55 protein-coding genes (2 of these 55 running past the window's edge) are annotated in these 57239 nt (G+C 57.6%); 26 read left to right on the top strand and 29 right to left on the bottom strand.

The window, feature by feature from the left end:
* The 3 genes in view from AC2T9U_RS00975 to AC2T9U_RS00965 are tightly spaced (each overlapping or abutting the next) and all read left to right on the top strand, a layout consistent with a single transcriptional unit that may run on beyond the window.
* Positions 1 to 91, top strand: the final stretch of a protein-coding gene (locus AC2T9U_RS00975; RefSeq protein ID WP_493696326.1) for an ABC transporter substrate-binding protein. It extends 1442 nt beyond the left edge of the window; 91 of the gene's 1533 nt are visible here — the last part of the coding sequence; its start codon lies off the left edge, out of view; the stop codon is at positions 89 to 91.
* On the top strand, positions 81 to 926 hold the full coding sequence (locus AC2T9U_RS00970) for an ATP-binding cassette domain-containing protein (protein ID WP_493696325.1): 846 nt from the start codon (positions 81 to 83) through the stop codon (positions 924 to 926). The genes AC2T9U_RS00975 and AC2T9U_RS00970 overlap by 11 nt, the downstream gene beginning before the upstream one ends.
* A complete protein-coding gene (locus tag AC2T9U_RS00965; protein WP_493696324.1) occupies positions 919 to 1665 on the top strand; it encodes an ABC transporter ATP-binding protein in 747 nt (248 codons plus the stop codon). Before AC2T9U_RS00970 ends, AC2T9U_RS00965 begins: the two co-directional genes overlap by 8 nt.
* Positions 1666 to 1765: 100 nt before the next feature.
* Here the strand turns inward: AC2T9U_RS00965 and AC2T9U_RS00960 are convergent, their stop codons facing one another.
* Positions 1766 to 2611: a MetQ/NlpA family ABC transporter substrate-binding protein gene (locus AC2T9U_RS00960; RefSeq protein WP_493696323.1), complete on the bottom strand. Its 846-nt coding sequence runs from the start codon at positions 2609 to 2611 to the stop codon at positions 1766 to 1768.
* Positions 2612 to 2719: 108 nt separating this feature from the next.
* Here AC2T9U_RS00960 and AC2T9U_RS00955 point away from each other — a divergent pair, with 108 nt between their 5' ends.
* Both AC2T9U_RS00955 and AC2T9U_RS00950 read left to right on the top strand, forming a co-directional pair.
* Positions 2720 to 3481 carry an HAD family hydrolase gene (locus AC2T9U_RS00955; RefSeq protein ID WP_493696322.1) on the top strand — a complete coding sequence of 254 codons (762 nt, stop codon included), beginning with the start codon at positions 2720 to 2722 and terminating at the stop codon, positions 3479 to 3481.
* Positions 3478 to 5964 (top strand): glycoside hydrolase family 65 protein, encoded by a 2487-nt coding sequence (locus tag AC2T9U_RS00950; RefSeq protein WP_493696321.1) that lies wholly within the window; start codon positions 3478 to 3480, stop codon positions 5962 to 5964. The genes AC2T9U_RS00955 and AC2T9U_RS00950 overlap by 4 nt, the downstream gene beginning before the upstream one ends.
* Before the next feature lie 213 nt (positions 5965 to 6177).
* Here the strand turns inward: AC2T9U_RS00950 and AC2T9U_RS00945 are convergent, their stop codons facing one another.
* The 7 genes from AC2T9U_RS00945 to AC2T9U_RS00915 all read right to left on the bottom strand — a co-directional run bounded on the left by AC2T9U_RS00945 (position 6178) and on the right by AC2T9U_RS00915 (position 11248).
* Complete coding sequence (locus tag AC2T9U_RS00945; RefSeq protein ID WP_147279255.1) at positions 6178 to 6588, bottom strand: hypothetical protein; 411 nt, start codon at positions 6586 to 6588, stop codon at positions 6178 to 6180.
* Between the two features lie 89 nt (positions 6589 to 6677).
* The gene (locus AC2T9U_RS00940) at positions 6678 to 7010 is read right to left on the bottom strand and encodes a hypothetical protein (RefSeq protein ID WP_208304026.1); all 333 of its coding nucleotides are present in this window, start codon (positions 7008 to 7010) and stop codon (positions 6678 to 6680) included.
* Positions 7011 to 7265: 255 nt separating this feature from the next.
* Positions 7266 to 8081 (bottom strand): hydroxymethylpyrimidine/phosphomethylpyrimidine kinase, encoded by an 816-nt coding sequence (locus tag AC2T9U_RS00935; RefSeq protein ID WP_493696320.1) that lies wholly within the window; start codon positions 8079 to 8081, stop codon positions 7266 to 7268.
* 12 nt (positions 8082 to 8093) lie between these two features.
* Positions 8094 to 8510: a Fur family transcriptional regulator gene (locus tag AC2T9U_RS00930; protein ID WP_493696319.1), complete on the bottom strand. Its 417-nt coding sequence runs from the start codon at positions 8508 to 8510 to the stop codon at positions 8094 to 8096.
* Positions 8511 to 8523: 13 nt separating this feature from the next.
* Entirely contained in the window at positions 8524 to 9390 is an 867-nt protein-coding gene (locus AC2T9U_RS00925) for a metal ABC transporter permease (protein ID WP_208304029.1), read from the bottom strand.
* A complete protein-coding gene (locus AC2T9U_RS00920) occupies positions 9387 to 10199 on the bottom strand; it encodes a metal ABC transporter ATP-binding protein (RefSeq protein ID WP_341746869.1) in 813 nt (270 codons plus the stop codon). The genes AC2T9U_RS00925 and AC2T9U_RS00920 overlap by 4 nt, the downstream gene beginning before the upstream one ends.
* Positions 10200 to 10201: 2 nt before the next feature.
* A complete protein-coding gene (locus AC2T9U_RS00915; RefSeq protein WP_493696318.1) occupies positions 10202 to 11248 on the bottom strand; it encodes a metal ABC transporter substrate-binding protein in 1047 nt (348 codons plus the stop codon).
* A gap of 190 nt (positions 11249 to 11438) precedes the next feature.
* Here AC2T9U_RS00915 and AC2T9U_RS00910 point away from each other — a divergent pair, with 190 nt between their 5' ends.
* On the top strand, positions 11439 to 12485 hold the full coding sequence (locus tag AC2T9U_RS00910) for an LLM class flavin-dependent oxidoreductase (protein ID WP_115031664.1): 1047 nt from the start codon (positions 11439 to 11441) through the stop codon (positions 12483 to 12485).
* A 15-nt stretch (positions 12486 to 12500) separates the two neighbouring features.
* On the opposite strand, the gene AC2T9U_RS00905 is transcribed toward AC2T9U_RS00910, so the two are convergent.
* Entirely contained in the window at positions 12501 to 13721 is a 1221-nt protein-coding gene (locus AC2T9U_RS00905) for a TIGR01777 family oxidoreductase (RefSeq protein ID WP_493696317.1), read from the bottom strand.
* Positions 13722 to 13927: 206 nt separating this feature from the next.
* Here AC2T9U_RS00905 and AC2T9U_RS00900 point away from each other — a divergent pair, with 206 nt between their 5' ends.
* Positions 13928 to 14599: an LON peptidase substrate-binding domain-containing protein gene (locus AC2T9U_RS00900; RefSeq protein ID WP_115031667.1), complete on the top strand. Its 672-nt coding sequence runs from the start codon at positions 13928 to 13930 to the stop codon at positions 14597 to 14599.
* A 47-nt stretch (positions 14600 to 14646) separates the two neighbouring features.
* Here AC2T9U_RS00900 and AC2T9U_RS00895 read toward each other — a convergent pair whose 3' ends face one another.
* The 6 genes from AC2T9U_RS00895 to AC2T9U_RS00870 form a co-directional block, all read right to left on the bottom strand.
* Positions 14647 to 15801, bottom strand: coding sequence for a hypothetical protein (locus AC2T9U_RS00895; RefSeq protein WP_115031669.1), 1155 nt, complete (start codon positions 15799 to 15801; stop codon positions 14647 to 14649).
* Positions 15802 to 15932: 131 nt separating this feature from the next.
* Positions 15933 to 16748: a hypothetical protein gene (locus tag AC2T9U_RS00890; RefSeq protein WP_493696316.1), complete on the bottom strand. Its 816-nt coding sequence runs from the start codon at positions 16746 to 16748 to the stop codon at positions 15933 to 15935.
* Between the two features lie 104 nt (positions 16749 to 16852).
* On the bottom strand, positions 16853 to 17743 hold the full coding sequence (locus tag AC2T9U_RS00885; protein WP_493696315.1) for a D-hexose-6-phosphate mutarotase: 891 nt from the start codon (positions 17741 to 17743) through the stop codon (positions 16853 to 16855).
* 92 nt (positions 17744 to 17835) lie between these two features.
* On the bottom strand, positions 17836 to 18633 hold the full coding sequence (locus AC2T9U_RS00880) for an inositol monophosphatase family protein (protein ID WP_493696314.1): 798 nt from the start codon (positions 18631 to 18633) through the stop codon (positions 17836 to 17838).
* 56 nt (positions 18634 to 18689) lie between these two features.
* Complete coding sequence (locus AC2T9U_RS00875) at positions 18690 to 19310, bottom strand: hypothetical protein (RefSeq protein WP_493696313.1); 621 nt, start codon at positions 19308 to 19310, stop codon at positions 18690 to 18692.
* Positions 19311 to 19715: 405 nt separating this feature from the next.
* A complete protein-coding gene (locus AC2T9U_RS00870) occupies positions 19716 to 20246 on the bottom strand; it encodes a hypothetical protein (RefSeq protein WP_493696312.1) in 531 nt (176 codons plus the stop codon).
* Positions 20247 to 20654: 408 nt separating this feature from the next.
* On the opposite strand from AC2T9U_RS00870, the gene AC2T9U_RS00865 reads away from it, so the two are divergent.
* Positions 20655 to 21791, top strand: a complete 1137-nt coding sequence (locus AC2T9U_RS00865) for an App1 family protein phosphatidate phosphatase (protein WP_115032847.1) — start codon at positions 20655 to 20657, stop codon at positions 21789 to 21791.
* A gap of 63 nt (positions 21792 to 21854) precedes the next feature.
* Positions 21855 to 22187, top strand: coding sequence for a rhodanese-like domain-containing protein (locus tag AC2T9U_RS00860; RefSeq protein WP_493696311.1), 333 nt, complete (start codon positions 21855 to 21857; stop codon positions 22185 to 22187).
* Here AC2T9U_RS00860 and AC2T9U_RS00855 read toward each other — a convergent pair.
* A complete protein-coding gene (locus AC2T9U_RS00855) occupies positions 22176 to 22622 on the bottom strand; it encodes a DoxX family protein (protein ID WP_115031679.1) in 447 nt (148 codons plus the stop codon). The two genes, AC2T9U_RS00860 and AC2T9U_RS00855, sit on opposite strands and share 12 nt — an antisense overlap.
* Positions 22623 to 22827: 205 nt before the next feature.
* Between AC2T9U_RS00855 and AC2T9U_RS00850 the strand changes: the two genes are divergently transcribed.
* From AC2T9U_RS00850 to AC2T9U_RS00815, 8 genes are all read left to right on the top strand, one after another.
* Positions 22828 to 23385, top strand: a complete 558-nt coding sequence (locus tag AC2T9U_RS00850) for a DUF4242 domain-containing protein (protein WP_493696310.1) — start codon at positions 22828 to 22830, stop codon at positions 23383 to 23385.
* Positions 23382 to 24494, top strand: coding sequence for an acyl-CoA dehydrogenase family protein (locus AC2T9U_RS00845; RefSeq protein WP_115031683.1), 1113 nt, complete (start codon positions 23382 to 23384; stop codon positions 24492 to 24494). The genes AC2T9U_RS00850 and AC2T9U_RS00845 overlap by 4 nt, the downstream gene beginning before the upstream one ends.
* Positions 24455 to 25198, top strand: coding sequence for an ABC transporter ATP-binding protein (locus AC2T9U_RS00840; protein WP_493696309.1), 744 nt, complete (start codon positions 24455 to 24457; stop codon positions 25196 to 25198). Before AC2T9U_RS00845 ends, AC2T9U_RS00840 begins: the two co-directional genes overlap by 40 nt.
* Positions 25191 to 26348 carry an ABC transporter substrate-binding protein gene (locus tag AC2T9U_RS00835; RefSeq protein ID WP_493696308.1) on the top strand — a complete coding sequence of 386 codons (1158 nt, stop codon included), beginning with the start codon at positions 25191 to 25193 and terminating at the stop codon, positions 26346 to 26348. The genes AC2T9U_RS00840 and AC2T9U_RS00835 overlap by 8 nt, the downstream gene beginning before the upstream one ends.
* A gap of 86 nt (positions 26349 to 26434) precedes the next feature.
* Positions 26435 to 27175, top strand: coding sequence for an ABC transporter permease (locus tag AC2T9U_RS00830; RefSeq protein ID WP_493696307.1), 741 nt, complete (start codon positions 26435 to 26437; stop codon positions 27173 to 27175).
* Positions 27172 to 27762: an NAD(P)H-dependent oxidoreductase gene (locus tag AC2T9U_RS00825; protein WP_493696306.1), complete on the top strand. Its 591-nt coding sequence runs from the start codon at positions 27172 to 27174 to the stop codon at positions 27760 to 27762. The genes AC2T9U_RS00830 and AC2T9U_RS00825 overlap by 4 nt, the downstream gene beginning before the upstream one ends.
* Before the next feature lie 299 nt (positions 27763 to 28061).
* On the top strand, positions 28062 to 28790 hold the full coding sequence (locus tag AC2T9U_RS00820; RefSeq protein WP_208304048.1) for a S1 family peptidase: 729 nt from the start codon (positions 28062 to 28064) through the stop codon (positions 28788 to 28790).
* 207 nt (positions 28791 to 28997) lie between these two features.
* Positions 28998 to 30098 (top strand): M14 family metallopeptidase, encoded by a 1101-nt coding sequence (locus tag AC2T9U_RS00815; RefSeq protein WP_493696305.1) that lies wholly within the window; start codon positions 28998 to 29000, stop codon positions 30096 to 30098.
* Positions 30099 to 30175: 77 nt separating this feature from the next.
* On the opposite strand, the gene AC2T9U_RS00810 is transcribed toward AC2T9U_RS00815, so the two are convergent.
* The 6 genes from AC2T9U_RS00810 to AC2T9U_RS00785 form a co-directional block, all read right to left on the bottom strand.
* A complete protein-coding gene (locus tag AC2T9U_RS00810) occupies positions 30176 to 30733 on the bottom strand; it encodes a hypothetical protein (protein ID WP_493696304.1) in 558 nt (185 codons plus the stop codon).
* A gap of 251 nt (positions 30734 to 30984) precedes the next feature.
* A complete protein-coding gene (locus tag AC2T9U_RS00805) occupies positions 30985 to 31473 on the bottom strand; it encodes a GNAT family N-acetyltransferase (protein ID WP_493696965.1) in 489 nt (162 codons plus the stop codon).
* 302 nt (positions 31474 to 31775) lie between these two features.
* Complete coding sequence (locus tag AC2T9U_RS00800) at positions 31776 to 32042, bottom strand: hypothetical protein (RefSeq protein WP_493696303.1); 267 nt, start codon at positions 32040 to 32042, stop codon at positions 31776 to 31778.
* A gap of 447 nt (positions 32043 to 32489) precedes the next feature.
* Positions 32490 to 33068, bottom strand: a complete 579-nt coding sequence (locus AC2T9U_RS00795; RefSeq protein ID WP_115031701.1) for an MptD family putative ECF transporter S component — start codon at positions 33066 to 33068, stop codon at positions 32490 to 32492.
* 797 nt (positions 33069 to 33865) lie between these two features.
* The gene (locus tag AC2T9U_RS00790; RefSeq protein ID WP_493696302.1) at positions 33866 to 35851 is read right to left on the bottom strand and encodes a transglycosylase domain-containing protein; all 1986 of its coding nucleotides are present in this window, start codon (positions 35849 to 35851) and stop codon (positions 33866 to 33868) included.
* A 617-nt stretch (positions 35852 to 36468) separates the two neighbouring features.
* Complete coding sequence (locus AC2T9U_RS00785; protein WP_028327345.1) at positions 36469 to 37020, bottom strand: Dps family protein; 552 nt, start codon at positions 37018 to 37020, stop codon at positions 36469 to 36471.
* Between the two features lie 270 nt (positions 37021 to 37290).
* Here AC2T9U_RS00785 and AC2T9U_RS00780 point away from each other — a divergent pair, with 270 nt between their 5' ends.
* From AC2T9U_RS00780 to AC2T9U_RS00755, 6 genes are all read left to right on the top strand, one after another.
* Positions 37291 to 39042, top strand: a complete 1752-nt coding sequence (locus tag AC2T9U_RS00780; RefSeq protein WP_493696301.1) for a S8 family peptidase — start codon at positions 37291 to 37293, stop codon at positions 39040 to 39042.
* A 159-nt stretch (positions 39043 to 39201) separates the two neighbouring features.
* Positions 39202 to 40038, top strand: a complete 837-nt coding sequence (locus AC2T9U_RS00775) for an undecaprenyl-diphosphate phosphatase (RefSeq protein WP_208304057.1) — start codon at positions 39202 to 39204, stop codon at positions 40036 to 40038.
* A 193-nt stretch (positions 40039 to 40231) separates the two neighbouring features.
* A complete protein-coding gene (locus AC2T9U_RS00770) occupies positions 40232 to 40831 on the top strand; it encodes a superoxide dismutase family protein (protein ID WP_493696300.1) in 600 nt (199 codons plus the stop codon).
* Positions 40832 to 40960: 129 nt separating this feature from the next.
* Positions 40961 to 42487, top strand: a complete 1527-nt coding sequence (locus AC2T9U_RS00765; RefSeq protein WP_493696299.1) for a DUF3375 family protein — start codon at positions 40961 to 40963, stop codon at positions 42485 to 42487.
* Positions 42484 to 43131 (top strand): DUF4194 domain-containing protein, encoded by a 648-nt coding sequence (locus tag AC2T9U_RS00760; protein ID WP_493696298.1) that lies wholly within the window; start codon positions 42484 to 42486, stop codon positions 43129 to 43131. Before AC2T9U_RS00765 ends, AC2T9U_RS00760 begins: the two co-directional genes overlap by 4 nt.
* Positions 43124 to 46552, top strand: a complete 3429-nt coding sequence (locus AC2T9U_RS00755; protein ID WP_493696297.1) for an ATP-binding protein — start codon at positions 43124 to 43126, stop codon at positions 46550 to 46552. Before AC2T9U_RS00760 ends, AC2T9U_RS00755 begins: the two co-directional genes overlap by 8 nt.
* 68 nt (positions 46553 to 46620) lie before the next feature.
* Here AC2T9U_RS00755 and AC2T9U_RS00750 read toward each other — a convergent pair whose 3' ends face one another.
* A complete protein-coding gene (locus AC2T9U_RS00750; protein WP_493696296.1) occupies positions 46621 to 47361 on the bottom strand; it encodes a phospholipase A2 in 741 nt (246 codons plus the stop codon).
* 305 nt (positions 47362 to 47666) lie between these two features.
* Positions 47667 to 49424, bottom strand: coding sequence for an oleate hydratase (locus AC2T9U_RS00745; RefSeq protein ID WP_028327338.1), 1758 nt, complete (start codon positions 49422 to 49424; stop codon positions 47667 to 47669).
* A gap of 189 nt (positions 49425 to 49613) precedes the next feature.
* Between AC2T9U_RS00745 and AC2T9U_RS00740 the strand changes: the two genes are divergently transcribed.
* The gene (locus AC2T9U_RS00740; protein WP_493696295.1) at positions 49614 to 50222 is read left to right on the top strand and encodes a TetR/AcrR family transcriptional regulator; all 609 of its coding nucleotides are present in this window, start codon (positions 49614 to 49616) and stop codon (positions 50220 to 50222) included.
* Between the two features lie 55 nt (positions 50223 to 50277).
* Here AC2T9U_RS00740 and AC2T9U_RS00735 read toward each other — a convergent pair whose 3' ends face one another.
* Positions 50278 to 51048: a rhomboid-like protein gene (locus AC2T9U_RS00735; protein ID WP_208304066.1), complete on the bottom strand. Its 771-nt coding sequence runs from the start codon at positions 51046 to 51048 to the stop codon at positions 50278 to 50280.
* Positions 51049 to 51152: 104 nt separating this feature from the next.
* Positions 51153 to 51842: a DedA family protein gene (locus tag AC2T9U_RS00730; protein WP_243888590.1), complete on the bottom strand. Its 690-nt coding sequence runs from the start codon at positions 51840 to 51842 to the stop codon at positions 51153 to 51155.
* A gap of 156 nt (positions 51843 to 51998) precedes the next feature.
* Between AC2T9U_RS00730 and AC2T9U_RS00725 the strand changes: the two genes are divergently transcribed.
* The gene (locus AC2T9U_RS00725; RefSeq protein WP_493696294.1) at positions 51999 to 52721 is read left to right on the top strand and encodes a phosphatase PAP2 family protein; all 723 of its coding nucleotides are present in this window, start codon (positions 51999 to 52001) and stop codon (positions 52719 to 52721) included.
* A 13-nt stretch (positions 52722 to 52734) separates the two neighbouring features.
* Positions 52735 to 54123 (top strand): sensor histidine kinase, encoded by a 1389-nt coding sequence (locus tag AC2T9U_RS00720; RefSeq protein WP_493696293.1) that lies wholly within the window; start codon positions 52735 to 52737, stop codon positions 54121 to 54123.
* 6 nt (positions 54124 to 54129) lie between these two features.
* Here the strand turns inward: AC2T9U_RS00720 and AC2T9U_RS00715 are convergent, their stop codons facing one another.
* The 3 genes in view from AC2T9U_RS00715 to AC2T9U_RS00705 are tightly spaced (at most 48 nt apart) and all read right to left on the bottom strand, a layout consistent with a single transcriptional unit that may run on beyond the window.
* Complete coding sequence (locus AC2T9U_RS00715) at positions 54130 to 54810, bottom strand: response regulator transcription factor (RefSeq protein ID WP_493696292.1); 681 nt, start codon at positions 54808 to 54810, stop codon at positions 54130 to 54132.
* Positions 54811 to 54858: 48 nt separating this feature from the next.
* A complete protein-coding gene (locus AC2T9U_RS00710) occupies positions 54859 to 57162 on the bottom strand; it encodes a putative bifunctional diguanylate cyclase/phosphodiesterase (RefSeq protein ID WP_493696291.1) in 2304 nt (767 codons plus the stop codon).
* A protein-coding gene (locus AC2T9U_RS00705) for an EAL domain-containing protein (protein WP_493696290.1) crosses the window boundary here: on the bottom strand, positions 57159 to 57239 show its 3' end. The gene runs 723 nt beyond the window's last position; only the last 81 of its 804 coding nucleotides appear in the window; its start codon lies off the right edge, out of view; the stop codon is at positions 57159 to 57161. Before AC2T9U_RS00705 ends, AC2T9U_RS00710 begins: the two co-directional genes overlap by 4 nt.

The raw sequence follows: 57239 nt of genomic DNA, 5'->3' as shown, positions 1-57239 counted from the left end.
ATGGTGGGCAGTCTCCAAATCTGCAGTGAAAAACCTTCATCTTCGTCCCACTGAATATCACCTCATCGGTTACGACACCCATGTCGAATAATCCACTAGCTAGCATCACCCCGCGGGCTCAGCACACTCGATTGCCTGTTCTCGAATGCACTGAACTCACTGCCGGGTACACACCCGAAACTGACATTATCTCCGGCATCAACCTGCAATTGGCGCGTGGAAAACTCACCGGAATCATCGGAGAGTCAGGAAGCGGAAAGTCGACTCTGCTCAACGCCCTACTCGGCTTCACCCACGATGGTTTACGCATCAGATCCGGAACAGTCAGCTACGACGGCGCCGACATCACCCATGTGCGCTGGAGCCAGCGCCGCCGCCTCCTCGGACCGGAGCTGTCAATCGTGTTTCAACGCCCTAGCGCCAGTTTCGATCCGCTTATGCGTATCGGCACCCAGTTCTGTGAATCTATTCGTCTCCACACCCCGAAAGCTTCACGCAAGGCTTGCTGGGCGGCTGGGCGAAGAATGCTGCAACGACTCCGGTTCGAAGACCCGGAGCGGGTTATGCACGCCTACCCGCACCAGCTCTCTGGGGGGATGACTCAACGTGCCGCCATTGCTATGTCATTGCTGAGCGAACCGCGTGTACTGCTTGCCGATGAACCCACTAGCGCTGTGGACGTGCGTTCCCAACAGGAAGTAATTGAGTTACTCGGCGATATTGCCACCGAATTTGGAACTGCAATCGTGTTTGTCAGTCACCAGATCAAACTGGTGCGGCGCCTCGTTACTGAACTTCATGTTCTCGCCCATGGAAGGGTGGTCGAGTCCGGGCCAACCGAACAGCTTTTTCAGGCGCCCACGCATGAGGTAACGCGCCGTCTTCTCGAAGCGACACCGGTATTGAACAGAGGTCTACGTGCTTGAAATCGTGAACGTCTCGAAAACATTCGGGACTACGGCGGCTGAAGTACGCGCCTTGGAGAATGTCTCTCTGACAGTCGGTGAAGCTCAGTGCTGCGGGATCATTGGTGAGTCTGGTAGCGGCAAGTCGACACTTGCGTATATCGCCGCAGGGATCACTGTTCCTGATGCTGGGCATGTCACTCTGGCAGGTAAGCGGCTTAATCCGCGACGCGTTGCTTCCCGACGGCGTCATCAGCAGCAACTGCACATGATTTTCCAAGATCCGCGGTCTTCGTTTAACCCTCGGATGAGTATTGGTGAATCTTTGAGTGAGCCACTACAGCACAAACGCAGACTGGGGCGGGCAGAACAAAAAGAGCTGATCGCTACCGTGTTGGAGGAAGTCGGTCTTACTGCTGATCTCATTCATCGGGGAATTGGTAGCGTCAGTGTTGGCCAGGGGCAACGAGTAGCTATTGCGCGGGCCATTCTCGCTGAACCTGATCTTATTATTTGTGATGAAATCACCTCTGCCTTAGATGTAACGGTTCAAGCAGAAATTCTTGATTTACTCGTTCAGCTGCGCAAAAAACGTCATTTTTCGATGTTGTTTATCAGTCATGACATCGCTGTAGTCGCGCATCTTGCTGACCGTATTGCTGTAATGAAGCATGGCCATCTGATAGAGGAGGGACCAAGCCAACAAATTATTAATGAACCTGCCCAGGCTTACACGCGGCTACTTATCGACCTAGCTTGATTGTTTGCACAGCTGGGCTTCTCCTCGTGCATTTTCACAAAAATGGGTGTTTTGCCCAACTATGCTAGTTGGGCAAAACAGCCTTGTGAGGGACTAAAGATCACTGCGCAGGAAGGACAGAGCCTTTATATGTGGTCTTGATGTAGTCCTTAATTTGCTGGCTCGTGAGCGCCTCGGTGAGCTTTTTTATACGCGGATCGTTCTGTAGTTCAGGTCGGGTCACTAGATAGTTCACGTAAGGATTATTTTCTGCTTTCTCGAGATGCTTTGCATCTTTTTCAGGAGATAACCCTGCTTCAAGCGCATAGTTTCCGTTAATGATGCTCATGGAAACTTTCGGGTCGTCGAGGGTGGCAGCCAGCTGCGGGCGATCAATTTCGAGGAACTGGATGTTCTTCGGGTTACCACTGACGTTCTTCGTGCTGATTTGGCTGTAGTCAAGCTTTGGATCATCAGACTTGACATTCATCGTGATCAGGCCAGCATCCTGCAGCAAAAAGAGCGCGCGAGCCATGTTGGTTGGATCTTGTGGAATAGCGATACTGGCACCGGAGGGAAGTTCTTCAACTTTCCCGACTTTTTTGGAATATAGGCCCAGTGGTTCTAGGTGAATCCCGCCAGCGGTGATGAGATTTCCGCTGTTCTTAGCGTTCCAGTCACTGAGGAATGGTTTGTGCTGGAAGAAGTTAGCGTCGATGTCGCCGCTCTTAACGAGCTGGTTCGGGTCGACCGCTCCAGAGATCTCAGTGATTTTTAGTTTAACGTCACCCAACAGGCCGAGTTCTTCAGCTTTTTTGAGCAACTGTGAGTGTGGCGTGACGTCCGCCATGACAGTAAGTGGCTGGTTCGGGTCGGCGGCGCCACCGGACTTAAGTCCGCAGGCCGCGAGTCCAAGGACCAGCGTGGCGGCAACTACGCCGGTGACGAGAACACGCTTGGCTTTCATTCCCCAGATATTACGCGGACAGCTCAGGGATAACTATGAAGATTTCGCGGATAGCTGTTGGCTGCAAGGCGCCAGCGAAGACGGTCCTTCGGCTTCTAGCATGTTGTTGTGGACTTGAAACGATACAAAGCTGTGTTGTTCGATCTCGACGGAGTGTTAACTCCCACTGCCGATGTGCATATGCGCGCATGGTCAGACATGTTCAACGCGTTCCTGAAGTCTGTGCATGCTAGACGCGAAAAAGGCCTGACCGTCACGGGTGTGTCTGCCGAGGCTGATTTGAGTCCTTACCTCGATGATGACTATTTCCATTTTGTGGATGGGCGTCCTCGCTATGACGGAGTGCGCGCATTTTTAAGTTCACGAAAGATTGTTCTCCCTGAAGGAGATCCCCAAGACTCCCCCGATCGAGAGACAGTTTGCGGTCTAGGAAATCGGAAAAATGACGCATTCAACGATGTTTTGAAACGCGACGGGGTAGCGCCATATCCGGGATCGCTCGCCTTGCTAGACGCTCTTGAAGGAACAGGGATTCATTTGGCTGTGGTTTCCAGTTCAGCCAACGCGAAAGCAGTACTTACCGCGGCCGGAATTATTGACCGTTTTGAGCACGTCGTTGATGGATTAGTAGCCCGCGCTGAAGGTTTATCTGGCAAACCCTCCCCTGCCACGTATCTGCGGGGAGCGCAACTATGCGGGGCAACAGCGGCAGAAGCCGTCGTCGTTGAAGACGCCACATCGGGTGTGGCTGCTGGGCGCGCTGGAGGTTTCGCGCTGGTTTTAGGCGTGGACCGAGGCGCAGGTGCAGAAGCGTTACGTGCCGCTGGTGCGGATGAGGTCGTTGCTGATTTGGCGGAGGTAATCCCATGACATCGCGTGGAACAGACTATTGCGCCAGCCACTCCGGAGGGCACCGAATGGCAGGGCACGACCCCTTAGACCGGGCCAGGTTTCCTGTGGATCCGTGGCGGCTTGTGGAACGCCGCCCCGACATGAGTGACCTAGGCACAACCGAAACACTTTTCGCTATCGGTAACGGCTATATCGGCATGCGAGCAAACCCGCCAGAAGGACGCGAAGCTTTTGCACATGGCACGTTCGTGAACGGGTTTCACGAGACGTGGCCGATACGTCACGCCGAAGATGCCTACGGTTTTGCAACTACCGGGCAAACCATCGTCAATGCTCCCGACTCCAAACTGATGAAGCTGTACATCGATGACGAACCATTGCTGTTGTCAATGGACGACGTCGATGAATACGAGCGCTCTATCGACTTCCGCGAAGGAGTTTTACGGCGCGACTTGGTGTGGCGAACCCCATCAGGCAAACGGGTAAAAGTCTCTACAACAGCGATGACCTCATTCGCGCAACGACATTTAGCGATTTTCACACTTCAGGTCACTCTGCTCGACGGCGATGCCCCCGTAGCAGTCTCTAGTCAAATCATGAACCGACAAGACGGGGTGGATGAATACCACGTGAAGTCCGCCTCAATGGGAGGTGGCTTCGACCCCCGACGGTCACGCCAATTCGCACACCGCGTCCTAGAACCGAAGATGCATTGGCATAGCGACCGGCGCATGCTCCTGGGCTGGAGCGCAGCGAACTCAGGCATGACGCTAGCGGTGGGCGCCGATCACGCAATCCACACGGATAACGAGTACGAGATGTTGATCTCGACCGAAGAAGACCTTGGAAAGATGGTGTACCGCGTAGATGCGCAGATGGGTAAGCCCATCTACGTCACAAAAGCGGTTGCCTACCACACCTCGCGAGGCGTACCTGTACGGGAGTTGTTCGACCGGTGCCGTCGAACCCTAGACCGAGTGCGCCAAACCGGGATCTTCCACTGTGTTGAAGAACAAGCAACATGGCTGCGTGACTACTGGGCCAATAGCGATGTCGAGATAACCGGTGACCGGTCAGCTCAACAGGCGATCCGCTGGAACCTGTTCCAGTTAGCGCAAGCAAGTGCACGCGCAGATCAATTGGGTATTCCCGCGAAGGGGTTGACCGGTTCCGGATACGAAGGCCATTACTTCTGGGACACAGACATCTACGTGGTGCCATTCTTGTCATACACCTCACCAACAGCGGCACGGAACGCTCTTCGTTTCCGAGTGCTACTGCTCGATAAAGCACGTGAGCGAGCTCGCATGCTGGCTTCCCAGGGGGCACTGTTCCCATGGCGAACAATTAACGGCGAGGAGGCATCTGCGTATTACGCGGCGGGTACTGCACAGTTCCACATCGACGCAGACGTCACGTACGCCATCCGCCGCTACCTAGACACAACTGGAGACGAGGGCTTCCTCACCTCTGGCGGTATTGACGTACTCGTGGAAACCGCACGCATGTGGGCTGATTTAGGTTTCTGGCGGACAGACAAAAACGGGAGCCAGTCATTCAATATTCATGGCGTTACCGGCCCTGATGAATACACCACCGTCGTCAACAACAACCTGTACACAAACGTGATGGCGCGGTTCAATCTCGAAGTCGCAGCCGATGCGGTCGAACATTTAGCCGCAACCGACACAGAACAGTTCGCGCTACTAACACAGCGACTCAACCTGGAGCACAGCGAGCTCACCGACTGGCGCGAAGCGGCCTGCGCAATGACGATTCCATTCGATGAATCTTTGGGTATTCACCCGCAGGACGACAACTTCCTGTGCGCCGAACAGTGGGATCTATCCACTGTTCCCGCTGATAAGCGACCTTTGCTGCTGCATTTCCACCCGCTGGTGATTTACCGGTTCCAGGTATTGAAGCAAGCCGATGTTGTGCTTGCGTTGTTCTTGCAGGGCAACAGATTCAGTGAAGAGGAAAAGCGGCGCGATTTTGAGTATTACGACCCGATCACCACGGGTGACTCAACATTGTCGGCGGTGGTCCAGTCGATCGTGGCTGCTCAAGTTGGGCACAAAAAACTAGCGATGGAGTACTTCCGTGAAGGTCTCTTCGTAGATCTTGCTGACCTGCACAGCAATACCTCTGATGGGGTACACATCGCTTCAGCAGGCGGTGTGTGGAACGCGCTGGCTTACGGGTTTGCTGGGCTGCGCGACTCTGAAGGGAATTTCGAGTTTGATCCGCGCTTGCCGGAGTCGTGGGAGGACATGACGTTGCGGTTGCGGATCCGTGGTAGTCGTCTTCGTGTCCTGGTGGAGCGTGAGGCGATCACGTTGAATCTGGAGGAGGGCGATCCTTTGACGTTGAAGGTTCGGGGTGTCTCTTACACCGTTACTTCGCAAGAGCCTGTCCGGGTCGGCCTGGAGGGTCAGGGGCCACAGCTGCCTCCTATTTGTGCTCATGGCGTTGCTGGAAGTAAGGGGCCTCTTAGCTAAGGGGGCCGTTGCACCTAACGTTGCTGGGGGGAGCCTCCATATGGAGGCTCCCCCCAGCAACGTTAGGTGCAACGGGCTAAGCGGCACCGCATCCTTTTCTCGACTGAGACACAACATGGTTGAAAGCTGCCTGAGCACGCGCATGAGGCCGGGGGTCGCACCATCCCCACTGGTGCTATCCCCGGCCTCATATGTCATGCCAAGGGCAAGATTTCAGCCGTCAAAAGAGGACAGGTCTTCATTCATCGTGTCGAATTCGGGCTGTTCACCGAACACCTCTTCCAGGTGAGCCAGCGCCCGCAGTACGTACTGCCGATCTTGCTCATCGATTTCCCCCACTAGTCGCAAGATCGTGAATCCTGCCGCTACCACGAGGGTTTCCAGGTCGGTGCTTTCTTCGTCTTCACCGATACGGTCCCCTAGGTCGTCGCCGAAAGCCTCAACGAGATCTTCGATGAGTGCTCCGTCTTCCAGTTCGCTACGACGTTGCCCCCAGGTGCGCAGCAGGTCTTCACCTTCGGGGCTGCCAAATGGCGCGTAGGCATCGTCTACGTTGTCGTAAATGTCATCTGTGAAGTGAGCAGCGAATACGGAATGTTTTGACGGAAGAGGCGTCTGAGACATGTCCCCAGACTGCATTTCCCTGCTTCCCGATTCAAGCGGCCCGGGAAATCACCACGTGCATCCGGGTGTGGTTCGCCTCACATCTGTGATCAGTGGGTGTCCTCGAGACCGGCGATGGCTTGCTCTAGTGCGTGTAGTCCGGAAAGTTCGGTGACGATCTGGTGCATTTCTAGCTCTTGATCCCAGTCCAGGGTTTCGGTGACGCAGTCGATGCAGGAACGTGTGCAGGTGCTGTGCTTATTGCCTTCTGCGCAGTCCATGCACATGAATCCGTCACAGGTGGCGCAGCGTTCACCGAGGATGTCATCTGCCTCGAGCAGAGCGAGGGTGGCGTTATGCATGCTGGTGGCTCCGGCGAATCCCTGCTCCATGACGGTGCGGTGTGTGGTTTCGTCGATGTCGTCGTGGTGTTTGTTGTTCATTGTTTCCCCCAGGTGTGTTTCGGCGGGCCCAACCGCCGAGCGATGGTTCCCCTTTTGTCTGTGTGTCTGGCTGCCTGCCGGACACACACCTCATCGGCCCTGGACGAGTGATCAATAGGAATTCGGAGGAACTTTTGTGACGTGCGTCCAAGACGATGTCCTTGAACATCTATCCGAGTGCCGTAGAAGGCTTTCGGCCCCGCTGGCGCTGTGGAAGGCAAGCGCAGTGGGGCCGATCTTGTCGACAAGTTTGGCTTAGCGGTTTGTTTGGCGGAGCACGTCGAAGGGGGTTCCGACAATCATTCGCTGCTGAATGCCCTGCGTAACAAATTTTTTAGCGACTCTTGCTGCTTCTAGGTGTGTAGTTCCTTGAGCGAGCTGGGCTGTGACGGCTGCGGCGAGGGAACATCCTGCGCCGGAAACAGCATGCTCGCCTACTTTGGGTTCTCGGAGTACCTCGAGCGTGGAGCCGTCGTAAAAAACGTCGATGGCTTCAGGACCCTCGAGTCGTACTCCGCCTTTGGCCATGACGGTGGCGCCGAAGGCGTCGTGTATGCGCTGAGCCGCTTCAATGAGTTCTTTTTCGTTGGCGATTTTTTCCATTCCTGACAGTGCAGCGGTTTCGAAATGGTTAGGGGTGATAAATGCTGCTTTGGGGAGAATGTGTTGTTTGAGGGCATTGTCTGTTTCCAGGGCTGCGCCTGGCTCTTGCCCTTTGCAGATAAGAACAGGGTCGACAACTAGGTTGCTGACTTGTTGTTCCTGGAGCACGTTTGCTGTGGCCTCAATGAGGGCGGAAGTGCCCAGCATGCCTGTTTTGACTGCTCCGAATGTGTGGGTGGCGAACTGGGCTTCGAGCTGGTCGTGGAGAACGTCTGGGTCGATGGCGAACAGACGGTGGTTCCAGTTGTTTTTAGGGTCAAAAGAGACAATGCATGTCAAAGCGGCGACACCAAAAGTACCTAGGGCTTGGAAGGTGCGCAGGTCCGCTTGAGCTCCGGCGCCGCCGGTGGCTTCGGAGCCTGCGATGGTTAGAGCTGCAGGAAGGTTGTGATGGGTGTCATGGGTCATGCGGTCATGGTGTCACGCATTGGGTGGGCTGGGTTGTGCTGAGCATGAGGCGCACAAGCCGAATAGTTCAAGGCTGTGCGAGACGTCAGTGAATCCGTTTTCGTTAGCCATGGCGTCGGCCCAGCTCTCGATGGAGGTGCCACGAATCTCGACGGTGTAGCCGCATTGGCGGCAAACGAGGTGATGGTGATGTCCTTCGGTGTCGCACCAGCGGTAGATGAGTTCACCGTCGGCATTGCGGAGGACATCGACTTTTCCGGCGGCGCTCATAACTCCCAGAGTGCGGTAAACGGTGGCTAGGCCAGCACGGCTTCCGCCTTCGGTGAGTCTGGCGTGCACTTGTTGGGCTGAGACGAAGTCGCCGCCTGTTTTAAGGAGTGCTTCGATGGCGGCTCGTTGGCGGGTGTTACGTCGGCGGGGCTCAGCCATGGGTACCTCGAAATTACTGGGGGGTGGGGCTGTGCCGCACTTTACGGCGTCGACGGTTCTCCCTGACGTGAGTGATGCGATGGGTGAGATGGGTGACAAGGGAGATGACAGCGAACAGCGAAATTGCGATGACAACAATAGTCGCCCCTGAGGGGGTGCTGAGATAATAGGAGGCACTAACCCCACCCACACTGCACAGCACCCCGATGAGCACAGCCCATGCTGCCGCGCGCGCGTAGCTGCGGGCAAAAAGCTGGCTGGTGGCGTTGGGCACAATCATGAGGGCGCTGATCAGAAGTAGGCCAACAACTCGCATAGAGACAACCACGGTCACGGCTGTCAAGACAGTCAGGAGAATGTTGAGTGGGAGCACAGGCAGCCCGACTGCGCGGCTGTATTCGGGATCGGCGGCGATGGCGAAGAGGCGCCGGCGCAAAAGTACTGCAACGCTGACGACGATCGCGGACAGGATGGCGAAGATGATCAGGTCGGCGGGTTTAGTGGTGGTGATGGCGCCGAAAAGGTAGGAGTCGAGATTTGCGCCGCCAGTAGTGACACGGGCCATAAGAACAACACCGAACGCGATTCCTCCGTAGAACATGAGGGCCAGCGCAGTGTCTCCAGAGGTGTGGCCGGAGGCGCGTACAAGTTCGATGAGGATAGCGGCGATCACGGTGACGATCAGGGCCATACCGATGGGGTGAGTAGCTGTGAGCAGTCCGATAGCTACGCCAGCCAGGGCGACGTGTCCGATGCCATCACCGATGAGAGACAGCTGTCGTTGGACGAGGAAGATTCCCACGGTGGGCGCGGTGATACCGACGAGGAAGGCAGCGAGTAGGGCTCGCTGCATGAAGGCAAAGTCGAGCATCTGAATCATCGGTGTTTCTCCAGGCCAGTGATGGGAGGATTGGGTGGTGTCTCAGGTGAGTGGCCATGGTGATGCTCGGCCCATTCAGAGATGTGCCATTCATGCGCACGGTATTCTTCGGGGGTGCCATCGAAGTCAACGAGTCCCGCTTTGATGGCGACAACTCGGCTCAGTAATGGCGCGAGAGCGGTGACTTCGTGCGTGACGATGAGTTGGGTGACTCCCTCATCAGCGAGTGCGACAAGGACTTCAACAAGTGCGTCTTGGTTGGCGGCGTCTACTCCGGCAGTGGGCTCGTCCATGATGAGCACTTCGGGTTGAGCGGCCAAGGCTCGGGCTATGAGCACTCGGCGGTGTTGCCCTCCGGAGAGGTTGGCGACGCGGTGTTCAGCGAAGTCGGCCATGTCGACGCGAGCAAGGCTTTCGGCGACGATGGCACGGTCGTGTTTGTTGGGTCTGGCGATGATGCCTTGGTGAGGCAACCGGCCGGTGGCAACAACTTCGGCGACGGTGGCCACGACGGAGTCGGAAAGGGTGTGACGCTGAGGGACGTAGCCGAGTCGGTAACGGCGGGTGAGGTTGGCCAGAGGTTCGCCGAAGAGTTCGACGCGTCCAGATAGGTGCGAGTTAAGGCCAAGCAGGCCACGCACAAGGGTGGATTTTCCACTGCCGTTTGGGCCAAGTAGGGCCACGCGCTCACCTGAGGTAATGCGTAGATCGACGCCGTGGACGATCTCTTCCTCGCCGTAGCCGAAGCAGGCCCTCTCGAGGTCAATGATGGTTGAGGGGGTCTGCTTCGGCGAAGGTTGCGTGGGCACGGTCATGCACACCCTTGACCGGTGCGTAGAACGCCTAGGTTGTTTTTCATACGGTCGATGTATCCACCGGCCATGGAAACCGCGACGTTGTCGAGTTCAGCACGCTTAGTTTTGGTTTCGTTGGCGACAGCATCAACGGATGCGGATTTTTCGCCTTTTTCGGCGTACACAGTAGTGACTTTATTCGCCTTAATGCGGTTGCTGATTTCGGCGAGGCGGGCGGGGTCAGGTTCACCGTCGTTGAGTACTCCAGCCAAGCCAACCTGGTTGAGCCCGTAGCGTTTGGCCAAGTAAGCGAAAGAGGTGTGGCCAGTGACGATGTCTTTAACGGTGCATTTGCTCAGACCTTGTTTGTACTCGTTATCCAGGTCGCTGAGTTCTTTTTTGTAGGCGGTGGCATTGTCGCTGTAGGCCTGTTTGTTGGTGGGGTCGATCTCGCCGAGTTTCGCGGCGATCTGATCAACGGCTTGGCTGTAGAGGACGGGGTCGAGCCAGAAGTGAGGATCGTTGGGGCCGTGGTTATGGCCTTCGTGGTCGTGCCCATCGTGGTCGTCGTGTGCGTCAGTTTTTGTGGCGCTGGGTGATTCTTTACCGTGGTCGTGACCATCATGGTCGTGACCATCATGGTCGTGACCGTCATGGTCGTCTTCTTCAGCTCCGCTTGAGGGCAGCGCGGCGAGTTTAGACAGGTCGAGTATCTGTTTAGCTCCGGCGGACTCGATGGCACTGTCGGCAGAGGGTTGCATTCCTTTTTCGTAGACGACTAGGCCAGCGTTACTCACACTGCCGACTTGCTGGGGGGTGAGTTCCACGTGGTGGGGGTCTTGGCCATTTCCTGTGAGGTTGGTGACCTTGACATGTTTGCCGCCGACTTTTTCTACGGCATGGGCGAGGGGGTAGAAGGATGCGACCACTTCGGTTGCGCCATTGTCCGCGTTGCTTGTTTGAGCGTTTTGGCTACCGCCACATGCGGCAGTAAGAGCAAGAGCGCTGGCGGCAGCCGCCGAGAGAACTGTGCGAGCGGATAAATAAGGGTCTTTAGTGGTCATGATCCAATAATCATTTTTATTGGGAATCATTGTCAAAGTTCTAAGGCGCTTTGGAGCGTCGCGTTGCACACCACAGCTCAGCCCCACGCAAACAGTTCCAGGTGTGAGACCGTGAGGTACACAACACTCCTATATACAGGGGCGCTCATGACGAACGGGAAGCGCCCGTAAAGCAGATAGGCACCCAGGGATGACGGACACGCCGAAATTATCGGTACTCGATCTGGTACCGGTTCGCAGTGGACAAACAAGTGGCCAGGCAATCGAGGCTTCCCTGGCATTGGCAAAGGTGGCTGATGAAGCTGGTTTTACGCGCTATTGGGTTGCCGAACACCACAACATCGAAGCTGTCGCTTCGACGTCACCGGCGATCATGATTGCGCTGCTGGCATCGGCAACGAAACGTATTCGGGTGGGGTCAGGGGGCGTGATGTTGCCTAACCATGCGCCATTGGTCATTGCAGAACAGTTCGCTTTTTTGGAAGCAGCTTTCCCGGGGCGGATTGATTTGGGGATCGGCCGGGCACCAGGAACCGATCCAGTGACGCAATGGGCTTTGCGTTCTGGAGGTGCTGTTGGTCCTGAAGGTGACCCGGTGGCACGGTTTCCGGAATTTGTGCAGCAGGTGGTGGCATTCATGTGCCCCGATGGCGCGGGTATCCAGATCGGGGGACGGCCTTTCCATGTATCAGCTACACCGAACGCCGTTTCCGAATCTCCTGTGTGGCTTTTGGGCTCTTCGGATTATTCAGCGCGATTGGCGGCGAGGTTTGGACTGCCATATGTGTTCGCGCATCACTTTTCTGGAGTGGGGACGGCTGAAGCACTGGCTCTATACCGGGAGAACTATGCCGGCGAGGAGGAGCCACGTTCGCTGTTGACGGTGAATGCGGTGGTGGGCGATACCAAGGAGGAGGCGTTGCTGTATGCCCGGGCCCAGCAGCACAACATTGCTGCGATTCGTACTGGCGCTCCTCGATTGCCCATCTTCACGTTGGAAGAGAGCATGCTCGCCACGCCACGGGTGCCCGATGATCAGTTTGATGAGCTGATGGGTTCGTGGCATGTGGGTACAGCTGAAGAAGTTGCTGAATCGATTACGGCGTTGGCGCAGCAGTTCGAGGTCGATGAGGTGATGATTCAACCGGTGGGGTCGGCTAAGGAGTCGGACCCTTATGAGCGCGTACCGAATCGTGAGCGCACCGTTCGTGACTTGGGGCGGCTCTTGCTGGGGTGATTCTTCTCGGCGGTCTCAGGTCAGAAGTTTTTCGCGTCCCAGTTCGTGCTTAAGCGCTGCGGTGAGCTGGGGGTAACGGAATTCGTGGCCGATTCTGGCGAGCACTCCGGGCAAGACGTGTTGGCTGGCAAGGGCAAGTTCGCGGGTTCCTTGGCTGCCGAGTAGGAGCATAGGCGCTTGGCTTGGGGTGGGGAGGAAGGCTGGGCGATGAAGTACTTTGCCGATGCTGGATGCCCAGTCTTTTTGTTTGACGGGGTTGGGTGCGACGGCGTTGACGGGGCCGTGGAGGCGGTCGTCGACGAGGGCGCGGTAGTAGATGTCGATCAGGTCGTCGAGAGCGATCCAGGGGAGCCATTGCTGACCTCCTCCAAGAGGTCCGCCAAGTCCGGCCTGATAGAGAGGCCGTTGTAGGCCTAGCACACCGCCATGGCTGGATTGGACGATTCCGGTGCGTATGTTGACGACTCGCCCTGCTGCGGTGTGGGCGTCAGCTTCCCAAGCTTGGACTACGTCGGCAAGGAACCCTTGGCCTCGACAGGAAGTTTCATCGACGGGTTCAGGGCGATCATTTCCGTAGATGCCTACTGCAGAGGCGCAGATGAAGGGTCTTGTGCCGGCGAGGTGGGCTAGGGCTGCTGTGGGGCCGATGCGGGAGGACCAGATGATTTTTTTGTGTTCGCCGGTGAAGCGGCCAGCAATGGATGCACCAGCGAGGTGGACTACTGCATCCACGCCCTCGAGGAGATCTGGGGTGGGGTTGTTTGTGTCCCAGAAACGTTCACTGCGGATGAGGTTGCCGTCGTTGTCAGTAACGCAGGCGGATTGGTCTGCTTTTCTTCTAACGAGGTGGACTACTCGGTGTCCGCCTGTGGTCAGCAGGGCAGAGAGTTGTCGTCCGACTAGGCCTGATGCGCCGGTGATTGCCACTGTCATGGGTTCGGGGTGGAGTTGGCGCATCGTGCGGTGAGCGGTGAGATCTTTTTCTAGGACAGCGTGTCGGAACGCAAACATGGATCGCAGCATCGCGCCGGGGACATTAGAAAGCACTGAATCGGTGATGCGGGTTCCTTCGCCGACTTCAGTGAAGTCGTGTTGGTGTCTCCAGTAGAAGAAGCGTTCTCCTAGGCTGCCCAGAGCTGGGATGGTTCCGACATCGACGAAGCGGTGTGGTGGCCGGTAGTCCTGGGGTTGATGTTGGGCAACCCAGATTGGCCCCCAGGGGCTACCGAAACGCAATAGTGCTGTTCCGTCTGCAAGTGAATGTGCTTCTTGGTGAGGCTGTATCGGGGCGAATGGCGGCGATAGCCGCAGGAACGCCCCAGGCCGCATGTGCCATGAAAAAACTTGTGACAGAGGGAAATCCACGACTTGAGAGGTAACGAGTCCCATGCACCGAACCTACCCGGACACTGCCTGCTACGCATTCGCGCAATAATTCTTGTATGGCCCGGCTCCCACTCTTCCCCCTCAACACCGTCCTCGCGCCGGGAGCCGCTCTGCCCCTACAAATCCACGAGTATCGGCATCTGCAACTGATTCGTGATGTTGTCCGCAGTCCAGAAGGACCTGAATTCGGAGTGGTGGCCTTGCGTCATGGCCGTGATCCGGATGAGCGTGCCCGTATTCGCACTACTGTCACTGGTTGTAGTGCTGTTTTACAGAATGTCGACAACATTGGGTCTGGCCGCCTTCACCTCGACGTTCGTGGGAAGGATCGTTTCCGTGTCGACAAAATTTTGGATGAACCTCTTCCATACGTCGTTGCCGAGGTGACGTGGCTGTCCGAGCCAGATGGAGATGCGGCAGCACTGCCCTCATTGGCTCGTCAGGTGCGCTCCCGCCTGTACAACTATTCGACGATGCTTGGCCAAGATGCTCCGACGAACTTTGAACCGCGTAGTCGCCGTGACGTCGATAGCGCACGCCGGTTGTCTTACGGTGTTATTGATCACACCGTTCTCAGTCTTGACGAGAAGATTTCCCTACTCGAGGCGGAGTCAACTGAGCAACGTCTTATTCGTGCGCGTCGACTTTTGAGCCGTGAGATTGATTTGATTCGGTTGTTTCACGCGATACCTCAGGAGATTGATCCTTCAGCCATCAATCCGAACTGATTTTCTGGTTGATTTCATGTTCTCCGACTTACGGGGTTTTCCTGCTGTTAGTTGCGTTGCAGTAGTTTTTCGATGAGTGATCGGCGTCGGGTTTGTTCGTCACAGTTTTCGTCTTCGCGATCGAACCAGGCATCGACGTCCACGATGACTGTGGCGTGGGAGGCTGCGCTTGAGCCGTCGGCTCTATCAGACCAGGGAGAAACTGCTTCTTCGCCGGTGACGGGGAAGGCTGCGTGTTGGTGTTCACGCGGTACTTCTGGGGTAGCTGCGTAGGTCACTTGTTCGGTCACTGAGGCCGTGTTTTGGGCGCTGCTTTGGTCAGCTTGGCTGGTTACCGGGGGTTCTGCGTGCGCGGGGGTTTCGCCCTGCGGGCTGTTTTTTCCAGTTTCCTCGGTGATGCGGGCTCGGGCTCGGGCGCGCGCGGCGGCAATGGCATCAAGATCTAGTGACGCTGTTGGTGTTGTCTGGTCAACGGCGGGTGGGACAACAGCTGGCTTTGGTTGGGGTGGGGGTGCATCAGCAATCGTCATATCGGCGTGACGAAACACTTGCTCTAGGTGTTCGTGCGGGTCAAATTCGTTTGTGGATGCGATGAAGGTTTCTCGTACGCCAGAAAACTCACCCTCATCGTCATCAGGGTCGCCAGGGGCTGATTCGCTGGTTCCTGCGTGTTCGCGGATGATGAGGCGTCCTCCCCCAGCGTGGACCCAATCGCGGCTGAAGGCCGAGTAGCCAACTTCTAGTTCCCAGTCGGGCATGGACAGGAGGTGTTCGTCGGTGAGTCGGCTGCCAGGGTAGATGTGGGCAGCTAGTCGCAGTTCTCGGCCGCGTTCTTTGGAGATGCGCAAGATGTTTTCGAAGTCAGCTTTTTCGGCGCCTTCAAGGCGGGCGAGGTTGACGCGGCGTTTTTGGAGTTTGCGGATGCTTTTGGCGAGGTGGACGACTTCAGGGGTGCGGGTGGCGTAGAGGTGCAGCATGGCTGCGAGTTCACCAGCGAGGTCCTCGGCTGCGGAGGCTTGCCATAAGACACCAGGTGGAGCATCTGGTGCTGAGTCGAATACTTCACTGGGGGTGAGCTGCAGGTGCAACAGTTGCCAGGCGTAGCTCTGGCCTTCGTGTAGAAGGGCGATCCAGCGGGGGTTGATGCCGTTGTTCACCCGGGGGGTGGATCCGATAAGGATCGAAGCGGTCACTGCGCTCATCGCGTTCACCTCCGAGGGCGGTTGGCGCCGGTGCGTCGACGGACCCCGGTCGTTCTTTCAGGCTAGGAAGGTGTATGCGAAGCGACAATCGCGGTTGCCGACAACAAGGCTCAGCTGATGGCATGGTGTTATCAGGCGGCGGGCTCTTCGGGAATGCCTGGGGTTTCTTTACGGATGAGCAGGTAGGCACCCAACAGGGCGGTAACCAAACCGATGGGGACGAGCCAGTAGGTACCGGCGCGGGGTAGTTCGTTGAGCATGATGAGGCCATATGCCGCGGGCACAAGGGTGCTCATGAGGTAGTTGGTGGACAAGACGGTGACTCCGTCAGCCTGGGCAAGGCCGCGGGTGAGGTGCATTTGGCCAAGAACGAGGCCACCCATGAGCAAGGTTCCAGCGGCCCATGTGGTCCAGGGCCAGGTCCAGGGTTGGATGAGGTTGAGGGAGTGGTCGGCAACGATAAGCCGGGCTGCGATGGCGCTGATGGCAAATCCGGTACCGCCAAAGACACCAGATACGGAGGGCGGCAGGGGAAGAAAGAACGCGATGAGGCAGATGGCGACCACGGCGGCAACGACGGCTAGGTCATCGATGCCGGTGGGAGGAACGGTGCCAGGCACAGTGGTGGCGGCAAGGATGGTGATGCCCAGAACGACGGCGCCGATAGATGCCCATCCCAGTGGTGCGATACGACGGCGGCCGCTGGCATGTTCGATGATTGCGGTAACGGCTAGGCCCCCGACGATGCATGCCTGCACGATGAGCAGGGGCAGGGTTTGGCGGGCGGCGAGGGTGAAGACGAAGCCGAGGCCTTGGCAGCAGGTTCCGATCCACCAGGTTTTAGAGGCGAGAGGGCTGCCCTCATCTTTGGATCCGGTGGATAGTTGAGCGCCGCCGATGCCGTAGGCAAGTACACCCAAGGCGAGTGCGGCTGTGCTGAGGATCATGAAGAGGAGCGAGGGCTGTTGATAGGGCACGGTGTGAACCTACCCGGACACGCGGTGGCCACATAGGTGGGGCGTGTCCGGGTGGTTGGTGGGCTGTGTTGGAGTCAGAGTGCGCGTAGGCCGTAGGTGGCGCGCATGGTGTGGGAGCCTCCTGCGGGAAGTTGCACGGCTTTGGCGAGTGCGTTGGCGGTTTCGAAGCAGACCATGTGTGTCCATTCGTCGTCGCCGAAGTCGGGCAGTGCTGCGGCTTTGGTCTGCCAGGGGTTCCAGATGACGGTGCTGGCTGAGCCGCTTTTGGTGAGGGTGATGGCGCGGTTGTTGCCGGGGTCGATGATTTCGGCGGTGCTGTCGTGGGCGTAGACACGGTCGGTTTCGCGAGTGAGTCTCAAGGGGCCGGACTGGGCGTTGACAGCACGTCCGCCGGGGGCTTTGTCGGCGTAGCGGGTGCCGTCAAGGCCTTCGACGCTGATGGTGGTGACGTCGGATACAGCGATGTAGGCGTGGAGGGCTTCTTCGAGTTCGTAGTCTTCGTCGCTGGTGATGGTGAGTGCGAGGTCGAGGTTTTTTCCGAAGGTGACGGTGTATTCGCCGCGGATGCCGGTCGGGGTGCCTTCGGGGAGGGTGGCGTTGGCTGCGTCGATGGTGAAGGTGAGGGTGGCCGTACCGTTGCTGTCGGTGGTGGCAGCACTGAGTTCCCAGGTATTGGTGCGGAACCATCCGTGGGCGGGTTTTTTGTCGTTGCGTTTGCCTGGGCCGAACCAAGGTGCACAGATGGGGATCCCGCCGCGGATAGCGGTGCCAGGTTCAAAGGTGGAGTGTTGGCTCATCCACAGGACGGGGTCGGCGCCGGAGGGTGTCCATGCGGTGATGTGTGCGCCGTAGAGGTAGATCTCGCCGGTTGCTGTGGGGGTGTCGATGCGCAGAACGGGTAGTTCGTTTTGTCCTTGGGTGAGGGTCACACCGGTTGGCAGTTGTGAAGGGTCGATGTTCGGCATGTTTTGAAAGTACCCGCGGCATACCTGTTTTGGCGGCTTGGGCTGCATCTCACGGTCGACATCGCTGGTGGTGTCGACCGTGAGGTGGGGTGTTAGTGGAAGAGTGCAGCACCTTCGGTGGTGACGATTTCCCAGATGTGGGCGGTGGCGGCGGGGATGAGTCGGCTGGTGTGTTGGCGTCCTGCGTGGTATTCGGTGCCGTCTGCGTATCGGATGACGCCACCGAGTTCGCGGATGAAGAGGCTCCCCGGGGCGTGGTCCCAGGGTTTGTCGGACCAGTAGACGATGGCGTCGGCGGTTCCGTTAGCAAGCCAGGGGTAGTCGACGCCGCAGCACCAGGCGGAGGAGTAGAGAGTGAGGTCGCCGGAGGGGCCTTCTTTGACGGGGTTGGAGGTCAGGATGCGCAGCTCAGCGGGGTTGTTGCTGCGTGGGATGGGGTTTAGTCGGGTGTTGTCGAGGTAGAGGCCGGCGCCTTTTTCGGCGACGTAGGCGTGGCCGAGTTCGGGTTGCCAGATCCAGCCGCGGACGGTTTCTCCGTGGGCGAGTTCGGCGAGCATGACTGCGTGTTCTTTGCGGCCGTTGACGAAGTTTTTGGTGCCATCAACTGGGTCGATGATCCAGGCGCGGGGAGCGTGGGCTAGTTTTTTCAGGAGGGTGGGGTCGGCTGCGGTGGCTTCTTCGCCGACGACGAGTGCTTCAGGATCGTGGCTGTGTAGCCAGTCTGTGACGGCTTTTTCGGCTTCACGGTCAGCGATGGTGACGAGGTCTCCTGGGTTTTTTTCCATGACCTCGTCGTCCCCGAGTTTTCGGAATCGGGGGGTGATGTATTCGGTTGCGACGTGTTTGAGCAGCTCTAGTACGGCGTCGGTTTCGAGGCGGTGAGCATCCACTGTCTAAGCGTGGCACAGGTTGGTGGCCGGTGGCGTTGGGTTTGGTGTGGTGGGGTTTAGGCGCGGTAGTCGTGGGTGGAGCGGGTGAATCCTTCTTGGGCGTAGGCGGCGCGGATTTGGCGGGCGCGGTTTTCGCGGTGAGGGCTGGATGGGCGTAGGGGGCGGGTGCGTTGGTTGGTGGCGCGTCGGCGGGAGGTGTATGTGGTGATGTCTGCGGCGACGTAGGTGTTTCCTGTGGTTAGGGCGGCGTTGGTGGGGCCTGCGTCGAGGATGTTTTGGCGGTCGATGCTTTGGGTGGGGGTGTCGCGGATGATTGAGTGGACGCTTGCTAGTCCGTCGTCAACGATTTCGGCTTCAACGATGCCGGTGTGACGTGGGTAGAGGGTCTGGGTGTGAGGACGGCTGGTGGTGCCGGTGGCGTGGCTTCGGTTGCCGTTGATGTGTCGTATCACTGTGGTGGTCAGGGCCCAGATGGGGGCGGTGATGGTGATGATGTTCAAGGTGGTGGAGTACCAGGTGGGCGCGCCCTCGAGGAGGCAGACGAGGTGGCCGATGACTAGGGCGGCACAGGCGATGGTGATGACAAGGCGTTGGTGGCCGTGGGTGCGTGCTGTGATGGCGGTTGCGGTGCCGGTGAGTGCAGCAGCTGCGGCCATGATGATGTGTGCGGTGTCCATGACGGTTTCCCCTGATTCGATGCCTGGTGTCGGGGGCCGCTCCCCAGCGGCCCCCGACTTTCAAGCAGATCCCCCTGCCTGAACCGCAGCAGCTGTGCCCTGGTCGTGTGGTGTTCACGACCCCCCAAGGGCGGGCGGCCTGAGGAAGGGGGCCGCCGCTGTGTGCTTGGTGCGGTGTAGTCACAACTGTACTGGACGTTTGTCCATACATCATTTCTGGTTTTGGACGGTCGACCGTTAAATTCCCAGTTCAGGTTGTTTTCCAATTGTTTTCGTGCGTTTATCTTGTCGACATGAACTACGTGGAGCGTCTTGGACGGTGGTGTTAGTTGATTTGCCTGAGGGCATGAAAAGGCCCCAACCACGTGGTGGTGGTTGGGGCCTTAGGTTAGGCGCGTACCGGGGTTAGCTGTGTTGGTTGGTGTTGCAGGCTGCGTCCTGGCAGGTGTTGCAGGCTGCGCCGAGCGCGCAGGCGCTGAGGCATGCGGTGGCGATGATGGGGTTAAGTCCCAGTGCGGTGGCGAGGGCGAAGATGATTCCTAGCAGGAGAATAGTTCCCAGAGCCAGGGTTGCCCAGAGCAATGCAAGGCGGACCGCTACTCCTGGTTCGGTGTCCTTTGCCGGGGTGGTGAGTGACTGAGCGTCGGTTGCTGTGCCCTGGTGGGGGGTGGGTGCGGGATCTAGAACTGGTTCGAGCACGGGGTGCAGTTCGGGGCTATCGGCGGTTTCTTCAGAAGTAATTCCGTGGCGGGCGGACCAGACGATATCTAGTCCGTGGCTGTGACGGCATCCGATACCTGCTCCGCGGCCTGGATTGTCGTGGCGGCGGGGTAGTGCATGGCGAGTAGGGCGCAGACCACGGCTGGCACGGCGAGTGACGGGGCGTGCGGCGTGTGGGCGCGCGGGGCGAGCGTGTGCGCGGTGGGGGCAGTTCATTTCGCCCTCCGTTTTGGTGACACGCCGGTGATGGTGACGGTGTTATTAGGCATCCGTGCCCTCTCTTTCCCGGGTCCTTCCGGGGATCGTGTTCATCACGTTCATGGGGGTGTGGGGGCGGTTGCCCCTGCCGTGGTTGAACCTGACCTGCTTTTTATCGGCATGGGTCACGGAGCTTGAAGTTTTTAATGAACTTTGTTTCCGCAGGTCAAACCACACTTTAGGGTGGGTTTGGTGTGTGTTGTTGAAGATGAGAAGGATTCGTCACCGTGAAGAGTTAGCGGGATATATTTAAAAGGGGTTTACATGGTGGGCTGGGGTCTGCTGGTGAAATGCTCTGTGTGAGGTGGGCAGGATTGTCGTGGTGTGGCCTGCCTTGCTGGCAATAGATCGCCTACCGTCTCTTCTATGGCTCGACCTCACGCAGCGGCCCGCATCGAGACACGGGTGAATTCAGCAATCACGCGCACTTTGCGTAGACATGGCTGGAAGGGCCGCGCATTGGCGCATACCGGCTACGGGTCGGTGGATTTTGTGCGCGTGATGGGACGTGTGGTGCTGACGCGCGGCGAAGTAGAGCAAGGGCAGGCTCGACCAGATGTGGGTGATTGGATTCGGTCACCGCTGACAGATCAGATGCGTGGTTGGCGTGCCTTTATCACCGCGCAGCTTGCTCATGCCCCAGTAACTGTGACGTTGAATGGGCAGGATTATTCGACGACAACGGATCAGAATGGTTACGTCGATCTGATCATTACTGATCATGACTTGGAGCCGGGGTGGCACGAGGCAAAGATCCAGCCAGAAAATGGCTTGTATGACGTGGCGCGAGTGAACATCATCTCTCCGGACGTACGGTTCGGCATTGTTAGCGATATTGATGACACTGTTATTTCAACGTCGTTACCGCGTCCGTTGATCGCCGCGTGGAACACCTTTGTTCTCAAGGAGCAGGCGCGCCGGATCGTGCCTGGTATGGCGCCGATGTATCGAGATTTACTGGCGGAGTTCCCGGGATCACCGATTTTTTACTTGTCGACAGGTGCGTGGAACACGGCTGATACGTTGACGCGGTTTTTGGATCGGCATGGCTATCCGGCGGGGCCCCTGTTGCTGACTGATTGGGGCCCGACGAACACGGGGTGGTTCAGGTCTGGGCAGGATCATAAGCGTCGGAATCTGCATCGGTTGGCAACGGAGTTTCCGCACATCCGGTGGGTTCTTGTGGGTGATGACGGACAGCACGATCCTCGTATTTACGGTGATTTTGCTCGTGATCGAGCTGATGTAGTTCGAGCTATCGGTATCCGTGAGCTGACCCCGGCTGAGCAGGTGTTGTCGCACGGTTTACCGCTGTCTGTCGAGGGGTTTTCGCCGCGGGTGCATCGCCCCGTTCCGGTGGTGCGTGCTCCTGATGGGTACGGGTTGGGTCCACAGATGCGTGCAGCGTTAGGGATTGGGGCATCGCGGTCTGCATTGGCTCCGCGGGTAATTCGCACTTCGCAAGACAAGGGTACGCAGGATGGTAGTTCACGGGCCGATTAGTAGTGATTGCCTGAGGTAGGTGCTGCGTTGCTGTGCTAGCGGGTTGTCTGGACACTGGTGGCTATGACATTGAGTGATGTTCCAGAGGTCAAGCCGGGCGATATTCCTGTCGGTGCCCTTGTGATTGATGTGCGTGAGATCGATGAGTGGGTAGCTGGACATGTGGTGGGTGCGCGACATGTGCCGTTGAGTGAGCTGCCTGACCGCTTGAGTGAGCTGCCTCAGCAGGAGCAGCTGTTCATTGTGTGTCGTTCAGGCGGACGGTCAGCTCGGGCGGTTGCGTTTCTGTCCGGTTGTGGTTTCGATGCAGTCAATATTGCAGGTGGAACGTGGGCGTGGCATGAAGCTGGCCTGCCGATGGAGAGCGAGAACGGGCAGAAGCCTTCAGTGATGTGACGGCTGTTCGCTGCCACGATGGCGCCGCATGTTGTGCAGGAGCGCATCGACGCTGAATCGTCCTGCTCCGCTCACGGCGAGAGTGATCGCTACTGCACCGATCATGCCTACTAGTTCCCAGCCGCCATTTTTAATGAAAATCCCGTGCCCGATATGAGCAATGACGAATGCGCCGAACATGTTCGCAGTGACAACAAGAGCTGTGAGGACGGTCGCAGCTCCTAGAACTATGAGAACTCCACCTATCAATTCGATAGTGGCAGCAGCGGTAGCACTGAGGTAGGGCACGGGAGCTCCCATGCGGGTGAAGGCGGCAGCGGTGGCAGAAAGGCCATCGAGGAAGAACTTCTGCCAGCCGTGCGCAATAAGCACTGCGCCAAGGAGGAGGCGGGCAAGAAGAAGTGCGGTGGCGCGAAAAGAGCTAGGCAAGCTCATGAATGTCCTTTCTCGAGGATGCTCCTGGTGAAAGCAGGCTAGATGCCCAACTTTTGGGCTAGGAGCTAGCTAAACCGACTTAATGTGAATATTCAACTAACGAAAATAGTACACATGTCGGCGTCGCTGCATTATGGTTCCCATAACGCAGCGACGCCGACATGTTGCGTTTCACAACCACATTCACCACACACAGGAGCAACACATGAACACACCCCGCCTCGCCCTCATCGAAGTCACCCCTACCGACCCCAGCCCAGAAACTGCCCTGCCCCTCATTGACACCATCGCTGAACGCGCTGCCACCGCCAGCACCCACATCATCGAATCCGAAATCACCCAAAGCGGATCCCGCATATTCATCATTCTTGAAACTCCCAATCTCGACGCACTCACCACTGCGCTAACCCAGCACCCCATCCCGCATGTCAACGAAATCAGCGAACCCACCCCCGTCCGACTCATCGGAGCCAACCTCGAAGACCTCAAAGCCCAACGCCCCTCCGCTGGCTACCTCGTCGAATGGGATCTACCCGAAGAACTCGACATGGACACCTACCTAGCCAACAAAAAACGCAAAACCCCGCTCTACGCCAATGTCCCCGAAACCACCTTCCTTCGAACTTACGTTCGAGAAGACATGGCCAAATGCCTCTGCCTCTACAACGCTCCCGATGAAAACGCCGTCAAACGCGCCCGCGAAGCCGTCAGCACCCCCATCGACCGCCTCTTCGCCCTTGCCCCTGGAGCTACCCCCTCATGACCACCACACCCACTATCAACCACGACCGCTACGCAACGGCGTTAGCCACCGTGGCAACCCAGGCCACCAACGTCGACGCCAACCGCGTTGACCCCCGCACAGCCATGCATGAAATTCTGCGCAGTGGCATCTTCGAACCAACCCTGACTCCCCTAGCCAACGGCACTCCAGCGGTAGACATCCAAGACAGCACACAAGTACTGGCCGACCTCGCCTACGAATGCATGACCACAGCATTCACCACCTGGGCACACCGGATGGTGCTTGAATTCTTCGCCCGCGGCCAACGCTCGCCCCTGGCCGAAGAAATATTCACCGAGCTGCGCTGCGGGCACCGCACCGGCGTCACCGCCATGGCTGCAGGCATGAAAGCACTCGCCGGTCTAGAACCGTTACCTATCCAAGGGCGTCGAAATAGTGACGGCAGCATCACTGCCTCAGGGCGCATCGCGTGGGCTAGTAACCTCATTCCCGAATCGGTCATCGTGCTCCCCGTTGAAATACACGACAAGAACACACCGAATCGTGCACCTGAGCAGGTCGTAGCTTTCCTGCATTACGAAACTTCTGGCCTGACCGTGCGACACATCAGCGGACTCTTGGCCTTGGAGGCCACTGCCTCAGGAATGCTGCTACTGGAAGATGTGCACATTCCCACCACGCAGGTGCTCTGCGCGGACTTCGCTTCATTCGCCAAAGCATTCCGGCCATCGTTCCTTTTGCACCAAAGCGCATTGGCGCTGGGGTTAGCTCATCGCAGCCTCACCGAAGCCAGCGCGAACACCGGTCACAGCCCTACTCATCCGCTCCAGAGAACCGTCGAAAACCTTCATAGCCATCTGGAGACTCTCACTAGTGACTGGAAACACATGGCGGCCACCCCTGAACGCATCACACCGATAGATCTGCTCCAACTGCGCCTTGATGCCGCGCTCACTGCTGCCAATGCCGCTCACGCGGAGAGCGCTACTGCCGGAGGAGCTGGATATATCGCTACCAGCGGGCCAGCTAGGCGCCTGCGCGAGGCCTCATTTTTTCCTGTTCAGTCTCCATCGGAAGGTCAGTTGCGGTGGGAGATCTCCTCGCTCATCTCGTCAATGTCCAGCTGAGTCGAGGCGGAAAACCGGTTCTGCACGATGTTGATCTTCAGGTGCAGCGCGGTGAATCTCTCGCACTACTCGGGCCTAGCGGGGCAGGAAAGTCCACCGTGCTGCGTATTCTCGATGGCACACTGCGCCCTGACAGCGGTACCGTCACGCTGCGAGGTACCACTGGCGGCTCACCTCGCTGTGCAGTAGCCCTGCAGGATGCTGACCTGTTCCCCTGGCTGACGATTGCCCAAAACGTAGCTTCTGGAGCAGAATTCACCCCCCACCATCACCGGATTAGCCCTGCCCGTGTTACTGACCTTCTCACCCGGCTCAACCTGACTCATGTCGCCAACTCCTACCCGGATCACATTTCTGGAGGACAGGCCCAACGTGTCTCTTTGGCTAGAGCACTGGCAGTAGAGCCTGAGCTGCTGCTTCTCGATGAGCCGCTGTCAGCGTTAGATCCCCTCATCCGCAACGATATTCAGGAGTTTCTTAAAGCTGAGTGTCACCGGATCGCAGCAACATGTGTTCTGGTTACACACGATGTTGATGAGGCGCTCGCTCTGGCTGACCGGGTAGTTCTGCTTGGTGGCTCCGGGCAGCGCGGCCGTTTCAGCCATGCATGGGACGTGCCTCGGCAAGCCAGCGAGCGCGCTGAGGTGCGCGAAGAAGTGCTGGCAGCCTACCGACCTACTGAAGTAGCTGCTGCCCATGTCTGAATCTTTTCCTCGCCGAAGGTTCCTCACGCTAGGTGGCAGGGTCGCAGCTGCTGGTCTTATTGGGGCGCTTACTCTCAACGGCGGCCGAGTTGCTCTGAGTAGCTCAGCCAAGCACGCCACGCATGCCAATCATCTCGGGCGCCCGCTACGAATTGGATATTTGCCGATCACCGATGCCGCTGCTCTGCTCATCGGACACGAAAATGGTTATTTTGCTGCCGCAGGTACACCTTCTGACCGCCCTGTCATGTTCCGTACGTGGGAGTCGCTCGCTCACGCGTTACTTCTAGGCAAGGTTGATGTCGCTCACCTACTGATGCCGCTAGCGATTCAGATGAGAATCGCTCGTCACGCTCCCATTCGAGTTGTTGCTTGGGGACATACTCATGGCAGTGCCCTCACCGTCCGTCCTGACATCACTAACGTACGTGACCTAGCAGGGCACACTCTCGCCGTGCCGCAGTGGTGGTCGATTCATAATGTTCTTCTTCAACAACTCCTGACACACGCTGGGCTTTCCGCAGCGCTTCCTGGCACAAATACCGGCAACGTTCACCTGGTCGTGATGCCACCAGCAGAGATGGTCTCCGCGCTGGCGGCGAAGAAAATTTCGGGTTTTGTTGTCGCCGAGCCTTTCCCCACCGTTGCAGCATCAACCGGTATCGGGCACACCCTGCGCTACCTAGGTGACCTATGGCAAAACCATGCTTGCTGCGGCATCGTGGTTCGCGACGAGCTCCTGACTAATCATCCGCAGGCAGTTGCTGCCATCGTCCGCGCCATCATCCATTCTCAAGACAGCATCACTGCTGACCTTCCTACTGCTGCGACCCATCTCATTCACGGGGCGTACTTGCCCCAGGCTGGGCATGCACTCACGCACGCCCTGACCCGGTCAACATCTGATGCGACCATCACCCAGCACGCTGACTGGCATGGTGAGCGCATCGGTTTTGCGGCTTATCCCCGTCCCAGTTACACCGCGCGTCTAAGCGAACTGCTGCGCAGCACTCGCATTGACGGCGACACAACTTTTCTCACCAGCCTCGATCATGTCCACGAAAAACTTGTTGAACCGCGATTTGTTGAAGCCGAACTACGTCGACTCGGCCGTCCGGTCTCTAATTCCACTGAGGAAATCGCCCCATGAGAAGAAACTCATCTCGCTTTAGCCCAGTGTCCCCTGCTCTTCTACCGTTTCTCGGGCTCACCTCAACCGTAGCTATCTGGTGGTTTGTGACTGTTGTGCTCTTGCCTGACGTGCCTTTGATCAGTGACCTGACTCCTGCTGCCACGCTCAATGGCTTCATTGGACTTATTCGAGCAGGGACGTTAATCCCTGATGCCAGTGCCAGCATGTTTCGCCTAGTTGGGGGTTTATTTATCGCAGTCGGGCTAGGGATCGGTTTGGGCATAATCATCGGAGTAAACGCCGCTATCGATGCCGCGACTCGCCCTATCTTGTTGTTTCTTCGGATGGTTTCTCCGCTGTCGTGGGCGCCACTGGCTATCGGCGTTTTCGGTATCGGAAACTCTCCAGTCATCGCGTTGGTAGCTACTACCGCCTTATGGCCGATCGTCTTGGCTACTAGTGAAGGTATCGGCCATATTGACTCCCGACTCCTGGTTGTTGCCCGAGCTTTCGGGGCCACCAGAGTTCAGGTTGGCTACCGCGTTGTTTGGCCTTCGATTCGCCCTCGTGTGCTCGGCGGGATCCGCAGCGCAATCGGTGTTGCTTGGGTTGTGCTGGTTCCAGCTGAGATGTTCGGAGTCACTAGCGGGCTTGGATATCAGATCCTTAATAGCAAAGATCAGCTCGCCTATGACCGGCTCGGCGCTCTTCTTGTCGTTATCGGGACTCTTGGCTATTGCGTTGATGTGCTGGCCCGGTGGCTGCTGCGCACCCCACGTGAACGTCGTGAAGAGTCTCAATCTGCACACGCCTCTTATAGCGACCTGCAAGGAGTGCCTTCATGAGCAAAGTCATTGTTGTTAGTGCTGGTCACAAACCACAGTCGACTACTGAGCGTCTCGCGGTTGAGATCGCTACGTCACTGGATGGCAAACCTACGTGCCCGGCCACGTCGCATGTCGCTCTGAGTATGTGGGGCAGCTCGATCGCCGCTGGCTTAGTGACGTGTGATTTGTCTCCTGAGCTGGTGTCGATTCGTGATGATCTTGGATCAGCGGAGGGGATTGTGGTGGTTACTCCTGTGCATCACGCCTCATATAGCGCTCTCTTCAAAGCGTTTTTCGATCAACTTCCTCGCGGCATTCTTGCCGGCATCCCCACTCTGATGGCTGCTTCAGGCGGTTCTGGCCGTGACGCGCTCATCCTCGATATGGCTTTGCGTCCGTACTTGGCTGCGTTACGCATGCTCGTTACCCCGACCGGGATCATGGTTGCCCCGGAGGATAGAAACGCTCAGGGGGTTCTTCTGCCTAGTGTTAGCGATCGCATTGATCGGGCCACTGCTGAGTTTGTCGCTCTTCTTGGGCATCGCGCCAATCAGGTGAAGGGCGATTGCTCACCCGTAAGAGACGCTATCGGAATGGCATGCTGATCTGTTTCTGCGGGCGAGCAGCTCATTTTCAGACATATTGCGAAAACACAGAGTTTTCGCCGTGTCGAATAGCTTCTGGTCGATGTTTGATGTACCTCTCATTACGAACAAAATTCTGAGTCTGTTCATTTTTCGACGGTCTGTTAGACGCTCTCCTCTGCCAACTTCTTCACCCCTTTTGGAGAGTGCGGACTGCCTCATATTTTCACCGTAAAGCTTTGTGCGACACATGCTTTCACCAGGAGGTATCTCATACCTGCGGTGATATGATAATGACTCTCATTACCGAAAGGGAGTACATGAAACGTTTCACCACTCTTGCAGTCACCTGCATGACCGCACTCGCCCCTGTCGCGCTCCTCGCCACTCCCGCAGAGGCCATCGCAAAGGGAGAGAAGGCAAACCATCCCGCACTGGTTCAAATCCATATCTTCGATAAAGAAGACGGCACTCCACACAAATGCACTGGCTCCGCGCTGACTGATGAGTGGATCCTTACCGCAGCTCACTGTGTAGAAGGCGAAAAACCTAACGATCCAGACGTTCCAGCTGAAAAACTGAAAGTTTTTCACTCGAACGATAAAAAGAACCCTGGGCCTGCTGAAAAAGTTGACCGGTTCGTCACACACAAACGCACAGACATGGCCCTGCTACACCTAGCCACCGCTCATAAATCAGCTCACATGAAAGTCAGCACTGGAGCTTCCCCGCAGCCAGGTCAACGACTGGACCTATACGGTTTCGGCAAAGGATTCCAAGACGCTGAAGTGAACTGGCTCCACAAAGCCACAGTGGAAGTAATAGGCGCCGAAAATCACCTCAACGCAGGCCAGGTATTCAAAGTGAAAGGCATCACCGGCGCCTCCAACCACGGCGACTCTGGTGGCCCAATGGTTGATAACAAAGGTGAGCTAGTCGGCGTAAACGTCATTGGTTCGCACGGAATTTGGGCCGACCCCTACTCCGAATCCAAGGCCGTAGACGTGCACGCATACCGCGACTGGATCAAGTCTGTCGCTGGTGTCTGATAACCCCACGAGGGATAACTGAAGTTAGTCGGCCACCTCAGAAGCCGCGACTTAGAGCAGCCCTGAACGTCTTTATAGCGTCGACGTTCAGGGCTCAGCCATAACTGGGAAATATTTCCAGCGCAATGAGCAGCTAATAACACTTTTTTCACCACTAATTTTGGGAAGTAGCGACCTCAACATTCCATCACAAAAGGAGAGTCCATCATGCGTGCCAGTTTTGTCTCTATCGCAGCCGGAGCCACGGCCTTACTGCTTGCTTCAACAAGCTATTCAGCTTTCGCATTAAGCAATAAAGATACAAGTAATTCACTACAGTCATCAGCGCAGCCCACGCATAAAAAAGATAAGAAAACGGGAGCAAAAGATTTCCCGGCAGGCGATGAGGCATACCACACTGTTGCCGAAGTTGAGCAGTTTATGAACAACACTGTAAAAAAGTACCCAGAACTTGCTGAGAAAAAATCTTTAGGAAAATCTGTTGAAGGGCGGGATCTTTGGACACTAAAAGTAGGGAAGGGCAAAGAATCCGATCCGGAAGTTTTCATCATGTGCAATCAACATGCACGTGAACACTTATCAACAGAACAATGTATCGACACAATCTCGCAACTCACCGATAAATATTCATCAACCCCGCGGGTCAAAAATATTCTCGATCACCGAACTGTATGGATTCTACCCGTAGCGAACCCTGACGGCTCTCAATACGACATTGAATCTGGGCGCTATTTAGGATGGAGGAAAAACCGTACCAAAAATGCTGACGGAACATACGGGATCGACCTCAACAGGAGCTGGGGATATAAATGGAATTGTTGTGGCGGATCATCGAATAAAACTACCTCAAACAGCTATCACGGACCCAGCGCTTTCGCGCCACCAGAAACTCGAGCAATCTCAGACTTCATCAAATCACGACGTAAACAGGGAACACAAAAAATAAAAGGATTTATGGATATCCATACATATGGAGAACTTATCCTTTGGCCCTTTGGGTACACAACCGAAGAAAAAGATGAAGGAAAAACTCCTGAACAAGCCGCAAAACTAGCGGCATTAGGAAAGAAGATCGCTTCTCTTAATGGATTTGAGCCCATGCAGACAAGCAGCAGCTACATCACTGATGGCGAAGCTAGCGACTGGGCTTGGGGAGACCAAGGAATCCCCGCACTCACTATGGAGCTATCCCCCAAGGAAAAAACCAGCGAGGGCAACGGATCATTCTACCCCGCAGGAAAACTCATCCCAGAACTTGTGCAACGAAACCGAGAAGCAATTCTCGCTTTCATTGAGCTTTCTGTATAAGAATTTCCTCACCCTGGAAGAGAGGTCACATTAACTCATTACTTCTCTTCCAGGGTGAATCACATACGTTATGGTAGTTACTTTTCGCACGTAACATAAGAGTCAAACTTCCCATCTTCAGCATTCGAGACAACCTGCTCATCAACAAGCTCCTGCGGCAACACAGCTAGCTGTACTTTTAAAGAATTTTCTACGTTTCCTTTATCGCCGCAGCCAGCGAGAACGATCCATTTCGAAGGGTCATCTTCTCCTTCCGTGTATGTGGCTTTTTTCCCTACGTGCACAGAAATATCAATTACCTGAACTTTCGCCGACCCAGAGACTCTTTCCCGAACAGAAGAAAGAGGGTTTCCAACAACCTGCGAAAATTCTAAGTTAGCAGTTGCCTGCTTACTTTGCTTAGCTGGCGCGCTCTCTCCATTCGCACACGCTGCCAACCCATGGAAAGAGAGAAATAAACATGAAGAGAAACCTACAAACCGAATAGCTTGAGAACGTAAAAAATTATTCATCGAAAATCTGTTAAGACTAACCATATCTTTCCTGTTCTTATAAGAAGATTGATGAGATCGACTGCGCAGCAACAGGTCGAACATGCTCCGCGCATCACTGTGCGCACCACCCAGACTCAGCATTCGATCAGTACAGCATTACGTGAACTCAGCTTCATGCACCAGCACCACCCGACCAGCGCCAGCAAGTCTGCAGAGTAATGCAGCTGCCGCCAATATTGAACCGCAATCTAGATGCATTGGTATCCCCACTGAGCAGCACCACATTGATCACGACAACGGCACGCGATAGCCCCCTCAACGCCTAGAGATCCCAACCCACTCTCAGTATCTCCCCTGCCTAGACGCTAAATAAGTCCTACACAGGTCATCTCTCAAAGCTGCACGTCACCCTCGCGCAGAGGCAAAGTCATGTGAACCGTTCGCAGTTTTTCATTCATTGCATCAACTGGATCTGGAAATGATGTCAGTACCCTCGCGCCACATTTCTTCCAAAACTGCAACACCCCTGGCACTAAGGCATTTGTGTGTAAATACGCTGCTGTGAAACCTGGATCAGCAGAAACATGCCTCAGAGACTCCTCCACCAAACGCCGACCTAGCCCTCGGCGCCGCCATCCCGGAGCTACCACTAGCCGAACTATCTGTGCCACGTGGGTGCGAGGGGGAAGCATACTCACGACTTCGCGCGGCCCAGCCGGAGTCCCTACTCGAATACCGCAGCACCCTACGGGTATTTCTTTAGAACGCGCCAGAAGCATACGATTTCGGGGATTATCTACGTATATCTCAACAGTACGATCTAGGTCCCAATGCCACTCTGGGCGGTAGCCATAACCCTGGTCTCGTTGAAGGCTATCCATCACAAGATCCCGCACCTGATCCAGTTGCTCCAGACGCGTCGCTACCTCGATCACCAGATCATTTCCACCATCCACCCCATCCATAACAGCAGTCCTTTTCTTTCCAGGCTTCCTCTATCAATAGCTATCGCAATACCTTACTCATTTAAGAAAATTGCTCGCTGAAACACGCATAGCTGCGCCTTGCCACTGATTTGATGGCAAAGCGCAGCTACGTCTCATTAATAATTGAGATTTTTTTAATAAAGCCAGCAAGTGAGGAGTAAGGCTCCTACAGAAACCAGGGCTAAAATCTCAAAGAGTTAATTTCCGCTTCCTGCGATCTTCTTATTAATTTCATCGAGACTCGAAGGAGGCTTAGGGGCTTCCTTTCCGCCATCAGGCTTTGGCTTAATAATAAAGAGACCATCCCCTTTATTTCCAAGCTTAGAGGGGAAGAAAATTTTTCCTCCTTCCGCAGGTTTACTCTCATTCTCGCCTGCAGTAGCAACACCCGCTCCAGTCACCATGAGACAACTCAAGGCAACCCCAGCCACAGCTGCAGCAGAAACAAATCGCTTGTAAGTCATTTTTCCTCCCGTCCGCAAGATCGTTAACAGACGATCTCGCAGAACAAAATTAACTATATAAGAGTCGACTCCACGCGAAGCGCCAGACTTCACTCCCCATGTCCTCCGTGGAGACAACTAAAACAATAGCAGAAACAAAGCTCTAGAAAGCGAGAAGAAGGTCACCTATTGAGTATAATTTGAAAGGATTCACAAAATTATTTTTGAAGAAAAAGTAATTCCTTAAAACCAATGAGAGATTGCAACGCAACATAAGAGCATTTGGTTCCGCACCACGCGCAGTGTGAACACTTACTGAGATAGGAAATCGTTTTTTTCACGCACTGCATAATTGATGCGACGTGCACACATGAACTAGATGGCAGGACATATAGACACTGCCACCTAGCAGTCCACCTCACATGTGAGCACAATCACACACCAACCCTTGAGAAACAACCACATGCCTCAAGCCAAGCCTGCCGGCCGAAAGTGATGATCCACCGCCTTACGCCCCAGTAGCCCCCCAGCGATCCCCACAAGAACAGTGACAACCACGAACGTAACGATGAACTCCGAGGTATACAGCGAAGAAAACGAATCCGCCCACGCATCCCCCATCTGAACGCGGTACTGCGCTACGAGCGGCTCACGCATAAACAACAAGGGCAGATATGCCCCGGATCCCCACATACTCATGACGCCGTACGCCACTGCGGTAGTTAAACCTGCGGTATATCTGCCCTGCCAGGCGAAGGTATCTGCGGCAAGCCCACACACGATGGCAGTTATCAGGGTCACAGGGTGATGTCCGGCCACTGTCATAAGAACGCCTAGCAGAACCGTCATGAGCGTAATGAGCCCAAATTTCTGGACGCGACTGAGGTAAAGCATGAAAGTAATGCCATTAAGGAGAACAGCAACGGCAATACCCGCAGGTTGCAGAAGCGGGGAAACTGCTCCAATCATGTTGAGACCAAAGTAAACAACAAGGTAGACAGAAGTGAAGATGCCCAGCTGGACAAGGTCGTTAGCGTTCAATCGCATGCATGTTCCTGTCTATGAGGGATTTCTCTTGGCTGGAGCTCTGTCACGATGACGACGCTGTAAATGCCAGCAGCTGGCCTAGGCGCATTCGCACCCAAGAAACCTGCGCGACCGGCTATCCGCGACAAAAAATCGACACGAATCGCTATACGGCGCCCTGATGGACAGGCGAGAACTCCGCGGTTTTCGCCTGCAGGACATGCAGCAGAGATGGCCGCATCGGGAAGAGCAGTAATGCCGGTAGGGATAGGAACAAAACAGGGGAAGCGATAGAGGGCAACGGGGGAAAGGTGGGGGGTCATGGTTACGTGTCCGCAAAGTGGGGGGGAGTTGTGGCAGTGGGGCGCGGTTATGAGTGAGTGTGCGTCATGTGTTGGCAGGGCCGACGCCAGTGGTGAGTGAGTGGGTATTGATGAGGTGGCATAAGCCCCTTGAAGTAGTCAGCCCTACCCAATAAGCAGGAGAAGTTCTATGGAAGTGACCAAGTATCCCGTAAGGCTTACCTCAGGCTGTCCGATCACCAATAGCCCCCATTTCAGTCTTGGCTCAACAGGTTTCCCTTTTATGAGAATCGTTTTCACGATTTTGGCCTGCATGTTTCCAGACGATGGAATGCGCTGCTAGCGAGAAGCCAATGTGACTGAGGGCACATTTTCACTGCTCATAACCCTGCACCATCAGAGCGACAAGACAAATATGTGGGGCCAGACACCGCCCTCAGCGGCATCTCGCCCCACATATAACAGCGACTTCAGGGCGCGCTGCTCACCCAAACACTACTGCCCTTGGCTCTGGCCCTAGCGAGCTAGCGGAGCCATGATCTGACCCCACAACGGCGCTGCATAGGTACCGCCGTAGAGTTTGTCGTAACTAGCCCCCGAGGTATCGCCAACCCAAACAGAAGCAGCCAATCCCGGCGCAATACCCGTAAACCACGTGGACGTGGAATTGTCGTTAGTTCCAGTCTTACCACCAACAGGCACTCCAGGAAGAGCAGCTTTCTGCGCCGTACCCGCGTGAACAACCTGTTGCAGCGCCGAACGCATGTTTGCCGCTGCCTGACCATCTACAGCGGTATTGCACTTGCTGTTAAACGTGATGTCGACCTCACGGCCTTTAAGCGATTTCAACGGAGTTGGCGCGCAGTGCTGCCCATTAGCCTCAGCCGTGAACGGTGCATACGAGGACGCCATCGTCAACGGAGAAGTGATCGCTGTTCCCAACGTGATCGAGGGAACAAGCTCAAGATCAGAACCATCAGTGTTCTTCACACCCAGTTTGTGCGCGGTGTCTCGCACCTCACACAACCCCACCTGCGCCTCAAGCTGCACAAACGCGGTGTTAACACTCTTAGCGAGCGCCTCAACCAACGTCATTGGACCATCAGGGTCACCTGGAGCGTTCTTAGGCGCCCAGATTTCGTTACCGACAGGCTTGCAAGTTTTGAAGGTGCCGACGTTCATCGGGGTGCCGCTGGCAGGAGCGTTAATAATTGAACCTGGACCATAACCATTGGCCAGAGCTGCCGCCATAGTAAAGACCTTGAACAAAGATCCAGCCTGATAGGCAGCTTTCCCACCATCAACAGCATCGATAGACATGGACTGTGTGGTGCGTCCCTTACCGTTGCCATAAGCAACGTCCTGGCCAATAGCAAGAACCTCACCAGTCTTGGCACGGACTATCGCGGCAGAGGCGTGCAAGGTCCTGCTGGGCAATCCAGGGTTTTTCAGGGTCTGGTCAACGCTCTTTTGTGCCTTCACATCCATCGTGGTCGTCAAGGTCAGGCCGCCGGTTTCCCAGGTTTTCTGCCGGTCTTCACGGGTCTTACCGAACTCCGGTGAAGCCAGCAGACGCGACACCGCGAACTGACACATCCACGGTTGTTTGGAGTTGGCGCAGCCTTGATACGTCGCCGTGGGCTTGAGACCAAGGTCAGATTCTTTGGCCTCTTTGTACTTGTCCTCGGGGATCATGCCGTTGGCGTGCATAGCATCGAGGACTTGGTTGCGACGGTTAGTCGCGGCCTTCGGGTGCTTCATTGGGTCATAGGCCGAGGGTGATTGGACCAGACCTGCGATGAGAGCAGCTTGAGGCAAGGTGAGGTCGGATGCATGGGTGTTGAAGTAGCGCTGAGCTGCAGCTTCCACACCGTAGGCGCCGTTGCCGTAGTAGACGAGGTTGAGGTAGTCGGTAAGAACTTGTTCTTTACCTCGGCCATCAGAAAGGTGAGCGGCCAGGATGACATCGTCGATCTTGCGGGACAGTGTTTTGTCTGTAGAGGCCTTGATGCCTTTGGCGGAGTTGTCGAGCTCGGCTTGGAGCTGGGTGATGTTCTTGGCCAGCTGCTGCTCGATAGTGGAACCACCTTGCCCCGTAGCGTCACCACTAGTGGCGTTCGCGATCGCGGCGCGACCAATGGACTGCAAGTCAGAGCTTCCGTGCTCGTAGAAACGGACATCTTCGATCGCGATCTGAGCTTGCCGCATTACCGGAGCGATCTGGTCTGTTTTGACCACGACGCGGTTCTGCCACCACGATTGTGCGATTTCAGTGCCATCTGCGGCGAGGATACGGCTGCGTTCAGGCAATTTGTCCAGCAGCTTCGAGACATCAGAAGTGGGGGCGAGCCGTAGAGCTGCATCGAGTGCTTTGCCTGCACCTGTCGACACGGCATTGCGTGTCACGGGGATGGCCAACAGCGCCACGAAAACAGCGATAACCGCCAGGAAAAACAGCAAGATCCGCTTCAAGCGTCCAGGCAAGCGCCTGAGACCAAACATCCCCAACATCCTCCTGCCCAAGTGGGGGCGTCCTGCAGGACCCCACGCAGCATCGTGTCGCACGTGTATGAATAGAGAGTCACCATCTCAGCCCTCCATCGCGGAGGAGTTAAGAAAGATGCTCTTGTGTGTTGCGCCGCGCGATGGCTTCAGGGCCTTCGCTGCGGCGCATACATGTTGTGTCCGTAGAGGGGTATCGCGACCATACCGTGCACAGTGATCTGAAGGCGACGGCGGTTGTAGCCGCTCGACGCCCCCGCATGCTGCGGGCAGCGGACATGGGACACGCGTCCTCACGTTTCACAGTTCCTGAACCCCATTACCGCACAACCACATCAAAGGTTGCTGGTGGTCTTGGCGACCACAACGAGAGCAGAAAACAGATCACCAAACGACAAAGTTGCTGGTCAAAACCAATATTTTGGGAGCAAGAATGAGACAACATCGCAGCGGAAAAAGAATCACCACCGCAGAGGCGCTGTCATATTGTCATCGGATTGTCACCGTATGTAGCCGCAACAGGTTCGGGTGCCTGCTCGCTACAGCCTCATCGTTACCTCGCACATAGCGAGGCTGCACCCACGCGGTGGGTGCAGCCTCAACACCGAAACGTCAGATCAACGCGCGGCGTCTGCAGCTTCTTCTTCGCTGTTGGTGCCACGCGTAACCAGCTGACCATCAGTGTCTTCAAGGTGGGCACGAATGAACCAGTGGAACTTCTCCAGCTCAGCAGAGTGACCGATGAGCATGTCCTCCGAAATCGGATCAATCTCACCCACCGTGCTGATCGCTGCACGGTTAGAAGACACAACTCCCTCATACACCTTGTCCAGTGCAGCCAAGTGCGCGAGCGTGGTGTCACGACCGAGGCTGTAGTCCTCCCAGTCACGGTTTTTCACAATGTCGCCCGGGCGTCCGGCAGGGGAACCGCCCATAGTCGCAATACGCTCAGCGACCTCATCAGCCCATCCACGGACAAGCTCGATCTGTGGGTCCAACATCTCGTGAACACCGATGAAGTTACGTCCCACCACGTTCCAGTGCACGTGCTTCAACGTCAGCTGCAAGTCGTTGTAAGCGGCCAGGCGCTTCTGCAGCACCTCAATGACTTTCTCGCTCTCGCCCTCGTTCATACCGGGAACCGTGTAACCAGACTTCACATCTGCCATGCCGTCCTCCTCGTAATCAACACAGACTTGCGCCACGAGCCGCCATCGGCCCGCTCTCACCACGTACAACGACACCTGCATTTGAGCTATTCCAACCGGCACCACAATCGGCCACCAGCGAACTCCCCCCGGCTATTAAATACTCCCTCCCACCAGGTCAAAAGACACCCCCAAGGGTGAACACGAACCTCTCATACGCACCTGCCAAAGGCCGACGTGTAGGCAACGTCCTCGGAACCCTGACCGGGGACTCTGCACGAAAGGCAATCCATGCGTCGTCACTACGCCCTAGGAATCGCATCCACTCTCGCGCTTGCTCTCGCCCCCCTAGCGAGCGCGAGCGCCGCACCCAAAACCCCAACGCCCCCACCATCCCCCGCCCCCACCACCAAAGTCGCCTACCCGCAGACAGCCCCATCAACCACGACATACACCGGTGACATCGTGGTGACCTTCAAAAACCCTTCCCCAGCTGCCAAAGCAGACGCTCTAGACCGCGTCAACAAAAAACACGCAGCCAGCCTGACCGTCAAACGATCTCTAGGTTCTCGCAGCCGTGCAGTGGTCACCGGAACCAGCACCGCCCGCGCAGCACACCTCGCTCAGGCAATGGTTGCCGATCCAAACATCGTTGCTGCTGAACCCGACATCCGAGTCCACGCCTCTGAGATGCCCAACGACCCCCTATACGCCAGCTCGCAATGGGACCTAAAAAATGGTCCTGCCGGAATCAACGCTCCCACTGCGTGGAAAGCGACCTCCGGTCAAGGTGTAACCGTGGCTGTCATCGACACCGGTATCACCAGACACCCCGACCTCGACTCTCAGCTCGTCCCCGGCTACGACTTCATCTCTAGTCCCGATACCGCCCGAGACCGCAACGGCCGTGACAACGACCCCAGCGACATGGGTGACTGGAGCACCTACAGCCAATGCTTCCGCGGAAGCCAACCCCGAGATTCCTCCTGGCACGGAACCCACGTCGCAGGAACTGTTGCAGCCATCGCCAACAACGGCACCGGTGTAGCAGGCGTGGCCTACGGCGCCCGAATTCAACCCGTCCGTGTTCTCGGCGCCTGCGGCGGTTCACTATCCGACATCGCTGATGCCGTCACCTGGGCATCTGGCGGAAAAGTCGAGGGAGCACCCACCAACCCGACACCATCAAAAGTGCTCAACCTGAGCCTGGGCGGACCCGGCTACTGCTACTCCTACATGCAAGCTGCGATCGATGGCGCTGTCTCCCGCGGATCGACCGTAGTCGTCGCCGCCGGCAACAAAAACACCGACGCATCAACATTCTCCCCGGCAAACTGCCGCAACGTCATCACTGTCGGCGCAACCGGTGGATCCGCCACCAAATCCTCATTCAGCAACTACGGCAACACCGTGACCCTATCCGCACCTGGCGGTGAAGCAACCCGCGAACCCAACAACCAAATCATCTCCACCGTTAACAGCGGCACTACCACCCCCGCCAAGGCAACTTACGGGCCGATGGTCGGCACCTCGCAAGCAACCCCGCACGTCGCAGCCGTTGCAGCGATGCTCTCAGCCCTATCGCCCTCGATGACACCAGAACAGATCAAAACCACTCTGGTCAACACCACCCACCCATTCGCGGTTCAACCCAACGTACCCATGGGAAGCGGGATCCTCGACGCCGCCAAAGCCGTCGCAGCCATCACCGGGAACACCCCCATCCCCACCCCCGTACCAGTACCTACCGAACCCAACCCATCCGGCACCGCACCCAAAGCAGTCAACGACACCGTCGCGCTTGCCCCGTACACCACACACGCCAAAGTTAACGTTCTGAAAAACGACACCACCACCAACCCGGTCAGCAAAATCGAACTCCTCAACCCACCCTGCACCCGCAAGTTCTGCCTGACCGTCAATCCTGACAAAACAATCGGTATCCGCGCCTCCCTCTTCTGGCACGGAAACACCGCAGTCCAGTACACCTTCACCCAAGAAGACGGACAAACTGGCACCGCCACCCTGACAGTCAAAGCCTGACCATCCACACCAAAACAACACGTGTGGCCCGAGAGCACTCTGCTCTCGGGCCACACGTGTGCAGCATGCACGCACACTTCAGACAGATTTCACCCCACGCACGAGAAGATCACACAATAACGATCACCAAACCCCTCCCCCGAAACGGAGACCCCACTCGTGAACTGGCTCCACGCCATCATCCTCGGCATCGTTGAAGGCGTCACCGAATTCCTTCCCGTCTCCAGTACCGGCCACCTCACCGTCGCCGAAAAACTTCTCGGCTACGAGATCGACAGCGTCGGCATGACCGCCTTCACGGCTGTCATCCAGCTCGGCGCGATCCTCGCCGCGATTATCTACTTCTGGGGCGACATCGTCCGCATCGCCATGGCCTGGCTCCACGGCCTGACCTACCCCGATGACCGGGACGACCCTGACTACCGCCTCGGCTGGGGCATCATCCTGGGCTCCATCCCAGTAGCCGTGGTCGGTTTGCTGTTTAAAAGCCTGATTGAAACCACCCTGCGCAGCATGTGGGTCGTCGCCGCAGCGCTGCTTGTCTGGTCCATTGTCATGTGGCTAGCTGATCGCCACACCGAAGGCCGCCGCAACATGGAAGACGTCACCATCACCGACGCCCTCGTAATCGGCGGATTCCAGGCTCTATCTCCCCTGTTTGCAGGTATCTCCCGCTCCGGGGCCACCATGTCCGCTGGTCTGTTCCGTGGCTTCGACCGCGTCACAGCCACCCGCTTGTCCTTCTTCATGGGGATCCCCGCGCTCGTGGCAGCAGGCGTACTGGAAGGGATCAGCGCCGCATCTGACATCAGCACCACCGTCGGCTGGGGACCCACCATCATCGCCACCATCGCCTCGTTCGTGGTCGGCTACGCCTCCATCGCCTGGCTACTGAAGTTTGTTGCTTCCAACACCTTCAGCTCCTTCATCGTCTACCGTGTCCTGCTCGGCCTAGCCCTCATCGGCCTCCTCGCCGCAGGCATCATCACCGCCTAACCACACACAAACACCACCCACCTGTGCCGCTACCTCACCAGGTAGCGGCACAGTCATAAACACAGACAACTCACAACCCAACACCCCAAAATCCGCTCAACCCGAACAAAACCCCTCACCCCTTGCTACACAACACCCCCCAAACCCACAGTGAGGTGACAACACCACCAACCCAACACGACAAGGAAACCCCATGCGTCACACAATCAGCCTCCTCGCCACCAGCTGTCTGCTCACCGCCACCAGCATCGCTACCAGCAACATCGCCACAGCCACCACCCACCACAACAACACCCCCACCACAGCCACCGCACCCATGTACAGCTCCCGCGGCACACACATCGGCTGGGCAACCTTCACCGACCGCGACGGCGGAACCCAAGTCACCCTCCAAGCCAAATGGATCAAACCTGGATTCCACGGACTACACATCCACTCCATCGGAAAATGCGAAAAAAACTCCTCCGCCCCCAACAAACCTGAGAAAAAAGGCGCCTTCCTCTCCGCCGGAGGCCACTGGAAACTCGACCCCACAACCCACCACCCCAACAACACCGGCGACTTCCCCACCATCTACGCTGGCAAAAACACCAAAGTCAGCACCAGCTTCTGGACCGACCGCTTCACCGTAGCCAACCTCTTCGACGCCGACGGCTCAGCCATCATCCTCCACCAAAACGCCGACAACCACGCCAACATCCCCCAACGCTACGCACCCCAAGGTCCCGACCACGAAACCCTACATACCGGCGACGCCGGACCCCGCGCAGCCTGCGGAATCATCAAACACTAACCCACCACCCACCACCCTCAACCGTGGCACGCCCACCAACAACCACGGCCCCCTCCACCACCAATTACCACCCTCCCCTACCGCACAGCTACCGTTCGGAGGCGCACCCGCAAGCCTGAGGGGAACACCATGACCAGTGACACCGGCGAACTCCACCACACCTACACCAACATCCTCAACCACCCCGCCCTCACCCTCCTCCGCCGCCGCGACGCCGCACTCATCCTCACCATCCTCACCAAAGCCTTCGGAACCTCCGGCACCCCCGTCCCCCAAGACCGCATGCACGGCCTCACCGAAGCAACCCTCATCGAAACCGAAGGCACCGACCCCACCACCGGACGCCCCACCCGAACCGGACGCGAACTCTGCGACACCTGGCTCAACGGAAACACCCGATGGCTCACCCGCATCCTCGCCCCCAACGGCGAAGACGAGGCCTACCGCATGACCCCCGAAGCCGAACACGCACTCGCCTTCGTCACCGAACTCACCCGCACCCACATCGTCACCACCGCCACCACCGTCGAAACCCTCCTCGAAGCCGCCCACCGCTGCGCCATCAAAGCCTCCACCGCCCCCACCGAACGCAAACGCCTCCTCACCCAACGCCGCAACGAACTCACCCAACAACTCAACGACATCAACACCCAACTCGCCACCATCGACACCACCCCCATCACCCCCGAACCCAACCACACCGTCCTCAACGAATACCTCAGCGTCCACAACGGCCTCGAAACCCTCCTACGCGACCTACGCAACATCAGCACCACCGTCCGCGCACAAGGCGACCAACTCCGCCACGAATTCCAAACCGACACCCGCGAAACCGGCACCATCATCGACGAATACCTCCAACGCCTCAGCGTCCTATTCAGCCGCACCCGCGAAGGCCAAGGATTCGAATCAGCCCAACGCCTCCTCAACGACCCCACCCGCGTCAACAACCTCCGCAACGACATCGACACCATCCTCAACCACCCCTTCGCCACAACCCTCCCACCCGAACACACCGCCACCACCCGCCGCATGGTCAACGCCATCAACCGCGGCATCGCCGAAGTCATCGACGCCCGCAACCACCTCAACACCACCTTCACCCGCTACCTACGCTCCCGACACGCCCCCAACCACAACCTCCTACCCACCCGCATCCGCGAACTCGAAGCAGCCCTCACCACCTGGCAAAAAAACCACAAAACCCACCACCCACTCCCCCTCACCAACCCCCTCACCACCACCGACATCACCACCCTGCGCACCCAACCCCCCACACCCAAAAACACCACCCACCCCCCACACCCAAAAACCACCACCCACACCAACACCCACTTCAACCCCACCCACCTACGCCACAACGCAGGCCCCCGCTACCGCGAAATCACCACCACAATCAACACCCTCCTCACCACCACCAACACCCACCCCACCGCAGCCACCATCCTCAACACCCTCCCACCCGACTGCCAACGCCCCATCGACCTCCTCGGCCTCCTCACCCTCGCCGCCACCCACGGCCACATCACCAACGACGGCACCACCGAAACCATCACCACCACCCGCCCAGACGGCACCCAACGCACCCTCACCACCGACCTCGCCACCATCACCACCAACCCAACCCCACCCCACCCCACCAAAGAAACACCATGACCCAACCCGAAAACCCCCACCGCCTCTTCCCCACCGACACCGGACGACTCCCCCTCCACGGCCGCCGCGCCCTCATCCTCATCCTCAAAAACACACACCTAGACTCACGCCGCCACCCCGAAGAATGGGCCGCCCTCCTCGACAACCAAACCACCATCACCTCCACCCTCGCCGACCTCTTCCTCGAACTCACCATCAACACCGACACCGGCATCGCCTACAAACACCAAGCCCACTACGAAGGCGACTCCAACTCCTACACACTCCTACGCAACAACCCCCTCACCCCCAACGAAATCCGCCTACTCCTCCACCTACGCCTACTCCTGCTCCAGTACGAAGCCGAAGGACGCACCACCTACACCACCACCGGCCCAGACCTCCTCACCCACCTCGCCACCCAACGCCCCCACAACACCCCCGACCACACCCGCGAACGCGAACGCGACAAAACCACCATCCGCAACCTCATTCGCGACGGCATCCTCCAACCCCATCGCGGCCAAACCACCCTCGACATCGAAGACGCCGAATACACCATCTCCCCCATCGTCGAAACACTCCTCACCCCCGAACGCATCACCGAATACACCAACGCCCTCACCAACGACACCACCCCACCCACAGGAGACACAGATGAATAACCTGCAGCCCAACAACCTGCAGGACAGCCTCCTCGGCACCGACGACATCACCCCCGGCACCCAACAATGGCGCCTCAACCGCATCCACCTCATCAACTGGGGCGGATTCCACGGCGGCCCCCACACTATCGACATCAACGGCCACACCACCCTCATCGGTGGCGGCACCGGATCCGGCAAATCCAGCCTCCTCGACGCCTGGACCGCCGTCCTCCAACCACCCCACACCACCGCACTCAACGCAGCCAGCAACGACGTCACCGGCGTACGCGCCCCCGGCGCCCGCAACGCCCTAACCTACCTACGCGGAAAAACCGGCGAAACCGAACACCCCACCAGCCACCACAACCACGACATCGTCCTACGCGAAGGCACCATCTGGGGCGCAATATCACTCGAATTCACCTCCACCGCCGGCGGAATCATCACCATCGGCCGACTCATGTTCGCCACCGAAAACACCACCCGCCCCACCGACCTCACCAACCGCTGGTTCTCCATCCGCAAACGCATCTCCCTCGACCGATTCCACCCCTACGCCACCCCCACCAACACCTTCCACGCCCGCCGCATGCGCACCGACATGCCCGGCCTCGAGATCTACAACACCTACAAACAAGCCGTCGAAGAAGCCTTCATGCCCGCCCTAGGCATCGGCCGCGGAGGCGACGGCAAAAAAGCACTCGACCTCCTCCACGACATCCAACGCGCAGCCCCTGTCACCTCAATCAACGCCCTCTTCCGCGACCGCGTCCTCGAACGCCCCACCACCTACGACCGCTTCGACGCCGGCCTCCACGAATTCGACACCCTCACCCGCAGCCACACCGAATTCACCAGCATCGTCCAACAAATCGAACTACTCCGCCCCATCCCCGAACGCAAAAAAGCACTCGACACCGCACAACACAACGCCCACCAAGTCACCTCATTCGGCAACCTCCACGGCGGCGAATCCACCTTCGAATACTGGAAAGCCACCACCTGGGTCAACATCCTCGACGCCGCCGACGACGACCTCACCAACCGCCGAAACACCCTACGCACCGCCGAAAAAAACGCCGACACCCGCGCCCACGACCTCACCACCCAAGCCGAAAACCTCCGCCACGACTGGGAAACCCACGGCGGCGGCGACCTCGACCGCATCCGCCGCGAAGCACACACCACACGCCGCGAACTCGAACGAATCCACGACCGACGCACCCGCGCAGCCACCACCACCGGACTCGGCGACAACCTCCCCACCACCCGCGACACCTGGGAAAACGCAACCACCCACGCCCGCACCTTCGAACACACCGCGCAAACCCACCTCACCCAACTACGCGAAAACGCCAACACCGCCCTCCTCACCTCCGCAGCCAAAGACAAAGAAGTCACCGACCTCGCAGCACAAATCGCCGGACACGAACTACGCGCAGGCAACATCGAAGACAACCTCGACCGCATCCGCCTCCACCTCGCCGAAACCGCAGGAATGACCCGCGACCAACTCCCCTTCGTCGCCGAACTTCTCGACATGGCCCCCGGCGAAGAAAACTGGCGCCACGCCGCCGACGCCGCCCTCGGCGGATTCGCCACCACCCTTCTCATCCCCCGCAACCAACGCGACCACTTCAACCGCGCCATCGATGGCATCACCCTCCCCCGCCGCATCCAATTCCGCTCCGTCGACCCAGACCTACCCACCACCCGCACCCCCCACCCCAACAGCCTCGCCTCAAAACTCATCACCAAACCCGACCACCCCTACGCCGGTTGGCTCGGCAAACGCATCGACGACACCTACACCCACATCTGTGTCGAAACCGCCGACGAACTCACCGACGACAACACTCCACGCATCACCCGAGCTGGCCAAGAACGCCACGCAGACCGCGGCGCAATCGGCGGAAACCGCATGCCCATCATCGGATTCCTCAACGAAGCCCGACTCACCGTCCTACGCGAACAACTCGCCACCGCAACCAACAACGCCGACATCGCTCGCGCCGCTCACGCCGAAGCCGACCGCGCACTAGAAAACTTCCGCACCCAACACCGCCAGCACAAAGCCCTCCTCGACCTCACCTGGGAAGACCTCGACCCCGCCCCCACCCAACAACGTCTCGACGACCTCACCGAACGCATCACCACCATCGAAAACGGCTCCACCTCCCTCACCGAAATCGACCAGCGCTACCGCGACTGCCTCAACGCCGCCGACGCCGCCAAAAAAGAGGCAGGCAGCCTCGCCGCACAACGACGCACCATCGAAAACGACATCGAAAACATCAGCGAACTCAAAGACCACTGGCTCACCGCCACCGAAAAACAAGAACGCGCAGGCCAAACACTCACTGACGAACAACGCAACTACCTCGACGAACTCCTCGCTGCCGATGGCCCCAACGCACGAGAACGAGACCAATTCGAAAACGCAACCAACCGCATCCGCCGCACCCTCACCGAAGCCCGCACCCGCGCTGAAGAAGAAGCCGAACGCGCCCGCGCCGACCTACTACGCATCTTCAGCGATTACCTCAGCAAATGGCCCAACAACAACCTCGCCCCCGAACTCGAGGCCTACCCAGATTTCCTCGATATCCTCCACCGTCTAGACGCACACGGAGTCGAAGAACGCCGCCGCGCCTGGGCAGCACAGATCATGCAATGGATCGGTGAACACATCTACGCCATGATCCGTGAATTCCAGATCGCATCCGACGCAATCGAAGAACGCCTCACCCCTATCCAAACCGTTCTAGACACACTCCCCTTCAGCATCCGCGCCAACCGGCTACGCATCCGCGCCAACTATGCACCAGCCAGCGAAGTGCCTCGCTTCCAGAAACAACTACGCGCGCTCGCCGAGAACATGACAGCCACCACCGACGCCCTCGACGACGAGGCCCTCGTTACCTTCGCCGAAGCACAATTCGCTCGTGCTACGCATCTTCTCGCTCAAGTGCGAGAGAAAACTCCTGCTGGCGCAGATAACCGGGTGCGCGATCAGCTCCTCGATGTACGCACTCACCACATTTTCAGTGCCGACGAAGTCGACTCTGAAGGCAATGTTGTGATGAATTACAACAACATTGCTGGCAAATCAGGTGGAGAAAGCCAAGAGCTGATCGCGTTCATCACCGGCGCGGCCTTGCGCTACCAACTCGGTGACGACAACCGTGCCCGCCCTGTTTTCGCCCCAGTCATCCTCGACGAGGCATTTATTAAAGCGGACTCGATGACAAGTCACCGTGGCGCAGAAGCATGGCCGCGGTTGGGATTCCAACCCATCGTGGTTGCCCCTGAAGGATCATTCAATGCTCTAGAGCCTCATTTTGATCAGCTCGTCGCTGTCACCAAAGATCCAGAAGGCCACTCGACTATTCACATGCTCACAGACGCAGAACGCACCCATGTCAGGGAAGGTGAATAGCGATATTCATCATCGACAATGTCAATTTCAATCCTGAAAAGAAGACTCTTCGATGATGTTAATGGATTCTAGAAATGACTTTTACCGCCTGCTCTTACGGCTCCATAAAAAGCCCGGGCAGCAGCCCTACCAGCAAAACCTCTCGCAACGGAGTCCATATCTTTGAGGAACTGAGCATCGATTTTTTTACGCGACTTTTTAAAGTTCGAAGCACCGAGATTCAGGGGACCTTTAGGGCCAAAGTTTCGATACCCGAAGTCATGCCGAACGCACGGATTGTAGAACTTTTTAGACCAACCTTTTCCCATCCCTAAAGGAACACTGCACCCATCAGTAGTCCAGACAAAAGCTTTATTCTTTGGATTTCTTAGTTCTTTTTCGCGAAAGCTAATGAACTCAGAAAGCGGGGTCTGGAACATCCAGGCATTAGCCTGATCTTCAAGATACTTCCGACCACTCTTTCCCTCTGAGTCCCCTCCTGAGGATCTATCTACGGCGCCTGCAAAACCACTTGGAACCTCTTCTTTAGCAACTTCTTTCTTGAGAGATTTAATTTGCTCGCCAGGAAGATCGGATATTTTCTCCTCAAGCTCCTCTTCACTAAGAGTAAGGATTTCTTCAACTGTCCCTAAGTTCGGTGCTCCCGCAAAAGGGATAACATCCTTCAATGAGTTTTTTTTCGATGCGATATTCCCAGTCTTACTGACGTGAGAGTAAGACTCAGAGGCTAGAGACGGATGACTAAAAACTATTGATGAAGCCAATGCGATGGGAAGTGAGGATACAGCTAACTTGAATGCGCTATTCATTTTATTCCCCCAATATCAACTGAGTTTCACCTGAAGATTAACTGAGCACCTCAGCAGGGGCAAATAGGCGACCAACAGGATGAGCACCCCTGAGAAATTGGTGAGCTAAATATAATTTTAATTACTGGTACGACCATTTATTTTATTTGACCTACTTCATGTAAGTGAAAGAAAAACTGGGTCTGTCACCATTCCGATGACAGACCCAGTTGGCGCCGGCGGGGCGCCTTCACCTGAACGGCGCATCGTGACTCCCCAGCCCACGATGCGCCACGCTCAGATGAGTCAACGTCCGTGACAGATGCTCACAACACTCCCGCGTCACGGACGAGCTTTCCCAGCACTGAAGAGTCCAACTTGTCACCGGCCCACTTCCGGAAAGCAGCAGGCCCAGGGATCTCCATTTTTTCGCCGTCACGCAAAGCGGAAGTAGCAGCAAGGAGAGTACGGACGTCATACGTACTAGCGAAGGTTTCCGGCACCGCACGCTCAACACCCAGAAGGCGATAGACAGCTTCCATGCCGGTTCGGACTGAATATTCAGTGGTGAAGATGGTGTCTCGGCCTGTCTCTGCAAATTGTCCGAGGAAAGCGAAGTTCACTGCACCTTCGGGCACGATGTCGGGACGATCACCAGCTCGGCGAGGCATGAAGAAGCTAGTGACATACGGCATCATTACGGGAACAGTCTTAGCGCCGGTGGCAGCGAGTTCATTGATTTCAGCTAGTGGAACACCGAGGTGATAGAGCCATTCGGCGGTGATTTCCTCACCGGTGCATTCGCTCATCGGTTTCTTGATGTAATCACCGGGGGTGTCGACAAACAAGGAATAAATCCAGGCGACAATTTGATCTTTCGGCTGGTTCTTGAAGTGTGGTTGCCGGTTGACCGTCCAGCTGAGGAGCCATGAAGAATCTTTGACCGTAACGATTCCACCAGTGACAACGCGACCACTGAAGGGATCACGCCGGGTGATCTTGCGAATGTATTCAGGGATGCGCTCATCGAGGGTAGTGGCGGTAGCTGATTGCCACTTGCTCTCATCGATGGAGGAGCAAAACACTTCAGGTCGGCCGAAGGAGGGGTCTTTTCGAGCGATCTTTTTCCAGAGTTCCCACGCTGGAGCAGGGCCGCGGTCAAGCTTTGCAGGGGTGGCATGGTCGCCGTTGTCGGAGTTGTCGACCAGCGATCCAATGGTGGTCAAGACGAGGTCGTTGGGGGTTAGGTCAATACCACCTGGAGTGCCTTCTTTAACCCAATGGATACGGGTGGCGAGTTTGCGCTGCGCGGTGATGTCGAAGTCGATGTCGAGGACATCAGTCTCGTACTGGAAGGTGACTCCTTGATCGATGAGCCATTTGGTCATCGGAAGGATGAAGGATTCATATTGGTTGTACTTGCTGAATTTAAGGGTGGAGAAGTCAGCAAGGCCGTCGATGTGGTGAATGAAGCGGTGGAGGTAGAGCTTCATTTCTAGGGCGGAGTGCCAGGTTTCGAAAGCGAACATGGTGCGCCAGAACATCCAGAAGTTGGATTCGAAGAAGTGCTCGTCAAACACTTCGTCGATGCGTTTGCCTTCCATCGACTCTCGGGTGGCGAGGAAGAGTTTCACGATTTGCTTCTGGGCTTGCTTATCGAGAGTGAACAGGCCAAGGGTGTCGATGGGTTGGCCCTGGTTTTGAGTGGCGCGGCAGAGGGAGTAGTTGGGGTCGTCTTTGTTGAGCCGGTAGAACTCATCGAGAACGGAGATGCCTTCTTCTTCCAAGGAGGGAATGCTGCGGAAGAGGTCCCAGAGGCATTCGAAGTGGTCTTCCATTTCGCGGCCGCCTCGGATAACGAAGCCACGTTCGGGTTCTTTGATGCCATCCATGGCGCCGCCGGGGATTTTGCTGCGTTCAACGATGGTGATGTGGTTTGCAGGAACCCCACCGTCGCGAATCATGAAGACAGCTGCCGATAGTCCTGCGAGCCCGGCGCCGATAATCCAGGCGTGTTTATCGGGGGCTCCTTCGGGGATGCGGGGTTGTGCGAAGGCCTCGTATGTGCCGCTGCTGAATTGCATCGGGGATCCCTTCCTGCGCTGCGTGGTGTCGGGCCGATCAACGTTGGCGGTCGTACGGGAATGCGCGGTGTGTGTTGGTTCAACTTTGAGTCGGCTCAATTATTACGTGTCTATGGTAGGCGCATGACAGGGGACAAAAATGAGAGCTCAGTCACAAAAACTCGGATTTCAAAAAAGTCCGCAGCCACAATGAGCCGACGGGAACGAGCACGAGCTGACAAACGTGCACGTATTTTGTCTGCAGCCGCGGATCGCCTTCGGGCACAAGGGTTCGAGCGAACAACGGTGGCTCAGGTAGCTGAAGATGCGGACGTGGCGGTGGGGACAGTTTTTCAGTACGCCGCGACGAAGGCCGAGCTACTGATGATGGTTGCGCATGAGCAGTGGGCGACGCTGATTTCAGAGAATTTGGCGCGGGTTGAGGCCACCACCGAGGAAAATCCCGAATTGTGGGACGACGTAGAGCGAATGGCTCGGTTAGTGGTGCAACCGCTGGTTGAGTTCGCTTTAGAGCAGCCAGAAAACAGCGCTGCCGTGGCTCGAGAATTGCTGTTCGGTGCTGAAGGACCTCATCGAAGTTCAGTGGTGGTGTTGGCGGCACAGGTGGAGGCTGTCATCGCAGAAGTGTTGCGTCGTGGCGGACGTCCGGAGGGGGCAGAGGCAGCGGCCCGGCTGATTGTCTCGGGTGCAGTGTTGGAGTTGAACCGTACGCGGACGGGGTTGGCTGATGCCGGTTCAGTGGAGACCCGGTTGGCTACGTTGATCGGAGTAGCTGTTGCGGGTGCGGCGCCGCGATGATTGACCAAGGTGAAGCAGGATCAAAGTTTGTGCCGGATTGCTCGGCAGCGGACAGTCAGCGTTCTCGGCGGCGTCGGGCGCAATGTGGCAGGAACGGTGGCGCGGCAGTGGGGTGGCCGTGGCGGGGGTGGAGCGGTATGCGACGAACGAGTGGGTAGAAGGCGTGTCCGACACCGAAAGCGAGTAGGTGCCCGGCGTCAGTGAATGTGCCGGAAAAAATAACGGCGGCGGTCAAGTAAGCGGTGCAGAAGATCATCCACGCATTGCGCGGCCATCCACGTAGGCAGTAGCCGAATAGGGCGCAGACTGCGGCGAATCCGTAGCTAGCGCCGACATCTACGGTGAAGGCGATCCCAGGTGAGAGGGCTCCGCGGCGAACGTTCCATTCGATTCCGCCTGCAGTCACGAGGGTGGCTCCGACGTGTCCTGCCCAGAACACGGCAAGGAGGCGGGCTTTTCCGATCCATCGTTCAAGGGGTGCTGCAACGAGCGTAAAAAGAATTGTCCAGACGAATAACTCGGTGGGGGTGACGTAGAAGGCGCTGCGTAGCAGAACAGGAACAGGGTCGGTGTGGAGTTCGTGGAGGTTGGTTGATTGCGCGGCGAGGAACGCGGCGCGCAGCTTGGGGCGGGTGTGACCTAGTAGCCAGGTGGTGAAGGCAAGGAGACCGAGGTAGGTGTAAGTGACGGGTGCGGTGCGAACCCAGTGGGTGAGGTGAGGTAGGAAACTGCGCCAGGTGCGGGTGATCGCGATGGCCCAGGGGGTCTGGATGTGACGTACGACGAAGAGAGCGAGGAGCGCCAGAGCGACGGAGGCGGTGAACATGCTTGCTCCTTCGAGCGAGGCGGGCCACGTCTCGGGATGTGGTGACGCCCGCGTGTGCGGGCGGGCGTCACAGGTTTACCGAGGTGGTGCGGGGGTCACCGTTGTCAGATCTGGTTGGTGGGGGTGCGGTTTTTTTCGGCGGCGGCTTTTTTGGAGTCTTTGATGGAGGTCCAAACCTGCAAGGCGACGGGTATGAGGGATATAGCGACGATGCCCACAGCGATGAGGTCCACGTTTTTGGCGATGAATGGGATGCCGCCTAGGAGCGCTCCTGCGGTGCACATGGTGGTCACCCAGAGTGTACCGCCGAAGATGTTCCAGCCGACGAATCGCTGGTATCCGTATTGGGTCATGCCAGCAACGAGCGGCACGAAGGTGCGTACGAGGGGCACGAAGCGAGCCAGGACAATGGACCTTCCGCCGTATTTGGCGAAGAAGGCTTCGGCTTCGTCGAGGTATTTGGTTTTGAGGATTTTGGCGTCGGGTTTGAAGAATTGGCGACCGAATTTGTGGCCAAGGAAGTAGCCGACTTGGTCGCCGAGGATGGCGGCGATGGTAGTGAAGAAGATGAGGGTGAAGAGGGAGTAGCCGAGGGGTTCGTGGAGCAGGCCGGCAGTGAACAGGAGTGAGTCTCCGGGGAGGAAGGGGAAGAGCACTCCGGATTCGATGAATGTCATCGTGGCCACGCCGACCAGTGCCCATGGTCCCCACCCTTGGATCAAGGTCATGGGGTCGAGCAGCCCACCGACTGCGGGTGCTGGGCCAGCCAGGAGGCTGGGAAGCATAGTCTGCATGTTTAAAAGGTAGGGCTCCCACATTGAAGTTTGCCTGAAGGTGGTTCTGTTTGGTGGCGGGTGCTTTGTGGGTGCTTGGAGTGTCTCGGGCGAGGTGTTCAGGGGTTCTTCAGGGCTGGGCTCGCACCGTTGTGGTGACTACGAGGAGAGACGCTGATGACATTGCATTTTTCGCCGTTGTCCGGTGTGTATCGGTCGCGGCGTGGTTCGGGTGGGATGGTTCCAGGACGGATTGTGGTGGGGCGTGCCGTGGCGGTGCCTGTTTTGGTAGGCGGCGTGGGGTTGTTGGGTGGTGCGTTGGGGTTGGGGGCGTTTGTGACGCGGGTTGGTGCCGAGCAGACGGGTGAGTTGGCGTTGGAGGTGACGATTGGGCGGCGGCACACGATGTGGTTGTCGGATGTGGCGCATTTGATTGATTTGGCGTTGTCTCCGGTTGCGGCGGTTTTGGTAACTGTGGTTGTTGCGTGGCTGGTGGCGAGGCGAAATGTGGTGGCGGGGGTGGTGGTTGCGGTGGTTACTGGTGGTGGTTGGCTGGTAGCTGGGGCGACGAAGCTGCTTTTTTTGCGGTTGCGGCCGCCGATGGAGACGGTGCGGGCGTTGGTGTCGGAGGTGGGGACGACAAGTTTTCCGAGTGGGCATACGGCGTTTGTGTGTTCGTTGTTGGCTGCGATGGTGTTGTTGGTGAGGATGTGGGGTCGTTCGTCTGCATGGGTGTGGGTGGTGGGGGTGCCTGTGGTGTTGGGGGTGGGGGCAAGTCGGTTGTATTTAGGGGCGCATTATTTGGGCGATGTGGTGGCCTCGCCGTTGTTGGTGGCTGGGGTGACGTTGTCGGGTGTGGGGTTGGTGTCGTTGTTGTGTGGTGGGCGGCGCGTTGTGTGACGGGGGTGTGTCGGTGGGTGCGGTGAGGCGGTTTTTGGTGTTTGTGGGGCGGCGTCCTGGGACGTGGTCGTTACGTCGTCAGGTGGTGGTGTTGTCGGGGATTTTTTTGACGGTGTTGTTGGGGATTGGGTTGGTGTTGTTTGTGATCGCGTTGCGGGCTGTGTTGGTGCAGTCTGCTTCGGATGCGACGTTGAATCAGACGTACCAGTTAGCGCAGGCGGTGCGTTCGGGGGATACGACGCCGGTTCATGCGGTGCAGCGCGCTGCTCCTGGGAGCACGATGTTGCAGGCGTTGTCGCGTGATGGTCGAGTGTTGGCTGCATCGGGGAATGCGTTTGTGACGGTGGCGTTGGTGGATCCGATTCCGGCTGTGGGGAATGCGGTGACGCAGCAACATGAGGGGTTTTTGGATTTGGCGGGTGATTCGGATGCGTATGTGGCTAGTGCGCAGACAGTGGTGACGCCTGGTGGTGAGCAGGTGACGCTGGTGGTTGCTCAACCGTTGGAGGTGGAGTCGCACACGATTGAGATCGCGGTGATGTTGTTGGCGGTTGCGTCGGTGGTGTTGGTGGGGGTGGTGCTGGTGTTGGTGGATCGGGTGTTGCGTAGGGCGTTGGAGCCGGTTCGGCGTATTACGGAGCATGCTGCTCATATCACGCGGGCGCGCACGAGTGAGCGGGTGGTTGTGCCGCCTACGGGGGATGACATTGCGGTGTTGGCGATGACGGTGAATGAGATGTTGGATCGGTTGGCTCGGGCTGAGGAGACGACGCAGCGTTTTGTTTCGGATGCTTCGCATGAGTTGCGTAGTCCGTTGGCGGCGGTGCGTACGCATGTGGAGATTGCTGAGCGGGGTGCGGGGTTGGATTTGCCGTTGGTGCGGTCGGAGGTGATGCGGGTGCAGGCGTTGGTGGAGGATTTGTTAACGCTGGCTAAGAGTGATGATGAGGGGCTTCGTTTGGTGCGGGAGCCGTTGGATTTGGATGAGATTGTTTCGGCGGAGGCGCGGCATTTGCGGGTGGTGACTGATGCGCGGGTGGAGGTGGTTTTGGCTGCGGCTGAGGTCTGGGGTGATGGGGCGCGGTTGGGTCAGGTGTTGCGGAATTTGACGGAGAATGCGCGGCGGCACACTTCGGGGGTTATTCGGTTGGTGATGGAGGTGGATGGGCAGGTTGTGCGGGTGCATGTGGATAATTCGGGGGCGCCGGTTCCGGAGAAGGATCGGTTGATTATTTTTGATCGGTTTGCGCGGTTGGATGCGGCGCGTGAGCGGGATTTGGGTGGGAGTGGTTTGGGGTTGGCTATTGCGCGGACAGTGGCGGAGTTGCATGGGGGGTCGTTGGTGGCTGGTGTTGCTCCGGAGGGGTGGTGTCGTTTTTCGTTGACGTTGCCGTTGGTGTGAAGTGGGTTAGGTGGTGGTGATGGGGCTGAGGCGGTAGCCAGCGCCGCGGAATGTTTCGAGGCTGCGGCGTCCGAAGGGGGTGTCGATTTTTTTACGGAGGTTGCCGATGTAGACCTCGACGATGTTGTCGTTGCCTTCGTAATCGGCGTCCCAGACGTTGTCGAGGATGTCTGCTTTGGAGACGACTTCGTCGGGATGGCGCATGAGGTATTCGAGGACGGTGAATTGTTTTGCGGTGAGGGTTATTGGTTCGCCGCAGCAGGTGACGCGGTGGGCGGAGGGGTCCATGACCAGGTCGCCGACGATGAGGTTGGTGGGGCGTTCGGGGGCGCCGCGGCGGGCAAGGGCGCGTAGTCGGGCGACGAGGACGATGAAGCTGAAGGGTTTGATGAGGTAGTCGTCGGCGCCGAGGTCGAAGGCGTCGGTTTGGTCGTATTCGCCGTCTTTGGCGGTGAGCATGAGGATGGGTGCCCAGTTTCCTGCGGCGCGGAGGTTTTGCAGGACGCGGTAGCCGTTACGTCCGGGAAGCATGATGTCCAGGATGATGACGTCGTAGTGGTTTTCGGTGGCGAGCCATTGGCCGGTGATGCCGTCGGCGGCGAGGTCGACGACCATGCCTTCGGCGTTGAGTCCGCGGCGGATGCCTTCGGCAAGTCCGTTTTCGTCTTCGACCAGGAGTATGCGCACGGGTGTCCTCGGGGGTGGGTGAAGCGTCGCGTCGTGGTAGAGAGTGTGTCAGGTTGTTTGTGCCGGTGGTGTGGGGACGGTGGTGTGGGTGGATGGGCTGTAGTGGGGGCCGTAGACGGAGTCGATGCCTTCGTTGAGGAGAATGGTGGCTTGTTGGGTTCGTTCAATGCCTTGGGCGGCGATGTGGGTGATGCCCAGGCTGCGTAGGAGGCTGACGATGGCGCGGATTGTGCGGGGGGCGTCGGGGTCGTGGTCGAGGTTGTGGGTGAGTTCTTGGGCGAGTTTGACGAAGTGGAAGGGGCGGCGGATGAAGGTGATCAGGGGGGCGTGTCCGGTTCCGAATCCGTCGATTCCGAGGGGGAATCCGTCGTTTCGTAGCTGGTCGAGGGTGGTGAGTGTTTCGGGTTGTGGCTGGGTGAGTGCGGTTTCGTTGATTTCTAGGTGCAAGGCATGGTGGGGGATGTTCGCGGTAGCGCAGGCGTGGCGGGCGTGGCGGGGAAAGTCAGGGTTGCGTAGGTGGTCGGCGGCGATGTTGATGCGGATGTAGAGGTCAGGTGTGTGAGGGTGGGTGGCGCGTAGATCAGCGATGGCGGTGGCTGCTTGGGTGAGCATGTTGGTGCTGAGGGTTTCGCTGAGTCCGAATTCTTCGGCAATGGGAAGGAAGCGTTCGGGTGGGACTACGCCAAGGGTGCTGTGGTGCCAGTGTGGGAGGGCTTGCCAGCCGTGGGTGTGTTGGTGGTTGGGGCCGGCGTGGATGGGGTGGAGTTCGAGGGTGATGGTGTTGTGGTTAATTGCGTGGCCGAGGTGGTGGGCGATGGTGGCGCGTTCGGTGGCGCGGTGGGCTAGGGCAGTGTCGAAGTGGATGTGGCGTCCTCGACCTCGTTGTTTTGCTTCGTACATGGCTAGGTCGGCGTGGCCGAGGAGGGTGTCGGTGGTTGCGGGGTGGCCGGGGGTGGTGTGGGCGATGCCGATGGATAGGGAGATGGAGTGTTGGTGGCCGGGCAGGATGGTGGTGGGATTTGCGCAGGCGGCGGCGACGGTGCGGGCGAGGTGGTCGATGTGGGCGTGGTCAGTGTAGGTGGTGATGATGACGAATTCGTCTCCGCCTTGTCGGCAGAGGAGGTCTTCTGGGTGTAGGTGTGGGGGTATGTGGGTGGCGATGTGGCGTAGGAGTTGGTCACCGACGGCGTGACCCCAGGTGTCGTTGACTTGTTTGAAGTCGTCGCAGTCGATGAACAGGACGGCGATTTCGTTGGTGGGGGTGGTGGGGTCGGCGCGGTGAGCGAGTCTGTTGTCGAGTTCGCTCAGAAGGGCGGCGCGGTTGGCTAGGCCGGTGAGTGAGTCGTGGGTGGCTTGGTGCCTGCTGTGTTCTTCGGCGCGGGTGATGGCGCGCATTGATCGTTCAAGTCGGATGAAGATGAGGGTGAGCAGGATGCTGATGAGGATGGTGCGGGTGAGGGTGTCGACGGTGCCGACGCTGGGGATGAGAGTGGAGAGGATTGTTGGGGAGATGGTGAGGGTGCTGAGTGCGATGCCTCGGTCACGTAGGGGGCGGGTGCGGGTCCAGTTGCTGTGGCTGGGGGTGCGGGTGCGTCCGATGCTGGGGTGGGTGGCTGAGCGGAAGAGGGCGTAGTGGGCGATGAGGTAGCCGATGTCGATGAGAGGGCCGGGGGTGGTGATGCCGTAGACGATGGCTAGGTAGGCGGTGGCGCTGTCGAGGAGGGTCCAGGCCGCGGCGCAGACCATGAACCAGCGCAGTGATGTGCGTAGGACGTTGGCGTCAGTAGCGAGGTGAAGGGCTAGTACGAGGAAGACGAAGTCTAGGGGTGGGTAAATGGCCCAGACGAGGCCGGAGGCGAGGGGAGTTTCGTTTAGGGGCGCGAGGACGCAGATCCACAGGGTGAGGGTGCTGCCGATGACGGAGGCTGCGGCGTCGAGGCGGGCGAGTCCGTCGTAGCTACCGAGTTTGTAGGCGCCGCGCGCGAACCAGGTGCCGAGTATGGCGTAGCTGGCGAGGAAGAAGAGGTCGGCGGGGGTGAATTGTCCGAAGATTGTTTTTTCGGACTCGGCTAGAACGGTGCAGGCTAGCAGAGCGCAGGCGATGCTGGTTTGTATCCAGGATCGCAGTGGGGTGGCGCGTAGAAGGATGGGGCCGGCGGCGGCACCGAGGAAAAAGATGAGATTGGTGATGGTGGCGGCGGTGTGGCCGACTCCTTCGGGGTCAAAGGTAATGAGGGTGCTGGCGAGCAGGAGCAGCAGAGTCGCGAGGGCGGGGATAACGCGGTCGGTCGTTCGTCTGGTTGGGGGTGTGTGGCCTCGGGGCGTGGTGCGTGCCCCAAGTGCCAGGTTCATTCGAGGTTGAGGTCGGGGACGGAGTTGGCCAGGGCTTGGTCTGCTTGGACGGGTTTGCCTAGGTAAAAACCTTGGGC

It is taken from the genome of Dermatophilus sp. B7861-1, assembly GCF_058996045.1.
The sequence above is the reverse complement of the archived record's forward strand: the minus strand, read 5'-3'. Positions and strand labels throughout refer to the sequence as shown.

Bases quoted from the DNA above. Each gene is read 5' to 3' on its own strand.
- AC2T9U_RS00970 (WP_493696325.1), top strand. From the start codon at position 81: ATGTCGAATAATCCACTAGCTAGCATCACCCCGCGGGCTCAGCACACT.
- AC2T9U_RS00960 (WP_493696323.1), bottom strand. From the start codon at position 2,611: ATGAAAGCCAAGCGTGTTCTCGTCACCGGCGTAGTTGCCGCCACGCTG.
- AC2T9U_RS00950 (WP_493696321.1), top strand. From the start codon at position 3,478: ATGACATCGCGTGGAACAGACTATTGCGCCAGCCACTCCGGAGGGCAC.
- AC2T9U_RS00945 (WP_147279255.1), bottom strand. From the start codon at position 6,588: ATGTCTCAGACGCCTCTTCCGTCAAAACATTCCGTATTCGCTGCTCAC.
- AC2T9U_RS00940 (WP_208304026.1), bottom strand. From the start codon at position 7,010: ATGAACAACAAACACCACGACGACATCGACGAAACCACACACCGCACC.
- AC2T9U_RS00935 (WP_493696320.1), bottom strand. From the start codon at position 8,081: ATGACCCATGACACCCATCACAACCTTCCTGCAGCTCTAACCATCGCA.
- AC2T9U_RS00930 (WP_493696319.1), bottom strand. From the start codon at position 8,510: ATGGCTGAGCCCCGCCGACGTAACACCCGCCAACGAGCCGCCATCGAA.
- AC2T9U_RS00925 (WP_208304029.1), bottom strand. From the start codon at position 9,390: ATGATTCAGATGCTCGACTTTGCCTTCATGCAGCGAGCCCTACTCGCT.
- AC2T9U_RS00915 (WP_493696318.1), bottom strand. From the start codon at position 11,248: ATGACCACTAAAGACCCTTATTTATCCGCTCGCACAGTTCTCTCGGCG.
- AC2T9U_RS00910 (WP_115031664.1), top strand. From the start codon at position 11,439: ATGACGGACACGCCGAAATTATCGGTACTCGATCTGGTACCGGTTCGC.
- AC2T9U_RS00900 (WP_115031667.1), top strand. From the start codon at position 13,928: ATGGCCCGGCTCCCACTCTTCCCCCTCAACACCGTCCTCGCGCCGGGA.
- AC2T9U_RS00895 (WP_115031669.1), bottom strand. From the start codon at position 15,801: ATGAGCGCAGTGACCGCTTCGATCCTTATCGGATCCACCCCCCGGGTG.
- AC2T9U_RS00890 (WP_493696316.1), bottom strand. From the start codon at position 16,748: ATGATCCTCAGCACAGCCGCACTCGCCTTGGGTGTACTTGCCTACGGC.
- AC2T9U_RS00885 (WP_493696315.1), bottom strand. From the start codon at position 17,743: ATGCCGAACATCGACCCTTCACAACTGCCAACCGGTGTGACCCTCACC.
- AC2T9U_RS00875 (WP_493696313.1), bottom strand. From the start codon at position 19,310: ATGGACACCGCACACATCATCATGGCCGCAGCTGCTGCACTCACCGGC.
- AC2T9U_RS00870 (WP_493696312.1), bottom strand. From the start codon at position 20,246: ATGAACTGCCCCCACCGCGCACACGCTCGCCCCGCGCGCCCACACGCC.
- AC2T9U_RS00865 (WP_115032847.1), top strand. From the start codon at position 20,655: ATGGCTCGACCTCACGCAGCGGCCCGCATCGAGACACGGGTGAATTCA.
- AC2T9U_RS00860 (WP_493696311.1), top strand. From the start codon at position 21,855: ATGACATTGAGTGATGTTCCAGAGGTCAAGCCGGGCGATATTCCTGTC.
- AC2T9U_RS00855 (WP_115031679.1), bottom strand. From the start codon at position 22,622: ATGAGCTTGCCTAGCTCTTTTCGCGCCACCGCACTTCTTCTTGCCCGC.
- AC2T9U_RS00850 (WP_493696310.1), top strand. From the start codon at position 22,828: ATGAACACACCCCGCCTCGCCCTCATCGAAGTCACCCCTACCGACCCC.
- AC2T9U_RS00845 (WP_115031683.1), top strand. From the start codon at position 23,382: ATGACCACCACACCCACTATCAACCACGACCGCTACGCAACGGCGTTA.
- AC2T9U_RS00835 (WP_493696308.1), top strand. From the start codon at position 25,191: ATGTCTGAATCTTTTCCTCGCCGAAGGTTCCTCACGCTAGGTGGCAGG.
- AC2T9U_RS00825 (WP_493696306.1), top strand. From the start codon at position 27,172: ATGAGCAAAGTCATTGTTGTTAGTGCTGGTCACAAACCACAGTCGACT.
- AC2T9U_RS00820 (WP_208304048.1), top strand. From the start codon at position 28,062: ATGAAACGTTTCACCACTCTTGCAGTCACCTGCATGACCGCACTCGCC.
- AC2T9U_RS00815 (WP_493696305.1), top strand. From the start codon at position 28,998: ATGCGTGCCAGTTTTGTCTCTATCGCAGCCGGAGCCACGGCCTTACTG.
- AC2T9U_RS00810 (WP_493696304.1), bottom strand. From the start codon at position 30,733: ATGCTGAGTCTGGGTGGTGCGCACAGTGATGCGCGGAGCATGTTCGAC.
- AC2T9U_RS00805 (WP_493696965.1), bottom strand. From the start codon at position 31,473: ATGGATAGCCTTCAACGAGACCAGGGTTATGGCTACCGCCCAGAGTGG.
- AC2T9U_RS00800 (WP_493696303.1), bottom strand. From the start codon at position 32,042: ATGACTTACAAGCGATTTGTTTCTGCTGCAGCTGTGGCTGGGGTTGCC.
- AC2T9U_RS00795 (WP_115031701.1), bottom strand. From the start codon at position 33,068: ATGCGATTGAACGCTAACGACCTTGTCCAGCTGGGCATCTTCACTTCT.
- AC2T9U_RS00790 (WP_493696302.1), bottom strand. From the start codon at position 35,851: ATGTTTGGTCTCAGGCGCTTGCCTGGACGCTTGAAGCGGATCTTGCTG.
- AC2T9U_RS00785 (WP_028327345.1), bottom strand. From the start codon at position 37,020: ATGGCAGATGTGAAGTCTGGTTACACGGTTCCCGGTATGAACGAGGGC.
- AC2T9U_RS00780 (WP_493696301.1), top strand. From the start codon at position 37,291: ATGCGTCGTCACTACGCCCTAGGAATCGCATCCACTCTCGCGCTTGCT.
- AC2T9U_RS00770 (WP_493696300.1), top strand. From the start codon at position 40,232: ATGCGTCACACAATCAGCCTCCTCGCCACCAGCTGTCTGCTCACCGCC.
- AC2T9U_RS00765 (WP_493696299.1), top strand. From the start codon at position 40,961: ATGACCAGTGACACCGGCGAACTCCACCACACCTACACCAACATCCTC.
- AC2T9U_RS00760 (WP_493696298.1), top strand. From the start codon at position 42,484: ATGACCCAACCCGAAAACCCCCACCGCCTCTTCCCCACCGACACCGGA.
- AC2T9U_RS00755 (WP_493696297.1), top strand. From the start codon at position 43,124: ATGAATAACCTGCAGCCCAACAACCTGCAGGACAGCCTCCTCGGCACC.
- AC2T9U_RS00750 (WP_493696296.1), bottom strand. From the start codon at position 47,361: ATGAATAGCGCATTCAAGTTAGCTGTATCCTCACTTCCCATCGCATTG.
- AC2T9U_RS00745 (WP_028327338.1), bottom strand. From the start codon at position 49,424: ATGCAATTCAGCAGCGGCACATACGAGGCCTTCGCACAACCCCGCATC.
- AC2T9U_RS00740 (WP_493696295.1), top strand. From the start codon at position 49,614: ATGAGCCGACGGGAACGAGCACGAGCTGACAAACGTGCACGTATTTTG.
- AC2T9U_RS00735 (WP_208304066.1), bottom strand. From the start codon at position 51,048: ATGTTCACCGCCTCCGTCGCTCTGGCGCTCCTCGCTCTCTTCGTCGTA.
- AC2T9U_RS00730 (WP_243888590.1), bottom strand. From the start codon at position 51,842: ATGCAGACTATGCTTCCCAGCCTCCTGGCTGGCCCAGCACCCGCAGTC.
- AC2T9U_RS00725 (WP_493696294.1), top strand. From the start codon at position 51,999: ATGACATTGCATTTTTCGCCGTTGTCCGGTGTGTATCGGTCGCGGCGT.
- AC2T9U_RS00710 (WP_493696291.1), bottom strand. From the start codon at position 57,162: ATGAACCTGGCACTTGGGGCACGCACCACGCCCCGAGGCCACACACCC.